This is a genomic window from Glutamicibacter sp. AGC84 (assembly GCF_053543575.1).
Window position 1 is genome coordinate 44,006 of sequence record NZ_JBLVOC010000009.1, and the last position, 56,469, is coordinate 100,474.

The window sequence follows — 56,469 nt, forward strand, 5'->3', positions numbered from 1 at the left end:
CGGTCCCCAAGACCCTGGTGGGTTCCCTGGCCGGGGCGCTGGTGGACGCCGGAATGCTTGATACCGAGCAGGCGGTAGCCACCTACGTGCCGGCGTTGGAACGCAGCGGCTATGCCGGCGCCCGGGTGCGCGACCTGCTGGATATGCGCTCCGGGATCAAATTCTCCGAAGAGTATCTGGATCCCAATGCCGAGGTGCGCCAGCTGGAGGAGGCCATCGGCTGGGCCCCGTCGCGTGGCGGCATCGGGCCTATCGGGATGTACGAGTTCTTGCTGACCCTGCAGGCCAAGGGACCGCACGGCGGGGTCTTCGAATACCGTTCCTGCGAGACCGACACCCTGGGCTGGGTGCTGGAAGCCGCCGGCGGCGCCCCGCTGCAGGAACTACTTTCGGATTATGTCTGGTCCAAGCTCGGTGCCCAGCAGGATCTGGTGATGGGCGTTGACCAATTCGGCACCGGAATGTTCGACGGCGGATTCAACGCCTGCCTGCGCGATTTGGCGCGTTTCGGCCATCTCTATGTCAATGGCGGGCGTGCGCTGACCGGCAAGCAGGTTCTCTCCGAGGCATGGATCGCCGACACCTTCGCCACCGATCCCGCACTGGTCCAGGCGTTCGCCCAGTCCCCGGGCGACAACATGATGCCCGGCGGGCACTACCGGAACCAGATCTGGTTCCCGAACCCTGCCACCGGGGCCGCGGTGGCCCTGGGCATCCATGGCCAGATGATCTATATGGATCCGGCGACCAAGCTGGTCGCGGTCAAGCTTTCCAGCTGGCCGCTGCCGCAGGATGCTTCCAAGCTGTTCCCGACCATTCGTGCGTTCGAGGCGATCTCGGCGCATCTGGCCGGACGGAAAATACAGCCTTAGGGCTGCTTACGATTCAGGCCCTGATTTGCGCATTCGGTGCGCGAATCAGGGCCTTTGCCGTGCTGGCAGCTATTCTTGCGTGCAGCGTTCTTCGCCGCGGAAGCCGGAACCCACCCGGGGATGCCGGGTGGGTCCGCAAGCTGCGTTCAAGGCAAGCCGCTCTTCGCGCTCAGGACTGCTGCTCCGCGACCTGTTCCAGGGCTTCGCAGGTGAACACCTGGTAGCCCAGGTCCTGGTGGTAGCCGTGGATCTCTCTGGTATCGAGCCGGTCCATGTAATCCAGAATGCACAGGGTAATGACCTGGCCGGGGACCAGCACCGGGAATCCCGGCGGGTACGGGGTGACGAATACCGCCGACACGACGCGTTCTCCGTTCACCAGCTGGGTGCGGATCTGCGCGGAGGACAGGAAATGCGTCGCCGGGTCCTGGTAGGTCAGGTAGTAGGCCGAGCGCATGTCCCCGCTTCCGCCGCCTCCTGCGAATTCAGGAGCGAAGGCGCTGAAATCCGGCAAGGGAATCTGTTCGGCCGCAGGCTTCTTGCCCAGTGCCAGCACTCTCCCATCCAGGCGGCGTTTGCGGTCCAGTTCCTCGGCGATCTTCACCAGCACCTCGATCAGGTGCGCCACGGCCGAACGGGTGGTGCCGATATTGGTCATCAGCAGCACCGAGGTGCGGCTGGTCTTGTTGACCTGGATCGAATGCCCATCCATCAGGTACTCGTGCTTGAAGGTGTCCCCGTCTACGCCGGTGCGGCTGATGTCCAGGGTCAGGCGCGAGGGGTCGACCACGAACTCGTCTTCCGCCCAGGCTTCGTCCCAGGCTGCCAGCCCGTCGCGCACCGGGTTCTGCGTGGTGGACTGGCGGTACTTCTGCGGGATCAGGTCCGTCGAATGCAGGATCTTGAAATACTTGCCCAGCAGCTCGTTGCGCGCCATGGCCCGCGAAATCGACTGCGCCAAATCGACCTGGCGCTGCACCAGCGCATAGCCTTCCAGCTCGGCCTGGCGCCGGCCGATATCCAGCGAGGCGAGGATCTGGTAGTTCGGCGAGGTGGAGGTGTGGGTCATGTAGGCCTCGCGGAAGGCGTTGAGGTTGCGCACCGCGAAGTCCTGGTCGTAGATGTGGATCATCGAGCCCTGGCGCAAGGAGGTCAGGGTCTTATGCGTGGACTGGGTGGAGTACACCCGCAAGCGGACCTGCTCCGGATCCGGAATCAACCGGGTCTCCAGCCAGGCCTGGTCATTCTCCGGGTGCTCCATGGTGCCCGGTGCTGGAAGGGCCGCACGCTGCGCGGCGTAGCGCTGGTGGTAATCCGCGGTTTCCAGCTGCTTTTCCAGCACGGCCGCCACGGTCATGGCGGTGCGCTGGCGGTACACCGGGTGGAATCCTGCGAAGGCGAACCAGGCCTCGTCCCAGAGGAACACCAGATCCGGCTTGATGGCCAGGCATTCTTCCATCACCCGGCGCGGGTCGTAGATGATCCCGTCGAAGGTGCAGTTGGTCAAGGTGAGCATCTTGACCTTGTGCAGCAGGCCCTCGCGGCGCAGCTGCAACAGCCGTCCCTTGATCTCCTCCAGCGGCACCGCCCCGTACATCGAATGCTCGTTGAGCGGGTAGGCCTCCAGGTAGCTCACGTTCGCCCCGGCGAGCACCAGCGAGTAGTGGTGGGACTTGTGGCAATTGCGGTCCACCAGCACGATGTCCCCCGGGGCGAGAATCGACTGGTGCACGATCTTGTTGGCGGTCGAAGTGCCATTGGTGACGAAGTAGGTGCGGTGGCTGCCAAAAGCCCGGGCCGCCAGCTCGTGGGCCTTCTTGATGGAGCTTTGCGGGTCCAAGAGGGAATCGAGCCCGCCGGAGGTGGCCGAGGTTTCGGCCAGCAGCAGGTTCTTGCCATAGAAGTCCACCAGGTCCCTGGCCCAGGGAGAGTTCTGCACCGAACCTGCGCGGGAAATCGGCATGGCGTGGAAGACCCCGCCAGGCCGCTTGGCGTACTTCTGCAGGGCGTTGAAGAACGGGGTCTGGTAGCGTTCGAGCACTTCCGAGACAATCGACAGGTGCAGGTCCATCCGGTCATTGCGCGAGAAGATCCGGCGGAAACGCCCGGTGATCTCGTGGGCAATGGATTCCAGGGCGACCCCGGCGATCAGGTACACCGGGACTTCGGGGCGCAGTTCATCGAGGATATTTTCCAGGTCCAGCAGGCCCTGGATCTGCCTGGTGGATTGGAAGTAGCCTTCCATCCGCCGGGCTATGAAATTCTTGAGCGTCGAGGAGAGCCGGCGACGCGTGCGCACATCAAAGCGGGCGGTCAGCACGACGGACTGGATGCCGGGGTTGATCAGGATCGCGGCCAGGGCGTCTTCCACGCTGGGCACCACCACGAAGTTGTAGTGGAACGGATCGGTGCGCTGGCGCTGTTCGGCGATTTCTTCCTTGAAAAGCTCGATCTCCTCCGCCGGGCCATTATCCACCAACAGGATTTCCACCATCGGGGCCTGCACCCTGGCGTTGCCAGGTGCACCGTTGCCCAGCTGGGATGGATCCTGTTCCGCCTCGTCATGGCCTTCAAGGTCAATGTACTGGGTCAGCGTCCTGAAGGTCTGGTTCGCCTGGTAGACCAGCTTCATCGCATCTTCGTACTGCCCGCCGGACATGAGCCGGGAAACCTCGTTGAAGTATTCGATGCCGGGATTCGCCCAGTACGGTTCTATGGCTGCCAGCAGCCCCAGCAACCGGCCGGCTTCCAGCTCATGCTCCGTGCGGCGGTCTTCCTCCTGGTATTCAGAAGAGATCTCGCTGAGCACATAGCCCAAGTGCTCCCACGCGTCCTTGCGTTTGCGCCACGCGCTTTCAGGCGTAGCCGTTCCCTGGTTCGTCCCGTAGGTCAACCTCTTGCTCACGGTTGCCGGTATTCCTTTCACCCCTGCAGCGTTAACTGGTTGTTAACAGCGCGAGCGAAGCCATGCCGCTCGGTATCGTGAGACTATGCCACTTCCGAAGCGGTTCCGAACCCTTGAGGCGATATTACGCATTATTATCGCCTTACGGCGAAGTGTTCACCTGCCGTTCACCTTCCTGGGCCCAGCGGCGAACAGCGGCCAAAGACGAGTTGGACTCCAGTTGAATTCTGGTGCTGCACGACGCGGTTTCCTGGTCTGGTTCAGCTACTGATCAGCCGCCCACCGCGTTTGCGGGCGCTAACCACCAGAGAGGCCTTAACTTGCAGCATCGAGTTCCCCCAGGCGCTGTGGGAAATGAAGTCATAGAGCTCGGCCTGGTTGGCCACCGTCACGTCGACCACCAACTGGCAATCCCCGGCCACGGCCGCTGCATAGCGAACTTCCGGTCGGGTGGCGAGTCGCTGGCCCAATTTTTCGACTTGGGATGGCGTCGTCGAAACCCAGAGCAATGCCTCGACCGGCAACCCCACGGCCAGGGGCTCAACCAGGGCGCGAATGGCGATCTGCCCGGTGGATAGGAGCCAATCGATCCGCCGCGCAACAGAGGTCTCGCTCATCGCCACCCGGCGGGCAATCGACTCGAAGCTGGCTCTGCCGTCATCGTGCAAAGCATCGATGATCTGCTCGTCCTTGGAGTTGAGGTTCGGCTGGATGCGCCAGCTCGTGACATCCGGGTCCTTTTGCAAGGCAAGCTCTTCTGCGGGCTTCAAGGATCCCAGGCGCCACCCGCGGATCGTCTTGAAGTACTTCAACACCGGATACACGACAATCGACGAGACCCCCGGCGTAGCAGGCAGTTCCAGCGAGAGCACTTCGGTCACATCTCCGTTGTAGTGCATTTCCACGACGAGATCCTCCCGGCCAGTGACCTGGTAGGAAAAGCTGGTATCCGGCCGGGAAGACAAGGATTCACTGGCAATCCGCCCGGTGCCCGGGGCGCAAGTGCACGCGATCAGCAGCGAATGCTCGCGGTGGCGGATCGCCGCAACCGTAACCAGCCCATTCTCCAGCAGCCACGCGCCATGGCGGGCGACCGAGCGTTCAGGCAGGTCAAGCACGGCAGCTATCTTCCGCCAGGTGGCTCGCCCGTCCACTTGGAGGGCGGCAATGATGCGGCGTTGCACCGTGCTCAGCTCGATCATCCGTTCCTCTGTTCTAGTCATCCAGCGGCGTCCCGCACCTCCTGGTTGGCCGTTTTCGGCCGGCCAATCGATGCATACTTCAGCGCGCGCCGGCCAGGCAGCTGCGCGGCATCTGTCGCCGCAAGCTGCGCAAGCGCCGTGGACACTGCCGCTCCGACTTCCAGCGAGAAGCGCTTCGGAGCGGTGGTCACATCATACTCCTCGGGGACGATCACCTGTACTATCCCCGCACGTCGCAGCGAGTATGCATCGGTTTTCTGGGCATAAGCCAACGGTGCGGCGTGCTCCGTGTCCCGGTACATGATCGCGCTGGCTCCCTCCGGCGGCAACGGGGAGAGCCAGGAGTTTGCTGCGGCTATGGAGATATCAGCCGGCAGCAAGGCCAGTGCGCCGCCTCCGGTGCCCTGGCCCAGCAGCAGCGAAACGCTCGGAACGCCAATGCCCACCAAGGTGCTCAGCGAGCGGGCAATCTGCCCGGCCATGCCGCCTTCCTCGGCCTCACGGCTCAGCGCCGCTCCTTCGGTGTCGATCACGGTGAGCATCGCTATGCCCAGATTCTGTGCCAGCAGCGCCCCCCTCCGGGCTTCGCGCAGGAAGGCAGGCCCCAGCGGATCGAGGTTTTCGGAGTGGTCTATCCGCGACCGGTCCTGGCCGATGACCACCGCCGGCTGGCCCCCGAAGCGCGCGAGCGCCAGGTACATACGCGGATCGCTTTCCCCTTCGGCGCTCCCGGAAAGCTGCAACGCATCGCTGGCGGCGTACTTGATGACGTGGCGCACCGAGGGGCGTCGGGATTTGCGCGTGGCGAGTATGGCATCCCACACCTGGGATTCGGTGAGTCTCCGGTCATCTGCCAAGGGGTAGCCGGCAATCGAGTCGATCGGATCTCCCGGGGCGATGATTGCCAGCACCCGGTTGACCAGCCCGCCCAGCTCATGGACCGGGACCACGGCGTCGATCAGGCCGTGCTTCTGGAGATTCTCGGAGACTTGCACTCCCTGCGGGAAGGGTTTGCCGTAGATGGTCTCGTACACGCGCGGACCAAGGAATCCCAGCAGGGCACCGGGCTGGGCGATGGTGATGTGCCCGGTGGATCCCCACGACGCCATGACCCCTCCGGTGGTGGGATGCCGCAGGTACACCAGGTATGGCAACCCGGCAGCAGAATGCGCCCTAACCGCGGCCGTGATGTGCACCATCGACACGAACGCAGGGGTTCCCTCCTGCATCCGGGTTCCGCCCGAGGCCGGGGAAGCCAGTACCGGCAGTCCTAATGCGGCGGCTTTTTCGAATGCCGAAGCAATCCTGCGGGAGGTGCCCTGGCCTATTGATCCGGCCAGGAATCCGAATTCGGAGAGGACGACGGCCACTTCCCGGCCATTGATTGTGCCGGAGCCGGTTAGCACAGCTTCGTCGGCCCCCGAACGACGCGCCGCTTCTTCCAGCTGGGTCCGGTAGGCGTCATCGGCAAATGAATAATCCGCCGGCTCATCCCAGCTCTCGTAGCTGCCCGCATCGAGCACCTGGTCGATCATGTGCTGTGCACTGATGTGCTCGATTTTCTCCTGCACCATACTCAACGCACCGCCTGCTGCGCGCGGGTCTTGAGCCATTCCCGGATCCGCTGCTCGTCTTGGTTAAGCAGTGGCGGAGCGGAGTGCCCGGTCCGGGTGACTTCCTTGCCGCCCTCGAAGAACCGCAGCGGCGCGCCTGGGAGGGTCAGCTCCCCTAGCAACGGGTGCTGGACATTCAATGCCAGGCCTTGCGAGCGCACCTGGTCCCATTCGTACACCTCATCCAGGGTTCTGACGATGCCGGCAGGGACGCCGGCTTCACCGAGCATTTCCAGCAGCTGGCTGGTACCGTGGCGCTTGAACTTTTCTTCGATGGCTTCGATGAGCTCGTCACGCCGTTCGACGCGATGCTCATTGGTTTCGAACCCCTCGGTTGGCAGCTGGAATGCCGCCACCAGTGAATCCCAGAGCTTCGGGCTGCCCACGCTAATTTGCACAAAGCCATCGGCGCTGCGGAACAGTCCATAGGGCGCGATGGATGGATGGTGGTTGCCCTGGGCGCGCGGAACCTGTCCTGCAACCGTGCTGCGGGTGCCCTGAAAGGCATGCACTCCGATGATCGATGCGAGCAGCGAGGTGCGCACATGCTGGCCTCTGCCCGTGCGCTCGCGTTCCAGCAGGGCCGCCAGCACGCCGTAGGATCCGTACATCCCGGCCAGCAGGTCTCCGATGGGAACGCCGACTTTCTGCGGGTCCTCCGGTCCGGAACCGGTCAGCGACATCAGCCCGGCCTCGCCCTGCAGAATCTGGTCGTATCCGCTGCGCCAGGCTTCAGGGCCGTCATGGCCGAAGCCGGAAATCGAGAGGGTTACGAGCTTTCCGTTAATCATCTGCAGGGCTGCATCGTCGAAGCCGAGCCGGTCCAACACTCCGGGGCGGAAATTCTCTACCAGGACATCGGCCTGCGTCAGCAGGCTGCGCAGGGTCTGGATTCCGTCGGGGCTCTTCAGATCCAGGGCAATGGATTCCTTGTTGCGGTTGCACGAGAGGAAATAGGTCGATTGGCGGTCCTCCTCCGGCCCGACGAAGGGCGGACCCCAGCCTCGGGTGTCATCGCCGCCCTGGATATTTTCCACCTTGATTACTCGGGCTCCCAGATCGCCAAGCATCATCGTGGCATGCGGTCCAGCCAAGGCCCGCGACAAGTCGATGACGGTGTACCCGGACAGCGGTCCGGTGCTGTGCTGTTCCTTGTTCATATTTGCCTCTCTAGAATTCCGGTATCAGGCGCTGGCGGTCTTGACTGCATTGACGGCCACCGACTGCGGATCAGTGGCCAGAACCGGCATCACGTCCGCGAAGCGGTTCTGCTCCTCGTAGCCGGCAGCCCAATTGAGCAGCTGGGCGTCCTTGTAGTGATTCGCCGCCAGCTGCCATCCCACCGGAAGCCCGGACTCGGTGAAGCCTCCTGGCATGGCGATGACCGGCAGGCTCGTGGCCGAGAGCAGGCAGGCAGATCGCATCCAGTCCAGATAGGTCTCGGCGCGGGTTCCAGCGATTTGCTCAGGCCAGCGCTGCGCTGCGTCGAAGGGCAAGACCTGGGTTGCCGGGGAGAGGAACAGATCGTAGCGCGAGAAGTAGCGCTGAACTGCTCGTTCCAGCCGGGTTCGGGCCGCCATCGTCGAAATCATGGCTTCTCCGTCGAGGTCCGTCCCCTTCTTGACATTCCAGAGGACCTCGGGCTTGATCAGCGAGCCGTGGCTCCGCACTAGTCCGCCAAGATTAGTGGCGAAATCGAAGGCCCTGGTGTTGCCGAAGACTTCGTCGGCATCGGTAAAGTCAATGCACGCCTCTTCGACAATTGCGCCAGCGGCCTCGAAAACCGAGAGTTGGCGATGCAATACCTCTACGACCTCGCGCTCGATCGGAACACCGATCCCGAAATCGAAGCTATAGCCGATGCGGACTCCGCGCGATTCTGGTTCGGGAGTGCCGAAATCGCTGGCTGAGAGCTTGTTCGGGGTCGGAAGCCTGTCGTCACCTGCGCTGGCTCGCATGAACAGCGCGATATCCTCCACCGTGCGTGCGATCGGTCCCGAACGGGCCAGCCAGGAGTAGGCATTGGATTCCGCCTCCAGCGGGATGACCCCGTAGGAGGGCCGGAAACCAATGACATTGCAGAAACTGGCCGGAATGCGCAGCGAACCGCCCATGTCTGAGCCGTCACCGAGCGGCTGGATCCTAGCGGCGACCGCGGCGGCTACGCCGCCTGAGGAGCCTCCGGCCGATCGATCCACCGCATAGGGATTCGTCGTGGTGCCGAACAATTCATTGAAGGTATGCGATCCGGCTCCGAATTCCGGGACATTGGTCTTCCCCGTCCTGATCGCGCCTGCTGCTGCCAGTCGGGCGATCTGCAAGTCGTCCTGCTCTGGGACGTTGTCCTTTAATGCCAGCGACCCCTGGGTGGACAGCAAGCCGGCGGTGTTGAACGTGTCCTTGTGCGTCATCGGCAGACCGTGGAGCACTCCAGTCGGCTCGTTTCCCGCCGTGGCTTCATCGGCCTTAGCAGCGAGGATTCGCGCGCGTTCGAAATCCGTGATGACCACGGCGTTGATTTGGGCGTTAACTTCATCGATTGCCTGGATATGGCTCTCCAAGGCCTCACGCGCCGACAACTCGCGCTTGCGGATCTTTGCCGTGAGCTCCGTGGCGCTCAATTGCTGGATCTCGTTCATGGCCGTGCCTTTCTAAAGGATGACTGCATTGCGATATGTGTCACAATCTTCCGCCTACGTTGACCGCAAATGGAATACTCCTCAAGAAAACTCGCCATTTTGGGGGATCTCGCCATAAATATGGCTAATTCCGACATTCCTTGCCGAGGGCCTCCAATAGGAGGAACCTTGAATTCAATGAGACCGGCATCACATCATGCTGGTGAATATCGAAGGAGTTCCGATGCATTTCCCCCTTGCAGCCGGCGATCCAGTTTCAACTGACATCTGGGCCGTCGCCAACAGCCCTTTCCTGTGGTTCTGCGCTCTGGGCGTCTTCGCCGTGATCTTCGTCCAGACCATTCTCTATGTCCGTGCTGCCAAGGCCGCAGCACCCCATGTCGATATGCCCGTCCGCGAAGTCAAGGAAGCCTTCCGCGCCGGTGCCGTCGCCTCGATCGGGCCATCCCTCTCGGTGGTGCTGGTCGCCATCGCATTACTGGCTCTGTTCGGAACGCCAGCCGTTCTTGTCCGCATCGGGCTGATCGGCTCGGCCTCCACGGAAACGGCCAGCGCCAACTTGGCAGCCCAATCCATGGGCTCGATGCTCGGCGGGGATACCTACACCCAACAAGTTTTCGCCGTGGCCTTCATGGCCATGAGCCTATCGGGAGGCATGTGGATGCTCTGCACCTTGCTGCTGACCCCGGTCCTGAAACGCGGCGGCAAGTCCTTGGCCAAGCGCAACCCAGCGGCCATGGCCCTGATCCCCACCGCAGCCCTGCTCGGAGCGTTCAGCATGCTGACCATCGCCGAAATTCCCAAGTCCAGCATCCACATGACGCTGGTGCTGATCTCGGCAGCCTCCATGGCTTTGTTCCTCTTCTTGGCCAAAGTGCTCCAAGCCAAATGGCTCAAGGAATGGGCCTTGGGATTCGCGATCCTAATCTCGATCACCGCCGGCTACCTGATGCACACCGCATAGCGAATTAGAAAGGACAGAACCCATGAGCTCACCAGCAATGACCACTGCGGACGCCTCGATGGCCCGCTTCGAGCAGCAGACCACACGCTACGGTTCACTGACCATGACAGCCGGCTTGATCCTCTCGCTGCTCGGCCCGATCTACCTCGTATTCTTCACGGACCTCGACATCAGCCCTTCGATGATCTGGGTCGCCTTCGCCGCCGTTGCGGCCACCTTCGGAATTTTCTGGTTTGTCGAACCACTGACTTATTTCCCGATCCTGGGTTCGGCAGCTATGTACCAGGCCTTCATGATCGGCAATATCTCCAACAAGCTGCTGCCTGCCGCCATCGTGGCCCAGTCCGCGATCAACGCCAAGCCCGGCACCAGGCGCGGCGATCTGGCCTCGGTGATGGCCATCGGCGGCGCGGCCACCGTCCACCTGACCAGCCTGCTGGTCTTCGTGGGGATCTTCGGGTCCTGGCTGGTCTCGATCATTCCAAACGACATGATCGAGGTAGCCCGAATCTACATCTTGCCCTCCCTGATGGGAGCGGTACTTGTCCAGGCCATCGTCGCCATGAAGCAGGTTCGCCCGACCATAGTTGCCATCGTGCTGTCGCTGACCATGTATTTCGTGGTCATCCCGCTGGTTCCATCCTTGGCCCTGTTCGGCACAGCCCTGGTTGTGCTCTTCTCCATCATCGTTTCGTGGATCGTGCGCGATCGCAAAGCAGTCCACACGCCCGTTGCTGACTAAAGGAGTCACTTTGAATACCCAACCCGCTGGCGCATTGCAAACCGTCCTGACTGGCGAGCAAGCCGAGCTTATGCACGAAATGTATCGCCACCTACATGCCAATCCCGAACTGTCAATGCAGGAACGCGCGACCGCCGCTTATATCGGCAAGCAACTCGACACCATGGGAATCGAGAACTTCGTCTGCGGCGGTACCGGCGTCGTCGGCATCCAACGCAATGGCGAGGGGCCTGTGGTAGGCTTCCGCGCCGATACCGATGGCCTGCCCATCGCGGAAGATACCGGAGCCAGTTATGCTTCGGAAGCTCGCGGCCAGCTGGCCGATGGCACTGACGTCCCGGTCATGCACGGATGCGGTCACGACACCCATGTCACCGCGGCGCTGACCGCCGCTGCCCGGCTCGCCGAGCAGACGGGGGCGTGGAACGGAACCATCGTGTGGATTTTCCAGCCCGGCGAGGAAACCAGCGCTGGTGCCAGGGCCATGCTCGAAGACGGATTGTGGGACAAGGCCCCGGTACCCTCGGTCATCCTCGGCCAGCATGTCTTTCCTTTCGCCGCGGGCTCGGTGGGCCTGACCAGCGGCCCCGCCATGGCAATGGCTGATTCGCTGAAGGTGACGCTGCACGGCAAGCAGTCCCACGGCTCACAGCCGCAAGACTCCATCGACCCGATCGTCCAGGGCGCGCACACGATCACGCGCCTGCAGAGCCTGGTTTCGCGGGAATTGCACCCTCAGACTCCTGCGGTGCTCACCTGCGGCTCGTTCCACGCCGGGTTGAAGGAGAACATCATCCCGGATCGCGCCGAATTCACCTTGAACATCAGGACCTTCGATGAGCAGACCCGCACCCAAATCCTGGATGGGGTCTCACGCATAGTGAGCGCCGAAGCCGCCGCGTCGAATGCTCCGGCACCTGAGATCGAAACGCTGAATTCCTTCCCCAAGCTGCACAATGATCCGGGCCACACCGAGCAGGTCAAGGAGGCTTTGAGCCGGGAACTCGGGGAAGGCAAAGTTGTCGACCTGCCCGCTGCCATGGGATCCGAGGATTTCGGGGCTCTGGGAGATGAGATTTCGGTGCCGTACGTCTACTGGTTCTTCGGCGGGTTCCTGCCCCGTGACGAGGCGCCACCGGTGAACCACTCGCCGTATTTCCTGCCTGATTACGAGCTTTCCCTGGCAACAGGGGTTCGCGCCGCGCTGGCGGGCCTGGGGCATTACCTGGCCAGGTAGCGGACTCCGGTTCCCAAGTCGATCGCGCCGCCGGCGGCATGCCAAGGCCCGGGTGGAGGAACACTCCTTCCGCCCGGGCCTTCGGAATGTTCTTGCCGGTTTGGCTAGAGCCGGGTACGCCCATCGAGGTAGGCGCCGAGCACCTGCAGCACACCGTGCTCGAGGTTGGAAGGCGCGGTGAAGTTCGCGGCTTCTGCCACCACCGGATGCGCATTGGCCATGGCGAAGGAGTAGGTGGCGGCCTTGATCATTTCCAGGTCATTGGGGTAGTCGCCGAAAACTGCCGTTTCATCCGCGCTGATTCCCAGCTTGTCCTGCAAGGCTGCCAGGGCCAGTCCCTTGTGCACGCCGTGGTTCATGGCATCCACCCAGTGGCTGCCGGAGATCACCACCTGCAGCGGCACGTGCAGCGCTGCCGCCATTTCCTGCACGGCGCCGGTCCCGACGTTGACGGCCATCTTGATGATCTCGTCCTCGACCTGGGCCAGGTCTTCAACCACCTGCACGGCGCGGTAGTACGGGGCCACGGCGTTGGCAAACCGTTCATCGGCGCGCTCCACATAGGCGGTGCGGCGTCCGCACAGCACCAATCCGGCATCCAGTGCGGCTTGCCCGCGCACGGCCTGGATGACGGCGGCTACCGATGGCGGGTCGATGATGTTGGAGTAGATCTCGTTCTCGCCGTGCATCACGACGGTCCCGTTCTCGGCAATGATCGCGATCTCCCCCAAGGTGGCGAACTGCTCGCGCAGGGTCGCGAACTGGCGCCCGGAAGCTGGCACGAACTTGATGCCGCGGGCCTGGAGCTTGTCGATCACAGCCCACGATGCCTCGGGGATCTTGCCTTCGCCGTCCAGGAAAGTGCCGTCCATGTCAACGGCGACGAGCTTGATCTGGGCCTTCGGGTCAATCGTATGCATAGGTTCCTAGTTGCCGGGTTTCAGCGCGCGGTGCGCAGCGCCCAAGACCCCGGCGGCGTTGTTGAATTGGGCAGGCACGATCCTGGCTCGCAGTTCCAGCTGCGGCAGGAACTTTTCGTGGTCTTCCGAGATCGCTCCGCCAATGATGATCAAATCCGGGCTGCACAGGAATTCCACGTGGGACAGGTAGCGTTGCAGGCGGGCGATGTACTGCTCCCAGCTGAGGTTTTCCTCGTGCATGACTCGCGCGGCGGCCTTGCTCTCGGCATTGAATCCGTCGATTTCGAGGTGGCCGAATTCGACGTTCGGGAAGAGCACGCCGTCGCGGAAGAAGGCCGAGCCGATTCCCGTGCCCAGGGTCAGCAGCAAGGTGCTGCCCTTGACGGGCTTGCCCTGCTCGGCTCCGGCACCCGCGTAGACCTCGGCCACGCCGGCGGCATCCGCGTCGTTGAGCACAAAGACGTCGCGGCCCAGGATCGCGCTGAAGCTGGCGGTGGCATCCAAGCCGATCCAGGCCTTGTCGATATTGGCCGCCGAGTGCACGACGCCGTCGATGACGATGCCAGGCACGGTGACGCCAGCGGGGATTCCTGCCAGCTCGTCGCCGGTGAGCTCCTGCAGGTCGGCAACGATGCCCGCCATCACCTGGGCGACAGCATCCGGATGCGCGCCCTCAGGGGTAGCTGCCTTGCTGAAGGTGCTCTCAACAAGCTTGCCGTCGGTTCCAACCAATCCGTACTTGATCGACGAGCCGCCCAGATCAAGCCCGATGGCAGCGAACTGCGACGTGGATGCCGATGCGTCAGATGGTGCCATCAGTGGTCTCCCCGGTGAAGCAAATAAAATTTTAAGGACTCTTTACAATATATAGCTTGGATCACTTTGGTCAACGTACCCGGTAGTTTTCCCATAAGTTGGCCAAGGCCAGCTCCCGGGCGCCGGCCAAAGCGCCGCGTGCCGCGGCCTCGGTTCCCAAGGTGGAAAGCTGAACATGAACCGGTTGGGGCAGCAAGCTGTTCAGTTCGCTTTCCAGCGCCGCGCACAATTGAGGCGTGAGCCCCGGGCCGATGGCCACCACTCGCTGCGGATCGACGAAGCCGATCAGGTTGGCCAGGACACGGCCGAACGGGGACAGGAAGGCTGGCCAGTTCCGTTCATCGGCCAGTTTTTCCCAGAGCACGCGGGTCTGGAACATCCCGGCCTCGCCGAGCGCATCGCGCAGGTTCGCGGTGCCTACCAGCTGGGTCTCCAGCTCGCCGGCGGTGCCGTGCTTGCCGCGGTGCAGCGCACCGTCGATGACCAGGCCTGCGCCCAGGCCGGAACCGATGTAGATCATCATCAAGGAACCGGCCAGCTCCCCGGCTTCGGCCAGGGCCATCCAATTCACGTCGTTATCCAGCAGCACCGGAACCCCGCCGGCGAACTGGCCGGCAAGGTTGGCCCCGGAGGAAGGGAAAATCGGGGTGGCCAGGACTCGCAGCCCGCCATCGCGTTGCACCGGGGCTGACTGGCTCACGGCCCCGGCCAGCAATGGGGAGCCGAGCTCAGCGGCCACGCGGGAGATCTCGCGGGCTCCCATTTGCTCTACCTGCGCGGCGGTGGTTTGCGCCGTCAGCGGGTAGAAGCGGTCCACCAGCGTCTTTCCGGCCAAGTCGGTGGCGCGGACCTGCAGGAATTCTGCCTGCAGGCACAGTGCCAGCAGGTGGCCGAAGCCGCTGTCCAGCGCATAGTGCTCGGGAACGCGGCCGCGCTTGGGCTCGTTGTCCCGCTCGATGGCCGAGGCCAGGCCGTTCTCCTGCAGGCGCGAGATCGCCTGCGATGCGGTGGGCTTGGAGATCCCCAGATCCGCAGCGATCTGGGTACGGGTCGCCGGGGCTTGGCAAAGGTAATCGAATACCCGGATGTCAGTCAGCGTTGCCAGGGCACGGGGCCCCGCAGTGGAATCAGTCACCCACCAATCCTACTGGCCTTCTGCCCTGATTTCAGGGCAGCAGAACTTGGCGCACCGACCGTCCCTCGGCTAGTGCATCCAGGGCGTCGTTGACCTCGGCCAGCGGCCTGGTTTCCACGAGTTTCTCCACAGGGAGCTTGCCGGAGCGCCAGAGCTGCTCGTAGTAGGGAATATCCTTCTTCGGCAGGGCAGAACCCATGTAGCTGCCGATGATCGTGCGTGCTCCTGCGGTCAGGCCCAGGGGCTCGATGCTGCTCATCGCGCCCGGAGCCGGAAGCCCCACGGTCACCAGGGTTCCGCCCACGCCGGTGGCCTGCAAGGCGGTTTCGAAGGCACGCGGATGCCCCGCGGCCTCGATCACGATTTCGGCGGTGCGCTGCCCCAGGGCCTGCGGCGTGAAGGCTTCATCGGCGCCCAATGCCAGCGCGGTGGCCAGCTTGTCCTCATTGGCGTCAACGGCCAGGATCCTGCCGGTGCTCCTTTGCCCCGCGGCCACCAGCAAGGCGGCCATGCCTACCCCGCCCAGGCCGACGATGGCAACATCCTGGGCGCCGGTTGCCCCGGCGGCATTGCGCAGTGCACCGCCGCCGGTGAGCACCGCGCAGCCCAGCACCGCGGCCACTTCAGCAGGAACATCCGCGCCCACCGGGATGAGGCTGCGCGCATCCATTACCGCGTAGTCGGCAAAGGCCGAGACACCGAGGTGGTGATGGACCGGCTGGCCGTCGAGGGCCAACCGGCGAGCGCCGGTCAGCAGGGTCCCGGCGCCATTGGACGCGGTGCCGGCGCTGCACGGCAGCTTGCCGCCCTTGGCGCAGGCTTCGCATTTCTCGCAGCGCGGCAGGAAGACCGAGATCACCTGCTGGCCGATGTCCAGATCCACCCCATCACCCACCTGCTCGACGATGCCTGCTGACTCATGGCCCAGCACCATCGGCAGCGGACGCGGCCGGTTCCCGTCGATCACCGACAAGTCCGAATGGCACAGTCCGGCCGCGGTGATGCGCACCAGCACTTCGCCGGGCCCGGGCTCTTCGAGCTGCAGCTGGCGCATCGCCAGCGGCCGGTGCTTGGCATAGGGCCGCTGGTTCTCCCGGCGCTCAAGCACCGCGGCATGGATCCGGCGCATGCTCAGCCCGCGGTTGGCTGGTTGGCCTCGGCCGACTCCGGGTTCCACCCGCGCACGGCACCATCTGGCAACAAGTTCTTCACGATCAGCGAGCAGTCCTTGTCCCCCAGCCCCTGCTCGATCAGTTCGTCGAAGTGCTCGCGGGCCAAGCTGGCTGCCGGCAGCTGCACCCCGGTGCTTGCGCCCGCGTCCAGGGCCAGCCCGATGTCCTTGCGGGCCAAGTCGGTGCGGAAGGTGGCCTCGAAGTTGTTGTTCGCCGCGGCGGTATCGATGATGCCCGGCACCGGATACCAGGTCTGCTGCGCCCAGGAGCGTCCCGAGGAGACCGAGGCGATCTGCCAGAAGACTTCCGGGTCCAGGCCCAGGGCCTCGGCCAGCTGGGAGCCTTCGGCGCTGGCCATCAGGTCGATGAACAGCATCATGTTGTTGCAGATCTTGGCGGCAATGCCCATGGAGGGGCCCCCGGCGACGATGGTCTTCCCGCTCATCGGGGCGATGAATCCGGTGGCCTGCTCCATCAGTTCCGGTGCCCCGCCGAGCATGAAGGCCAGGGTTCCGGCCGCGGCCCCGGAGATGCCGCCGGAAACCGGCGCATCGACGAAGTGCAGGCCGCGCTGCGCGGAGCCCGCGTGGATGTAGCGGGAAGTTTCGATGTCCACCGTGGAGGAATCCAGCAGCAGCATGTCCTTGCTGGCGTTGGCCCAGATGCCGGCGCCGCCCTCATAGACCGCGCGCACGTGCGCTCCCTTGGGCAGCATGGTGAACACGGCGTCGGCCTGGTCCATGGCTTCGGCGATCGATCCGGCTATCTGGACTCCGCCGTCGGCCGCGGCGGCGCAGGCCTGCTCGTCCAGGTCGTAGCCGCGCACGGTGTGCCCTGCGGCCACCAGATTCGCGGTCATCGGTCCGCCCATGTTGCCCAGGCCAATCCATGCGTACGTGCTCATCTGCACACCCCTCGTCCTTGAGTATTGTCCTTGTCAGGCCAGCGTAGGGTGCGCGGCGTGCCAGACTCAATGCACTGGGGCACGCCAATTGCGCAGGCCTAGTGTGCGCTAGCGCACACGAGGCATGGCAGACTGTGGACCATGGACCGTCAGATCGATTACCGCCATCTCGAATCCCTCATTGCCCTGCTGACCGTTGCGCGCCTGGGCCGCTACACCGCCGCCGCGAATGTTCTCGGGGTGAACCACTCGACGATTTCCCGTCGCATCGACGCACTGCAAAAAGCCATGGGCGGCCACCTGCTCACGCGCTCTCCCAACGGCTGGGAACTGACGGACCTGGGGCGCCGGGCCATGTCCAGCGCGGAAGCCATCGAGCAGGCCGTGGAAGCCATCGGCTCCCAGAAGGAGACCGGTGCATTGGCCGGCCATGTGCGCGTCGCCGCTCCCGACGCCTTCAGCGCCCACCTGGCGGCTCCGGCCCTGGCAAAGCTCCAGCTAAAGCATCCGCAACTGGTCTTCGAGATCGTTTCGGAAACCACCCGTGCACGGCAGACGCGGACCGGCATGGATTTGGAGATTGTCATTGGCGAACCCAGCGTCCGCAAGGCGGCCTCCACAAAACTCCTGGATTACGAGCTGCGGCTCTACGCCACGGCCGAATACCTGGAAGCCCACGGCACCCCGGCACAGGTTGCCGACCTGGCCGGGCATAGCCTGAACTACTACATCGACACCGCGCTGACGGTGGACAAGCTCGACGAGGCCACCGGCGCCTTGCCGCCAATGCACCGCGCGATTTCCTCCACCAGCATCGCGGTGCAATATGCGGCCACCATGAACCATGCAGGCATCGGCTTGCTCCCCACTTTCCTCTCGGAGCACTACCCGAATATGGTTCCGGTGCTCCATGACCAGTTCACCTACCAGTCCGAGTACTGGCTGGTGGGACGCGAAGAAGCCTTGCGCAGCCGCGCGGTCCAGGAAACGGTGCGCGCGCTCAATGATGCAGCCACCGCCGGCGACTGGTTCATCCCGCCATTCCCGGCGTACAACTTGTCCTCCGGCTAGGCGCCGTTCACCGTGGCCCGGCGGATTCCCAGTCCACGATGGCTTGCAGCAGCTGCGCCACTGATCGGGCGCTGTCCAGCCGGAGCACCGGACGGACTTCGTTCTCCAGCCAGGCCTCATGGCGGGCGCGGCTGCGTCCGCTGAAGTCCGGGTCATCGTAGCCAGCTGCCCACGCCATGAATTGTTCCAGGGCTCCGAGTTCCAGGGATTGCCCGCTCAGGCGCTGCTTCTCGCGTTCTGCAAGACGGCGCAGGCGCACTTGGGGATCCAGCGTCAGGAAAACGAAGGCATCGCATTGCGACAGGACTTCTTCTCCCCATCCCTGCACTGATCCGGACAGTACCCAGGCTTTGCGCGGAACGAAGACCTGGTTCATGAGCATGGTTCGGGCAGCCGGCGCACGCTGCTCGCGGTATGGAGGATCGGTGGGAACCCAGAAGTAGTCGTCGCTATCGGCATGCGGCACGGACCAGGCATCGGCCACGGCGCGCGCGAGGGTCGTGGTGCCACTGCCGCTGGCACCGAAGATATGCAGCCTGCACCGCTTCATCCAGAGCCCCGAGGGCAACCTTGGCTACTTTTCATTATTCTTCTTGCTGCTCCGGCGCCGCCCGTATGAAGCGCAAGCGGCAACGAAGCCAATACCGAACAGGAACGCCAACAGGTACTCGATTCCCATCTGCCCGTGCACCTCGCAATCGCATCATGCTGGGGACGGTGATTTCCACCGAACCCCGCCCTTCTTGGCTGCCAGACTCGCAGATCGGCAACGGCGGCGCAAGCCGATGGCCCGCCCGCAGGCCACTGAACACGCCCAAGGCCAGCCCCGTCCGTGGAGCTGGCCTTCGGCGTCGTGCTGGATCTTGCGGCTTACTTCTGCATCTTCAGTTCATCGCGGGCGGCATTTTCGCCGTTCACTGCCAGCCGGTCCGCCTCGTCGATCTCGCCGAGGTCCAGCCCCTTGGTTTCCTTCATGAAGAACACCGCCACCAGGGTGACCAGGGCGGCGAACACGATGTAGCCGGCCACCGGAACCCAGGATCCGTAGACTTTGAGCAGGAAGGTGGCGATGATCGGGGCCATGGACCCGGCCACGATCGAGGTGACCTGGTAGCCCAGCGAAACGCCCGAGTAGCGCATGCGGGTCGGGAACATCTCGGCCATGATGGCCGGCTGCCCGGCGTACATCAGCGCGTGCACACCCAAGCCCAGCACGATGGTGGCCAGGATGACCGCATCGTTGGCGGTATTGAACAGCGGGAAGGCCGCCACGCCCCAGACGGCCATGAGCACCACGCCGGTGGCGTAGACCGGGCGGCGGCCGAGGGTGTCGGTGAAACGGCCGACGATCGGCACCAGGATCGCGTGGATCACGTGGGCAATGAGCATCAGGCCAAGGATCGTGGAGGTGTCCATGTCCAGCTGGGTGGCCATGTAGGTGATGGAGAAGGTCACCACCATGTAGTACATGATGTTCTCCCCGAAGCGCAGGCCCATGGCGGTGAACACCCCGCGCGGGTAGCGCTTGAAGACTTCGCCCACGCCGTAGCCGGCTGCCGCGTTCTGCTCCAGCTCAGCCTTGGCTTCCTTGAAGATCGGGGCATCGGAAACGCGGGTGCGGATGTAGTAGCCGACGACCACAATCACCACCGAGAGCCAGAAGCCGATGCGCCAGCCCCACGCCAGGAAGGCCGCTTCGCTCAGCGTTGCCGAGAGCACCAGCAGCACCACGGTGGCCAGCAGGTTGCCCACCGGCACTGCGGCCTGCGGCCAGGAGGACCAGAAGCCGCGTTCCTTGTTCGGCGCGTGCTCGGCCACCAGCAGCACCGCGCCTCCCCATTCCCCGCCCACGGCGAAGCCCTGGGCGAAGCGCAGCACGATCAGCAGGATCGGTGCGGCATAGCCGATGGAGTCGAAGGTGGGCAGGCAGCCCATCAGGAAGGTGGTTGCGCCGACCAGCACGATCGCCACCTGCAGCAGGTGCTTGCGCCCGTACTTGTCGCCGAAGTGGCCGAAGACGATGCCGCCGATGGGGCGGGCAATGAAACCGACCGCGTAGGTCAGGAAGGCCTTGATGATGTTATCCAGATCGTTGCCGGTATCCGGAAAGAAGATCTTGTTGAAGACCAGGGTTGCCGCGGTCGCGTAGAGGAAGAATTCATACCATTCGACGACGGTGCCAGCCATGGAGGCTGCTACGACCCGGCGCAATCCCTTGCGCTCGGCCTTCGATGACGTTTCGCTTGCCACTGTGCGTTCCTTCCGCCCACGCCAGTACCCCCTTTGGAACCGGCCTCATCAGCGAGTATGGCCTAGATCACATCGCGAAAGATAGGCGAAACGAGGCATACTGGGAGGCGGATTCTGCACATTCAGCGTGCATTTTTGCACACGCAGCGGCGGCTGCATGAAAGGTCGAGGATGACGGCTTGGGAAAACCCCGTGCACGAGGTGGCGTTGCGAGGCGTGCGCATGGATGCGCAAACCCGTTGCGCCCACTACCGCTCCTTGTTCGATGTGATCGCGCTGAAGCACGACTGCTGCGCCACCTTCTACCCCTGCCACCTATGCCATGGCGAACTGGCCGATCACGAGGCAACGCCGTGGCCGGCGGACCGGTTCGATGAACCCGCCGTGCTCTGCGGGGTCTGCAGCACGCAGCTGAGCCCGGCGAAGTACCTCGATGCCAGTTCCTGCCCGAACTGCCAGGCCCTGTTCAATCCCGGCTGAAAATTGCATCTGGACTTGTACTTCGAGATGAAGCCAGCCAGCTAGTCCCAGGGCAGTTCGTTCTCTTGTGCAGGCTGCTGCGGGATCACCAGCACCGGACGATGCTGCTTGTGGGCCAGCGCCACGGCGATCGACCCGTCCATCAGCTGGGCCATCTTGCTGCGGATCCCCGGACGGCGGGTGCCGACGACGATCATCTGCGCATCGAGCTGCTCGGCTACCGCGGCCAGCACCTTGGCAGGGTCGCCGGCCACGGTATAGCTCTCGAGCTCGACACCGGTAATCACCGAGGTGATTTCCCAGGCGAGTTCCTCGGAGACCGGGCTGGCCGAAGCCAGCAGGTCGCCCTCGGACAGCTTGTCGGTAATCAGGCGCCCGGAATCAACGTGGATGCACACCAATCGTGCATTCAGCCCGCGTGCCAGCGAACCGGCCGCAGCAAATACCGCCGGGGACATGCCCGATTCCACGCCCATGACCATAGTGCTCATCAGCTCTACCTGCTTCCCTTGTTGGCAGTTCCGGTCGAAGGAACTGCGGTTCACAAATCCTTGAGCGCTATGGCAGGATCGCTGAGCCGGTCAGCGTCGATCTCCCGGCCCACCAGACCGCGCAGGGTGCCATTGACATCCCAGATGTTCACGTTCGCCGCAGCGGTGATTTCCGACCCGTCCTGCCAGAACATGAAGAACTCCCCGGATTCCATATCCCCGCGCACCACCGTTGTATCCTCGGGCGAACCATGGCCGACATATTCCATCCCGAGATCGAATTGGTCGGTGAAGAAGTAGGGAAGCCAGTCATAGGACCTTTCCTCCCCGGCCAGTGTGGCCGCGGCCAGCTTGCCTTGGCGAATCGCGTTATCCCAGTGCTCGACGCGCAGCTGCCTGTGCAATGCGGTGTTGAAGGCCTGGGCAATGTCCCCCACGGCAAGTATCCGCGCGTCGCTGCTGCGCAGCGAGGCATCCACCACAACGCCGGAGTCCACTTCCAGCCCGGCAGCCTCGGCCAGCTGCACATTCGGCTGCGCGCCCATGGCCAGCAGCACCAGATCGGCACGCGAGGAGCCCGCATCGGAAAGCACCTGCAGGTGCCCGTCGGCTTCTTCGATGCCGTGCACCCGTGCAGTGCGCACGTCCACGCCATGGGACTGGTGCAGCTTCAAGAGGTGATTTCCAAGCCGTTCGCCGAACACCTTGGCCAAAGGGACCTCGGAGGGCGAGTAGACAGTCACCCTTGCCCCGCGCTGGCGGGCGGCGGCCGCCACTTCCATGCCGATCCAGCCCGAACCCACCACCGCCACCTGGGCGCCCTCGACCAGTTCCGCACGCAGGGACTTCGCATCGTCCAAGGTGCGCAGCACGTGCACTGCGGGCAGGTCGTAACCGGGTATCGGGGTTCGGCCGCCCAGGCTGGCCCGCGAACCGGTGGCCAGCACCAGCTGGTCGTAGTCCAGTGCGCTGCCATCGGCCAGCAGCACCTGCCGCTTGGCGGTTTCGATGCTGGTGGCGGCGACGCCCAGGCGCAATGCGACATCATGGCTTGCGTACCAGGACGCGTCATGGACGGTGAAGTCCGCCGGTTCCTCCTTGCCCTGCAAGAACCCCTTGGACAGCGGCGGGCGCTCATAGGGCAGCTGCGTTTCCTCGCTGACCAAGCTCAGCGCCCCGGTGTAGCCGAGCTCGCGCAGTTCGCCGACAACGCTCGCGGCGGCCAGGCCGCCACCAAGGACAACGATCGATTCCATGCTGCACCCCACTGCTCAACGACGATGTACTTTGATCCTCACACCCCATGGCCAGCTTGGCAACCTCTGGCCAGTTCACTGCCGGGAAAAGAAGAAACCGGCGAGCGGGCCGCTGCCTGCGGCCAGCTCGCCGGCTGTCAGGCATCCGCCTGCCCTGGCGGGTGCTACCGCTCGCCGTCCTTCTTCCGGCGCCCGCGGTCTGCGTTCTCCTCGCGGCGGCCAAAGGCACCGCGGGTGCGCGTCACCCGGTAGTCGATGCGGTCATCGACGTAGCGGCGCAGCTCCGGCTGGTCTTCGAGCGTGGCCCACAGCTCGTCGGAGACGTGCTCGGTGACCCGCTCGAGGCGGAGCTTGGCCTCGATGATCTCCAGCGTCTTGCTCTCGTGGCGCAGCCCCTTGATGGTCGCCACCGCCATCATGATCATGATGATGCTGAAGGGCAGCGCCGTGGCCAGCGAACCGGCCTGCAGCGCCTGCAATCCGCCAGCCATCAGCAGCGCCGCGGCGAGCAAGCCCTCGAGCACCGCCCACAGCACGCGGGACCAGGTCGGCGGGTTCGGGTGCCCGCCGGAAGCCAGCATGTCCACCACCAGCGACCCGGAGTCCGAGGAGGTGATGAAGAAGATCGCCACCAGGATGATTGCCATCACCGAGAGGATCGATCCCAATGGCAGGTCCTGCAGGATCTGGAACAGCGAGCCCTCGGCGGAAACCGCCCCGTCCTGGACCATGTCCCCCGCTCCGAAGAACTGGCGGTACAGCCCCGCGCCGCCCATCACGGAGAACCAGAGGAAACCGACGATGGTCGGCACCAGCAGCACGCCCAAAACGAACTGGCGCACGGTGCGGCCGCGCGAAATGCGGGCGATGAAGATGCCCACGAACGGGGCCCATGCGATCCACCAGCCCCAGTAGAAGACCGTCCAGCTGGAGAACCAGGCCTGCGCTTCCTCGCCCTGCTGGAAGGCGCCGACGTCGAAGGTCATGTTCATCCAATTGGCCAGGTACACGCCCAGGGACTGCACGAAGTTCTGGAAGAGGAACAGCGTCGGGCCCAGCAGCAGCACGCTGATCATCAGCAGCCCGGCCATGGACAGGTTGATGTTCGAGAGCCACTTGATGCCTGCGCCCAGGCCGCTGACCACGCTCATGGTGGCCAGGAAAGTGATCACGACGATGAGGATGACCAGCAGCGTGTTGTCCACCGAATCCACCAGCCCGATGGATTGCAGTCCCGAGCTGATCTGCTGCACGCCCAGGCCCAGCGAGGTCGCGATGCCGAAGACCGTGCCGAAGATGGCCAGCACGTCGATCACATCGCCCAGCCAGCCCTTGACCCGCTCCCCGAGCACCGGTTCCAGCGCCCATCGGATGGAGACCGGGCGGCCACGGCGGTGGATCGCATAGGCCAGGGCCAAGCCGATGACTGCGTAGATGGCCCACGGATGCAAGCCCCAGTGGATGAAGGTCTGGGCCATGGCCAAGCCCGCCAGTTCCCCTTCGGTGCCTTCCCATCCGGGCTTCGGGTCGACGGTGGCGTACATCAGCGGTTCGCCCACTCCGTAGAAGACCAGGCCGATGCCCATGCCGGCGGCGAAGAGCATCGCGAACCAGCTGAACAGCCCGAATTCTGGCTTCTCCCCGTCATTGCCCAGGGTGATCCGGCCCAGCTTGGAGAAGCCGATGACGATCACCAAAGCCACGAAGCCGCCGATGATCAGCATGTAGTACCAGCCCAGGTTCGTCACGATCCAGTTCTGCATCGCGTTGAACGTAGTGCTTGCGGTATCCGGCAGCACGATGGCGAACACGGCCACCGCGAGGATCACGACCAGCGCCGGCCAGAAGACCGCCGGAGCGATCCCGCCCTTGCCCAGGCGCACGCCCTGCCGGCGCAGCTTCGCGGTGATCTGCGCGTCGGTGTCATTTTCTGCAATATGCATATGCACCGGAATCGGCGCAGTATGCGGGGATGCCTCCGGCTCCGCGTCCAGCGGCCTTGGCAGCTCGCTGTTGGACTCCGCGGAGTCCGAGTCGTCGATTTTCTGGGTCATCGTCTCCAACCTTCCTTGCATTGTTGTCCTTCTGCTTTACACCCTTGTAGCTTGTGCGCCCAGAAGCAAGCTGATCTGCGATAAAAAGCTTGCGAAGCCGGGAATGGGAGTTTGCGCAAAGTCCTCACCGCCCCGGGCTAAACGTCTGGCGCAGCGGGTAGGGTGCGAAGTAACTCGCCAAGCACGCACCGGCGTATGCCGGAAAACCAGCTAAGGAGCCAGCCATGCATACTTCCCGCCACCAAAGCACCGAAGCCGCTGAAGTCCCGGGCCGCTACGTGCTCGTCTTCGACCAGCCAGCTGCCGGCGCCCCTGGCCTGGCCCAAGTCCAACGCGACACCGAACTGCCCCAGCTGCTGGCCGAACAGGGCTACTCCACCAGCGAATACTTCCCGATGCTGGGCATCGCGGTGGTCTCCAGCGGCACCGAGCAGCTGGAGGACTTCCGCCAGCGCTGCGCCGGGCATCGGCTGCCGGCCTCGGTGGTGCCGGAACTGGTCTACCGGATTCTGCCCGATGCCGCCAAGGCCCCGGGCCAGTCCCCGTTCGCGGACACCGCGGAATTCACCTGGGGCCTGCAAGCGGTGGGCGCAGAGCTGTCCAGCTACACGGGCAAGGGAATCAACGTGGCTGTGCTGGATACCGGCTTCGACAGCGCGCACCCGGATTTCGCCGGCCGCACCGTGGATGCCAAGTCCTTTGTCGATGGCGAGGACGCCAACGACGGCCATGGGCATGGCACCCACTGCATCGGCACCGCCTGCGGTCCGCGCGACCCGCAGCAGGGACCGGGCTACGGGGTCGCCTCCGAGGCCAATATCTTCGCCGGAAAGGTGCTGGGCAGCAACGGATCGGGTTCCGACTCCACGATCCTGGCCGGAATCAACTGGGCATTGGAAAACAAGTGCGAGGTCATCTCGATGTCCCTGGGTGCCGACGTGAGAACCGTGCACCCGCCCTATGTCACCGCGGGCCGGCGCGCCCTGGAGCTGGGTTCGCTGATCGTGGCCGCCGCCGGCAACAACGCGCAGCGCTCCGCCGGGAACCCGGGGTTCGTCGGCGCCCCGGCCAACAGCCCCTACATCATGGCGGTGGCCGCCGTGGATCCGCACCTGGCCGTCGCCGACTTCTCGGCACAGGCGCTGGATGCCCAGGGCGGCGCAGTGGATATCGCCGGCCCCGGCGTGGACATCTATTCTGCTTGGCCGGGAGAAAAACGCTACAACACGATCAGCGGCACCTCCATGGCCACCCCGCATGTGGCCGGCGTGGCGGCGCTGCTGGCCGAATCCACCGGGCTGCGTGCCCAAGAGCTGTGGGACAAGCTCCTGTCCACCTCCCGCGATGCCGCGCTGCCTGCTGAGGATGCCGGTGCCGGGCTGGCCCAAGCCCCGGCCGGGGCGGAAGGCCACTAGGATGTGCGACGTCCAGGTGCACATCTACGTGGTCACCGTGGTGGCCACCGTGGCCCCCGAATCCATCGTTGACCAGCTGCAAGCCCGCGGACTGCAGGTTAAGCAGGTGCTCGCTGCCCTGGGCCAGATTATTGGCGAGGGCAGCGAGCAGGTGGCCGCAGCGCTGCGGGATCTCGACGCGGTCGAATCGGTTGATGCCCAGCAGCGCTACCGGGCCATCGACGAGGGCAGCTAGCGCAGGATCACCGTGCGCTGCGCGCACCGCGCAAGGCCGGGCTATGGCACCGCTGGCGCGGCGAACTCTGCCATGGCATCGAGCAGCCAGCGCACGGCGTGCTCGGTGAACGAGGCACGCGGCATGATCCGCCAGCTCTGCTCGCCGGTGCGCCACAGCAGCACCGGAATATTCGCCAGCGAGGTGCTGATCGCCTGGTTCACGCCGAAGGCGCGCGGGTGCAGGTCCGCCGGGCAGCTCTTGCGCAGCACCAGCGGCGCATCCGGGCCGGAAAGTTCCAGCACGCTGCGGTTGGCCGAGAGGTCCACCACCTGCCCGGGCTGCTCGCCCAGGGCCGCGGTCAGCGCCCCGGCCAGCTCGGCGTTCTCCGCACTGGTGGCCAGGAACTCATCCGGCGCCAGCCACAGCACCGCGGTACCCGGCGCCTCGCCGGCCACCTGGCCCACCGCGGCGGGCAAGCCCACTCCGGTGGCCGCGGCCCCCGCCGCATGCGCCGGACTGCCCGGCGCGCAGCGCAGCGAGATCTGGGTGGCGAAGGCGATTTCGCGCAGGCCCACGCGGCCGGCGATGCTGGCCGCTTCCATTTCCTGGGCCAGGTGCTGGGCCGGGGAACGGCGTACTTCGCTGTCAATCATGGTGTTGCTAGCCATCGCGACGGCTTCCTTCCGGGTCGTAGAGCACGGTTTCACAGACTTCGACGTCGACCAGCTGGCCGCCCACCGGGGTCTTGAGCACTTCGCCAATGCGGCTGCGCCCGTTCTTGATCAGCGCCAGGCCGAAGGTGCGTCCCAGCGCCGGCGAGTCGTAGAAGCTGGTGACCCAGCCTTCCATCGGGGTGATGCCCTCGGTGGCCATCGCGTCGGCGGCCACCAGCGCGGCACCCTCGGGCAGCCGCAGGGACTTGTCCACCGGCAGCACCGAGACCAGGTGCTTGCGGTCCTCCCGGAGGTTGTCCGCCCGGGAGTAGGAGCGGTTGCCGATGAAGTCCTTGACCTTGGAGACCACCCATTCCATGCCGGCATCCTGCGGGGTCACCGTGCCGTCGGTGTCCTGCCCGACGATGATGAAGCCCTTCTCGGCGCGCAGCACGTGCATGGTTTCGGTGCCGTACGGGGTGATGCCGTATTCCTGGCCGGCGGCGTACACGTCTTCCCAGACGCGCAGCCCGTGCCAAGCCGGCACCGCGATCTCGAAGGCCAGCTCCCCGGAGAAGGAAATGCGCGAGATGCGCGCTTCGATCCCGGAATCCAGCACCACGTCCTTGAAGGCCATGAACTTGAAGCCCTCGTTGGACACGTCCACGGTGGAGGCGACCTTGGCGATCACCTCGCGCGACTTCGGCCCAACCACCGCGACGGTGGCCAGCTGCTCGGTGACCGAGGTGCACACGACATCCAGCTCGGGCCATTCGGTCTGCAGCCACTCCTCCAGCCAGTCCAGCACGTCTCCCGCGCCGCCGGTGGTGGTGTGCAGCAAGAAGCGGTCCTGCGCCAGGCGCAGGGCTACCCCGTCGTCGAAGATCATGCCGTCGGCCTTGCACATCACGCCGTAGCGGCCCATGCCGACCTTCAGCTTGGTGTAGCCGTTGGTGTAGATGCGGTTCAAGAACTCGGCCGCATCCGCCCCGCGGATCTCGATCTTGCCCAGCGTGCTCGCATCGAGCATGCCCACCGAAGCGCGCACCGCGGCGGACTCGCGGTAGACCGCCTGGTCCATGGTTTCCCCCGGCTGCGGGTAGTACCAGGGGCGCTTCCACTGCCCGACGTCCTCGAAGGCCGCGCCGTGGGCCAGGTGCCAGGAGTGCATCGCGGTGATGCGCGCCGCATCCAGCTGCTGCCCGCGGTTGCGCCCGGCCAGGGCCGCGAAGGCCACCGGGGTGTAGGGGGCGCGGAAGGTGGTGGTGCCGATCTGCGCCGGGTTCTCGATGCCCAGCACCGCGGCGATCACGCCGATCGCCGCCACACCGGAGGTCTTGCCCTGGTCGTTGGCGGTGGAGATCGAGGTGTACCGCTTGATGTGCTCCACCGACTTCATGCCCGCGCCGGTGGCGCGCAGCACGTCGGCCACGGACTGGTCGCGCTGCAGATCCACGAAGTGGGCCGTGTAGTTCGCGGCGTCATCGCCCTTGGCCGATGGCACCAGCCAGACCGGACGGGTCTGGCCCAGCGCGGTTTCCAACGCCTGCGGGGTGCGGGCCACGGTGGCGAATCCTGCCGCGGTGGCGGCCGCGGCGCCGGTGGCGGCCCCGGTGGACAGGGCGCTGGCGGTATCCAGGCGCCCGGTCACCGCGCCGGCCAGGTGCTGGTTGGCCACCGCGGCGGCCGGGACGAAGGCGTGGATGGTGGTATCCCAGTCCAGCTTGCCCTGGCGCTGGGAGTGCAGGTGCACCACCGGGTTGAAGCCGCCGGCCACGGCCAGCACATCGGCTTCGAAGCGCTGCGTGGACCCCAGTTCGCGGTGTTCGTCCAGTTCGGCCACCACGATGGCCGACAGCTCGCCCGCGGCATCCGCCTCGGTATCCACCACCACCGAACCCGGGATCACGGTGACTCCCTCGGCCACGGCGGCCGCGGCGGCGGCCGAAATGTTCTGCCGGGCGTCGATCACGGCAACCACCCCGCCGCTGGCCGCCAGTTCGGCGACCAGCTCGTAGGCCGAGTCGTTGGTGGTGGCCACCGCGATCCGCGACCCGGCGCGCACGCCGTAGCGGTTCAGGTAGCTGCGCACCGCGCCGGCGAGCATGATGCCCGGGCGGTCGTTGTTCTCGAAGACGATCGGGCGTTCGTGGGCGCCGGTGGCCAGCACCACCTGCTGGGCACGGATATGCCAGATGCGCTCGCGGGACACCCCGGGCTGCGACGGGCCGTCCAGGTGCACGGTGCGGCGCTGCGCGGCGATCAGGTAGTTCGCGTCGTAGGACCCGAAGACGGTGGTGCGCTGCAGGTGGGTGGTTTCTTCTGCTTCGGCCAGTTCGCCGGTGACCTGCTCGATCCACTGGCTGCTGTCCAGGCCGTCGATCTGCTCCCCGGCGGTGTCCAGCAAGGTGCCCCCGGCCTCGGCGCGCTCGTCGAGCAGCATCGCCCGGGCCCCTGAGCGCGAGGCTTCGCGGGCCGCGGCCAGGCCGGCCGGACCGGCGCCGACCACCAGCACGTCGGTGTGCACGTGCACGTGGTCGTAGTAGGCCGGATCGGTGGCCGGGTCCAGCACGCCCAGGCCCGAAAGCAAGGTGGCGTCCAGCCCGTCGGTGACCGCAACGGTGGTGGCCGGCAGCATCGACTCGTCGATGTCCTGCTCATGCCGGGCGCCGACGGTGACCAGCGCGTTGGGTTCCTCGACCCCGGCGGCGAAGATGCCGCGCGGGCGGTCCAGGTACAGCGAGTTGCCGGCCTTGCGCAGCCCGTTGGCCAGCATGGCGCTGGCCACGGTGTCGCCGCGGAAAGCGGAGAGCTGCGCGCCGCCAATGGACAGGGCCAGTGGTTCCTCGCGGTTGATGCGGGCGCGGGTGCTCTGCGCTGCAGGCAGGCGTTGCGGCTTGCTCATCGGGTGCCTCCTTCGGCGCTGCGGATGTCGGTGGTGGTCAGTTCTGGGCGTGGTTCGCTGGCCTGGTAGATGGCCTTGAACTCGTAGGTGACGGTGTCGCGCAGGGCGTTGAACCACTTGCGGCAGCCGCCGGCGTGGACCCAGCGTTCGGCGAAGATGCCCTTCTTGTTCTGCCGGTAGAACAGGTAGCGGGACCATTCCTTGTCGCTCAGGGCGCTCGGGTCCGCCGGGTAGGCCACGTGGGCTTCTCCCCCGTATTTGAATTCGTTCTCATTGCGTGGCCCGCAGTTCGGGCAATCAATCAGCATCATGGCGGTTGCTCCTAGTGTGCGACGGCTGCGGCGCCGTGCTCGTCGATCAGGTGGCCGGTTTCGAAGCGATCCAGGCTGAACGGCTTGTTCAGCTCGTGCGGCTCGTCGTTGGCGATGGTGTGCGCCAGGGTGAATCCGGCACCCGGGGTGCCCTTGAACCCGCCGGTGCCCCAGCCGCAGTTCACGTACAGGTTCTGGATCGGGGTCTTGGAGATGATCGGCGAGGCGTCCATGGTGGTGTCCACGATGCCGCCCCAGGTGCGCAGCACATGCGCCCGGGCGAAGATCGGGAACAGCTCCACGGCCGCGGCCATCTGCTCCTGGATGACGTGGAAGGCGCCGCGCTGGCCGTAGCCGTTGTAGTTGTCGATGCCCGCGCCCATGACCAGCTCCCCCTTGTGGGCCTGGGAGACGTAGACGTGGATGTGGTTGGACATGACCACCGTCGGGTGCACCGGTTCGAACAGCTCGGAGACCAGTGCCTGCAGCGGGTGGGACTGGATCGGCAGTTCGAAGCCGGCCATTTCGGCCAGCACCGAGGAGTGCCCTGCCCCGGCCAGTGCGACCTTGCCCGCGTGGATGGTGCCGCGGGTGGTCTTCACGCCGGTGACCTTCTCGCCGTCCTTGATGAAGCCGGTGACTTCGCAGTTCTGGATGATGTCCACGCCCAGCTCGTTGGCCTTGCGGGCGAAGGCCCAGGCCACGTGGTCGTGCTTGGCAATGCCGGCACGCGGCTGCCAGGTCGCGCCCATGACCGGGTAGCGGATGTCGTCGCCGATGTTGATGATCGGGCAGGCTTCCTTGACCTGGGAAGGGTCCAGCCATTCGGCATCCACGCCGTTGAGCTTGTTCGCTTCCACGCGGCGCACGGATTCGCGCACATCGCCCAGGGTGTGGGCCAGGTTCATCACGCCGCGCTGGGAGAACAGGAAGTCGTATTCCAGGTCCTCGGGCAGCTGCTCCCACAGCTTCAGCGACTTCTCGTAGATGCCCGCCGACTCGTCCCAGAGGTAGTTGGAGCGGATGATGGTGGTGTTGCGGGCCATGTTCCCGCCGGCCAGCCAGCCCTTTTCCAGGACGGCGACGTTGGTGATGCCATGGTTCTTGGCCAGGAAGTAGGCGGTAGCCAGGCCGTGGCCGCCGCCTCCGACGATCACTGCGTCGTAGGACTTCTTCGGTTCCGGGTTGGCCCAGAGGAATTCCGGGTGCTCAGGCAGCAGATCAGCCATGGCTATTCTCCAATCTTCTTCAGGTTCGGGTACAGCGGGTGGGCCGCGGCAAGCTGCAGAACACGATCCTTCAGCTCCGGCAACACCGCCGCATTACCCTCAGCACCAGCAATCAACGCCTGCGCAATGATCTCCGCAACCTCAGCAAACGCAGCCTCCGAGAAACCACGGGTAGCCAACGCCGGGGTACCAATACGCAACCCCGAAGTCACCATCGGCGGACGAGGATCAAACGGCACCGAATTGCGGTTCACCGTGATCTCCACCTGCGCCAAAAGATCCTCACCCTGCTGCCCATCCAACTCGCTATTACGCAAGTCAACGAGCACCATGTGAACATCCGTGCCACCAGTCAAAACGCTGATGCCCTTGGCAACAACATCTTCCTGGGTCAAACGCTCAGCCAAAATACGCGCACCAGCCAAGGTCCGCTCCTGGCGCTCCTTGAACTCCGGCGACGCAGCAATCTTGAACGCCACCGCCTTGCCAGCAATCACGTGCTCCAACGGACCACCCTGCTGGCCAGGGAACACCGCCGAGTTCAACTTCTTCGCAATCTCCGCATCATTCGAGAGAATAATGCCGCCACGAGGACCAGCAAGCGTCTTATGCGTCGTGGAAGTCACCACGTGAGCGTGCGGAACCGGCGAAGGATGCAACCCGGTTGCCACCAAGCCAGCAAAGTGCGCCATATCCACGAACAAGTACGCGCCAACCTTGTCAGCGATCTCGCGGAAACGCTGGAAATCCAGCTGGCGCGGGTACGCCGACCAGCCAGCAACAATCATCTTCGGCTGGTTCTCAATGGCAAGGCGCTCCACCTCGTCCATGTCCACCTCATAGGTTTCCTCGTCCACACCGTAAGGAACGATGTTGAACAAGCGGCCCGAGAAGTTCAGCTTCATCCCGTGGGTCAGGTGGCCACCGTGGTTCAGGTTCAGCCCCAGCACGGTATCGCCCGGGCGAACCAGCGCGTGGTACACCGACGCGTTAGCCTGCGCACCGGAGTGCGGCTGCACGTTGGCGAACTTCGCCCCGAACAGGTCCTTGAGCCGCTCAATAGCCAGCGTCTCGATGACATCAACTTCCTCGCAACCGCCGTAATAGCGGCGGCCCGGGTAGCCCTCGGCATACTTGTTGGTCAGTACCGAACCCTGCGCCTGCATGATTGCCTGCGCAGTGTGGTTCTCCGAAGCGATCATTTCCAGGCCGCGCTGCTGGCGAGCCAGCTCAGCGTCAATACGCTGCGCTACTTCCGGATCGAGATGCGCGAGGTCTGCGGTCAGGGAATCTGCCGAGAGAGTTGAAGCTTGTGCCATTGCCCATTCCTAAATGTATGAATTGCCGACAACTGATATATCAATCTGCGATTCACTGTATGATGGAAGTCACAGCCCGGTCAATGGGTAGCCCGAAATTATTTCAGCGTGTAGCAATCACGCAGTATGGAACAGAGAAAACGGAGGCAAGATGACACTCGCCACACAGCTTCCCGTGGGCGCCGAGTCCCTGGCTGAACGCGCCTACCTGGTTCTGCGAGACCGGCTCATCATGATGGACATCGCCCCCGGCGACCCGATCAACGAAGCCCATCTGGTCAACGAACTTGGGGTCGGCCGCACGCCGTTGCGCGAGGCGCTCAAGCGCCTGGAGGTCGACCACCTGGTGCAGTCCTATCCGCGACGCGGCACCTTTGCCACCCGCGTGGACATCACGGAGCTGGCCGATATCACCGAAGTCCGCGAAGCCCTGGAACCCCTCGCCGCGGCCAAGGCAGCAGCCCTGCATGGCGGCAGTGCACGCAGTCGCATCGAGGCAACGCTCCAAGCCGTCAGCCAGCTGTCGGGCGCGAATCTCCGGCGCACGCTGATGGAGAACGACCTGGAAGTGCACCGGCTGATCTACCAAGCGGCCGGCAATCACCACCTGGAGCAGACACTGATCCGCCTGGATAACCTTGCCACCCGCATCTGGTGCATGGCCCTGGATCGCCTGCCGAGCATCGACGAGCACATTGAAGAACACATCTCGCTGCTCCAAGCCATCCTCGACGGCGACGCGCAGCTGGCACAGGAGTTGGCCCTGGAGCATATCGTGCATTTCGAGGCGTCGGTGCGATCCGTTCTCTAGCCGCGGCTTCACCGCTGGAGCGATGCCATGCACTGCGAAAAAATACTTATCCCCATTTCTCAGAATCGAAGACATGTTCGAGTAAGCGAAGTATAATTAGAACATGTCCGAAGCAAAGGCGCACGGAAACAGCCTCACCCCACCAGCACCCCCCGAGGAATTCGACCTCCACGTCCAAACCGTGCAAAACGACCTCTCCGCCCTCGAAGAACACGGCAGCAAAGCCGACTGCGCCCACGGCATCGAACTGCTGGAAGCCCTCATCTCCGCAGCACGTTGCAAACAGGCCGGCCTCGCCCACCAAATCGAAAAAGAATACGTCCGCGACCACGAAGAACGCGGCGTCCACCTCGATGACCAAACCCGCGGCGCAGCCGCCTGCGTCGCCCTGGCCCGCAAGCAATCACCCCACGGCATGCGCAACTACCTGGTCAATTGCCGCATCCTCTTCGAAGACACCCCGAACCTCGCCGCCGCCTGCGCCCGCGGCGAATTCACCGAAGCCCAAACCCAAGCCATCCTCACCCCGCTCCAAAACCTCAAACCCCAGCGCCGCACCGAATTCGACCAGCTCTACGCCCAGAACCCGCACATGTTCGAATCCATGGGCACCACCCAAATCAAGGAAACAGTCCGAAAATTCGCCCTGGCCTACATCTCCGACCCCGACTCCATCAAGCAGAAAACCGTCGAAGAGCAACGCAACCTCACCCTGAAAATCGACGACCAGCACGGCCGCATCATCATCCACGGCGAATACCCCTTGCTGCAGGGCATGTGCCTCAAACGCTACCTCGACGAAGAATCCAAAACCCTGCGCAAAAAAGGCGACCCGCGCACCCGCACCCAGATCCGCGCCGACCTGCTCTTCAGCTACATGATGGTCGGCGAACCCTCCAAGATGCCCATCGCCCTGCAAGTCGCGGTAGTCATGACCGACCGGGCCCTGTTCGCCGGCGAACGCGAACCAGCCTATCTGGAAGGCTACGGCTTCATCCCCGCCCAGAGCGTGCGCGAATGGATCAGCGGGCACCAGATCCCCAACAGCCTGACCTTCGACCAAATGGATGCCAAACCCACCACGGAGCTGATCGAACAGCTCGACGTGCGCACCGAACTGGCCCGCCTCTACACAGCACCCGGCGACCAGGACCTGATCGCCATGGACTCCAAAGCCCGGATCTTCCCGGAAAAGCTCAAGAAGTTCATCGCGATCCGCGACCGGCACTGCCGCACCCCGTTCTGCGACGGCATCGTGGAGGAAATAGACCACGTCAAGCAATACGCCCGCGGAGGCAAGAGCACCGTCTTCAACGGCGATGGCCGCTGCGCTAGTTGCAACAAAGCCAAGGAAGCCGCCGGCTGGTACGAATACACGACCTACGGCAACGGCCACACCATCATGATCTGCCCCGGCTCGGCGATGTCCTACAAGTCCACCGCCCCACCAGCCACGGGGTACGCGCACAAGCCGTTCCCGCAATTGAGACGCGACTCGAAATGGATACAGCAACTCAAGGAACGGCTGAAGCCCAAGGATGGCCCTGAAGACCTCGCAGCCTGACTCCCGGCAAGCAACCATTGCGCGTACTCATGGCTTAATGCCGCTCGACGCCACCGGCTTTGCGCAGCATCCTGCGACAAAGCCGCCTGGAAACTACTTTCCAAGCGGCTTTGCTCCGACCTCTACTTGCTGGCGGCGTCTGCCAGCAGTTCAACGATGTGGCGGTATTCCTTGCCCGTCGCACGGGTCATGCCCAGTTCACAGGTGCGGTTGCACGAAGCGTGTTCCTGCGCATCCAGTTCACGAACCTCGGCAGCTTCGCGAGCGGTAGCCGACTCGGTCAGCTCCGGATGCAGCATGCCGCGGTCACCGGCAAAACCACAGCAGCCCCAGTTCACCGGGGTGTTCACGGTATCTGCCACAGCCTCTGCGATCTTCTGCATGTCCGGGTTCAGGCCCATCTGCGTGGACGAGCAGGTTGGGTGCAAGGTGACCGAGGAGATCTTCTCGAGCGCTGGCAGCTTCTCCAGCAAGTGCTGCGAAGTGAACGCCAGCAGGTCAACCACTTCGTAGCCATGCTCGGCCAGGGTATGCGCAAAGCCTTCGGTGCAGCTGGAGGCATCGGAGATGATCGGCAGGACCTTGCCCGGCATGGCCGCACGGACTTCTTCCAGCACGCGCTGGCCCATGACCTCATGGCCCTGTTCGTAGCCCTTGGAAGTCCACGGGGTACCGCAGCAGGTGGATTCAATGCCCTCGGGAACGTAAACCGAGACGCCAGCAGCGTGCAGCAGCTTGGTGAACGCCGGGGCGACTCCTTCCCCGTCTCCTGCAGGGCCGAACATCGAATTCACGCAGGCTGGCAGGTAGATGGCCAGCGGCTCGGTGCCAGCTGCACCCAAGTTGCCGGCCATGGGCTTGCGCGCCTTGCCGCCACCAGGCAGGTCGGCATCGTAACGTGGCATGGTGTCGGTGCTGACCACCTTGCGCGCAGCATCGGTGGCACCGCGGACCAGCGAAGCAGGGAATTTATCGGCGATGCTCAGGGCCAGCGAACCAGCGCGCGTGGCAGGTCCCCATCCCTTGGCTGCGGCCTTGAAGCCGGCTTCCAGGACCGGGTGCGCGTCTCCGCGGCGCAGGCGCTTGACCAGCAGGCCGGTGTTGATGCCCACCGGGCAGGCGGTGACGCACATGCCGTCCACGGCACAGGTCTGCACGCCGTTGTATTCGTAGTCACGCTCCAGTTCGGCCGCCAGCTCGGCGTTGCCCTCGGCCTCGGCCTTGGCGATGGCCCGGCGCACGACGATGCGCTGGCGCGGGGTCAGGGTCAGGTCCTTGGACGGGCAGACCGGCTCGCAATAGCCGCATTCCACGCAGTGGTCGGCCTCGATCTCGATGGTCTCGTTGAGCTTGATGTTGCGGATGTGCGCGGCGTGGTCTTCGTCGATGATCACCCCGGGGTTCATCATCAGGCGCGGGTCGCAGGCGGCTTTCAGCTCCAGGTGCACCTCGTAGAGCTCATCGCCGTACTGCGCGCGCACGAACGGCGCCATGGCGCGGCCGGTGCCGTGCTCCGCCTTGAGGTTGCCGTCCTTGTCCAGAATCAGCTGGACCATCTTGTCGTTGAAGGAGTTGTACCGGTTCAACGCCGCATCGCCTTCGAAACGGTCGGTGAGCATGAAGTGGATGTTGCCGTCCTTGGCGTGGCCGAAGATCACCGAATCCGCGTAGCCGTACTCGGTGAACAGCTCCTGCAGGCTGGCGCAGGTTTCGGCCAGGGACTCTACCGGGACCACGACGTCCTCGAGCAGCGCGGTGGTGCCTGTGGCGCGGGCACCGGCCACCGAAGCATACAGGCCCTTGCGGAACTTCCACGCGGCCTGGCGGTTCTTCGCATCTGGGGACAGCACCGCTGGGGCGCGCAATGCCGATGCGTCGAGCAGCGACTGGCCGGCGGAGCGCAGCCCGGCCAGTTCCTCTTCGGTGTCCGCATGGTATTCGACCAGCAAGGCGGCCTGCTGGTCGACGTCGAAGCCCATGATGGCATCCGGCACGCCGGGCAGCGACTGGCCCACGCGCAGCGAGGTGGAATCCATCAGCTCCAGGGTGGCGGCGCCGGAATCCACGAGTTCAGGCAGCGCCCGGGTGGCCAGATCCAGGTTATCGAAGACGGCCAAGGTGGCGATGGCCAGCTTGCGGATCGGCACGGTGCGGAAGACGGCCTCGGCGACGAACGCCAGGGTGCCCTCGGAGCCGATGATCAGGTGGGCCATCAGCTCTGCCGGGGTGTCGTAGTCCAGGAAGGCATTGATGCCGTAGCCCATGGTGTTCTTCAGCGCGAAGTGCTTCTCGATCTTGGCGACCGAGGCCGGGTTACTGCGCACGCGCTGGCCCAGCTTGTCCAGCGTGGCGACCAGTTGCGGTTCTGCGGCGGCCAGCTTGCGGTCGGCCTGCGGATCCGCGGTGTCGATCATGGTGCCCGAGGGGAGCACGAAAGTCATGGATTCCAGAGTGCGGTAGGTGTTGAACTCGGTGCCGCAGGCCATGCCCGAGGAGTTGTTCGCGATCACGCCTCCGATGGTGCAGGCCGCCTCGCTGGCCGGATCCGGCCCCAGCTTGCTGCCGTAGACGGCCAGGCGTGCGTTGACCTGGCGGACGGTGGCACCGGGCTGCACGCGCACGCGCGCTCCGTTATCGAGCACGGTGATGCCGCGGAAGTTGCGGCGTACATCAATCATCAGTCCGTCGCCGCTGGCTTGCCCGGCCAGCGAGGTGCCGCCCGAGCGCAGGGTGACCGGCTGGTTGCCGCGCGCGGCCGCAGCCAGCAGCGCGGAGACTTCCGCGGCGTCCTTGGCCAGCACGACAGCTTGCGGCGTGTACAGGTAGTGCGAGGCATCCGAGGCGTAGGCAACGCGGTCGATGGATCGGGTCTTGACGCGATCCTGGTCGCCGACCAGATCGAGGATGCCGGATGAAACCGTCGTTTCTCCGAGTGCTGGCGTGCTCAATGCCATGGTGCGCTCCTGTGCAGTTGGCAAGCGGCGCTTGCCGAATACGAAAATTGTCTTACAAGTACACAAGCCATAGTAGTACTATTCATGGGATACTTGTTAGGTAAATTTTCCGCGGCTCGAAAGGACCCTGATGGCGGCCCGTTTAGGTGTGGTTTCCGTGGTCCAGGCCGTCGTCAAGTCACTGCGTGCCCGGATTTTCAGCGGAGAACTGTCCCCCGGCACCCCGCTGGGCGAAGTGGACGTCGCCGGGCACTATGAAGTGGCCCGGCCAACCGCCAAGGCCGCGCTGGAGAACCTCGTTGCCAGCGGCCTGCTGACGCGCAACGCGCATCAGAGCGCGAAAGTCACGCTGCTCTCATCCGCCGACGCCCGCGACATCTACCGCACCCGCGCCATCATCGAAGCAGAGGCCGTGCGGCTGCTGGCCAGCACCGGACAGGTCCCGGAAGCTGCACGCGAGGCCAATGCCGAAATCACCGCACTGCGCGATGCTTCCCCGATCCAGATCGTCGATCCGGATGTCCGCTTCCACTCCGCACTGGTCCAGGCCCTGGATTCGACGCGTACCAGCGCAATCTACGGCCAGCTCAGCGATGAGATCCGCCTGTGCATGACCCACGTCCAGGATGCAACGCTGCTGAACACCGCGGATATCGCCAGCGAACATGAACGCCTGCTCGAATGCATCGCCGCCGGCGATGCCCAGGGCGCGGCAGAGGTTTTGGCCCAGCACCTCTCCCGCGCCAGCACCCGATTGGCCGAGCACCTCGACAGCCTTTCCCAAGGTAGGCGAAGATAGGAGCATGGGCATTTTCGCAAGCAGGAAAAGCATTGAGCAGGACTTCGCACGCATGACACAGCGCCTGGATGCGGTAGCTGCCTTCCAGGCCGAGGGGCTCAGCGCGAAAGCGCGCGTCCTGGCAACGGGCCTGCGCAAGATTGTTCCCGAAGCCGGGTTCGAGCTGGCTGCCAAAGATGCCACCGCATGGATCCACGCACACGAGGCCCTGCGCCTGCTGGAAGGCACCATCTCGATCCTCGAGGGTTGGAACGGTTCACCCGACGAGGTCTTCATCTCCAGGGCGGCGAGCGCATCGCCCGATTCCCCGGCTGGTGAGGCGATGTCCGATGTTCCAGCCGATCACCTGGGTATTCTGCGCCCCGCAGACGACGGCACCCTGCAGCTATTGGCAACCTTGGACCCCGCGGAGCAGCTGCGGCTAACCGGCTGGCTGCGCACTTTCACCCGGGCATAAAAACACCTTTCCCACCTAGCGGCATTGCGGGCCTCCGCACATACCCCCACCCGTATTTTTGACATACCCCCGGGGGTATAGACTAGTCTGGTTCCAATCCACCTTGAAAGGAACCAACCATGCTGCTTGAACGCCTCTACGACGAAGATCTCGCGCAGGCCAGCTACTTCATCGGCTGCCAGGCCAAAGGCGAAGCTCTCGTGGTCGACGCGCGCCGCGACATCGCCGACTACCTTGCCCTGGCTGCCAAGCACGGCATGCGCATCACGGCCGTCGCTGAAACCCACATCCACGCCGACTACCTTTCCGGAACCCGCGAACTAGCCGCCGCCACCGGCGCCACCAGCTACGTTTCGGGCGAGGGCGGCAAAGATTGGCAGTACGGATTCGAGGCAGAACGTTTGATGGATGGCGATATCATCACGCTGGGCAACCTGCGCATCGCCGCCCGCCACACCCCGGGCCACACCCCGGAGCACCTGGCTTACGCCATCACCGACGGAGCCTTCAGCCAAGACCCTGGCTACCTGCTCTCAGGCGACTTCATCTTCGCCGGCGACCTAGGCCGTCCGGATTTGCTGGACGAGGCCGCCGGCGGTGTCGATACCCGCTTCGAAGGCGCCCGCGATCTCTTTGCTTCGCTGAAGAAAACCCTGGCAGAATTGCCCGATTACATCCAGGTGCATCCAGGCCACGGCTCGGGCAGCGCCTGCGGCAAAGCGCTGGGCGCGGTCCCTTCCACCACGTTGGGCTACGAACGCGAGTTCGCCTGGTGGAGCACCTACCTGGCCAACGACGACCAGGACGGCTTCATCGCCGAACTGCTCAACGGCCAGCCTGACGCCCACGCCTACTTCGGCCGCATGAAGCGGCAGAACCGCCTGGGCCCAGCCATCCTGGGCCAGCTCGACCCCCTAGCTGAAATACCCGTCCAGCAGCTCCTCCAGCAGCTGGAGGCGGGGGTCTCGGTGTTCGTCGATACCCGTGGGCACACCCAGATCGCCGCAGGCACCGTTCCCGGCGCGCTGTCCATCCCGGGTACGGCGAAGACCGCCAGCTTCGGCGCCTGGGCCTACGATCCGGAAAAGGACCAACGCGCCCTGATCGTGCTGGCCGAGACCGGCGAACACGCCGCGACGATCCGCGCCCACCTAATGCGCGTGGGCATCGACGCGGTCAAGGGTTTCACCACCAGCTTGGAAGGCCTGCCAACGGTGAAGCCGAAGTCGATCACCCCGGCACAGCTGGACGATTTCGAGTACGAGATGCTGCTGGATGTCCGCAACAAGACCGAGTTCGCCGCCGGGCATATCCCGGGCGCCAAGCAGCTGTCCGGCGGACGGGTGTTGTGGAATCTCGATCAGCTGCCCGCCGGCGGCACCATCGTCACCTACTGCCAAAGCGGCATGCGCAATGCCGTGGCCGCCAGCGCACTGCGCGATGCCGGCTACAACGTCGTCGAGCTTGAGGGCAGCTACCTCGGCTGGTCCTCCTTCGCCAACTAGCCACCCCCGCCACGAAAGCTGAACTGCATTCAATGACTACCCCTTTGACCACCATGGACGCCGAAGCACTTAAATGCCTGGTGGAAGCCCCCGACACGGACCTCGCCTTGATTGACGTGCGCACCGCGGGCGAATTCGAAACCCTCCACATTCCCGGCTCGTACAACGTGCCGCTCGAAGAATTCACCGCCAACGCCACCGAGGTGCTCGCCAAGATTCCAGGCAAGCCGGTGCTGATCTGCCACAGCGGCAACCGTGCTTCCAAGGCGCAGCGTGCCCTGCAGGAGCAACAGATCGAGCACAGCACGGTACTGCTTGGCGGCGTCACCGCCTACGAAAATGCCGGCGGCACCATGGTGCGCGGCGTGCAGCGTTGGGCGCTGGACCGCCAGATGCGCATGACCGCAGGTTCCGTGGTGCTCGCCGGGTTGCTCGGAGCGAAGTTCATCTCCCCGAAGTTCGCCTATCTTTCGGCGGCCATCGGTGGCGGACTGGTGTTCTCAGCCCTGCGGGATTCTTGCCCGATGATCAGCTTCTTGGGCAAGATGCCCTGGAACAAAGTAAAGAAGTAGGCCATGGAGTTCGGACCGCTGCTGGTTCTGGCCCTTGCACTAGCGAGCATCGTCGGGCTGTCCCTGGGACTGTTCGGCGGCGGCGGTTCAATCCTGATGGTTCCCCTGCTCAGCTATGTAGCCGGGTTGCCCGCCAAGGAAGCGATCGCCACCTCCCTGCTGGTGGTCGGTGCGACCTCGGCAACGAGCCTGATCCCGCATGCCCGCAAGGCCAATGTGCGTTGGAAACAGGGGATGGTCTTCGCGGCCACCAGCATGCTTGGCGCCTTTGGCGGCGGGCTGCTGGCCAGCGGGATCCCTGCCCAGCTGCTGATGCTCGGTTTCGCGATCATCATGCTGGCCAGTGCCCGCGGGATGATCCGCGGACGGAAAAACACTGGCAGCGCAACACAGTCGTTGTGGCTGTCCGCCCCGGTCGGCGTGGGCATTGGCATGGTCACCGGCCTGGTCGGTGCCGGAGGCGGTTTCCTGCTCGTCCCTGCACTGGCTTTGCTGGCCGGGCTGTCCATGCAACAGGCGGTGGGCACTTCCCTGCTGGTGATCACCCTGAATTCGATCACTGGCCTGGCCGGGCAGTTGAATTCAGTTGCACTGGATTGGCCGCTGGCCGCAGGGCTGGCGACCACCGCGATCCTCGGTTCGTTGATCGGCGCACGGCTTTCGCGCAGGATCGACGAACGCGCTTTGCGCAAGGGTTTTGGCTACTTCGTCTTGACCATGGGCGTGTTCGTGCTCAGCCAGGAACTGCCGGCTCCCGGCGGGCTGGTCGTAGTTGCGGTTGCAGCCCTCGCGGGCGCATTGGTGCTGCTGTGCAACAAAATTCCGGCGATGGGGGCGCGCTGCCCGCTCGTTCTGAAAGGAGAAACCCGATGAAGCCGCTTGAATTGTCAGCTTCGAACTTCGCTGGGTTCATCGCAAGGAACCGGCTGGTGCTCGTGGATTTCTGGGCGCCTTGGTGCGGTCCTTGCCGCGGCTTTGCCCCGATTTTCGACGAAGCATCCGCGGCGCATCCTGAAATCGCCTTCGCCAAGGTGAATACCGAAACCCAGCCGGATTTGGCGCAGGCAGCCCGGATTGCATCCATACCGACGCTCATGGCGTTCAAGGATGGGATACTTGTACATTCAAAACCCGGAGCGTTGAGCTCTGGCGCTATGGAGCAGTTGCTCGTCCAACTCAAACACCTGGATGCCGAAATTGCAGAAGACGACTAACCCGCTACCCGTACCAAGGAGAAATTGATGCGTACTGCTGACGAAGCGACCCGCAAGCGGATCCTCAACCGCCTTAAGCGTGCCCGAGGCCAGCTTGATGCGGTGATCAACGCCGTGGAAACCGATGGTTCGTGCAAAGAGGTAGTCACTCAGCTGGCCGCCGTCTCCACCGCGTTGGACCGCGCCGGATTCGCCATTGTCTCCACCGCGATGCAGTACTGCATCGCCGATCCCGAGAAGGCTTCCGAGGAAGAAGACGGCCTGAGCGTCGAAGAACTCGAAAAGCTCTTCCTCTCCCTGTCCTGATTACTGACGAAAAGGAAAAAATTATGTGCCGCCAGGTTCAATGCAAGATCTGCCAGAAGACCACGTGGGCTGGCTGCGGCCAGCACGTTGAAGCAACTATGCGCAATGTCCCCAATAAGGACCGCTGCCAGGGCCACGAAGCCGAACCGAAGAAGGGCTTCTTCAAGCGCCTGTTCGGCTAAGCCGGGGTCATAGAGGGTCAAGGGTTTCACTGCCCCGGGATTCGTTGGCATAATCCGAAGTATTTAGCCCATCCGCGGCTGAGCAAACTTCACTCCCCCAAGGAAACGGCAGGCATGACTTCAAAGATCCGCATCGGTATTGCTGGCTATGGGAATCTGGGACGCGGCGTCCAAGCCGCGATCGCCAAGAATCCGGATATGGAGCTGGTGGGCGTCTACACCCGCCGTGATCCGCAGGCCCTCCAGCTGGCTCAGCCGGCACCGCGGTTCGGCATCGATGAGCTGGAAAAGCACGCCGCGCAGATCGACGTATTGATCCTTTGCGGCGGCTCGAAATCGGACTTGCCGCAGCAGGGCCCGAAGTTCGCGGCGCTGTTCAACACCGTGGACAGCTTCGATACCCACGCCCGCATCCCCGAGTACTACGCGTCCATCGACGGCCCGGCGAAGGCAGCTGGCAAGACCGCGCTGCTCTCCGTGGGCTGGGATCCGGGCATGTTCTCGATCAACCGGGTCTTCGGGGAGGCCTTGCTGCCTGACGGCGAAACCTACACCTTCTGGGGCCGCGGGCTGAGCCAGGGGCATTCGGATGCGATCCGCCGCGTCCCGGGCGTCGCCGCCGGCGTGCAGTACACCATCCCGAGCCAGGAGGCTATCGACCGGGTCCGGGCCGGCGAGCGCCCTTCCTTGAGCACCCGCGAGAAGCACCAGCGCGAATGCTTTGTCGTGCTCGAAGACGGTGCCGATCCGGAGTCGGTGCGCGAAGCCATCGTGACCATGGAGTACTACTTCGACCAGTACGACACCACGGTGCAGTTCATCGACGAGCAGACCTTGGCCGCCGAGCATTCGAGTATGCCGCATGGCGGGTTCGTGATCCGTTCGGGCAATACCAGCGACGAGCAGAAGCAGGTCATCGAGTATTCGCTGGCCCTTGGCTCCAACCCGGAATTCACTTCCAGCGTGCTGGTGGCTTACGCCCGGGCCGCCTTCCGGATGAACCAGCGCGGCATCACCGGTGCGCAGACCGTTTACGATGTGGCCCCGGGGCTGCTCTCGCCCAAATCCCCCGCACAGTTGCGCGCGGAGCTGCTCTAGGATTTTGCCGGGCCAGCAGCTCACCCGCTGGCGAGCGCATCCTTCTCCCAGGCCTCCACTGGCCCCGGGACCTGCACGAACAGCGGATGCAGGGCCACCTGCCCTGCCGGTTCCAAGCGGGCGATGCGCGCGGGATCCCGGACGGAGAGCTTGCGCAGCAGGTGCTCGCGCTCGAAGTGCACCTGCCCCTGGGTGACCGGGATCTTTTCCAGCTGCGCGGCGGCTGCCGGATGCAGGATCTTCGCGGCGTCGAAGCGATAGCCCCGGACAGCCGCTTCGTCCCACAAGCCCTGCAGATAGCCGCCCATATGCACCAGCGGGGCGGGCTGCGCCTTGAACCGGAGAAGCTGCGGGTGCCCTGTATAGCCCTTGGTCTGGCCGGCGAGCACCTTCTGGGCCAGCAGTGTTTCACGCCAACAGGCAACCAGCCCTTTGGCGTCGAGCAATGAGGGGTGCAGGGACCACAGTCGCATGGGCCAAGCCTAGTCGGGGTTCGGGCCAGCCGGGAACTCGATGATCTCGCTGCGAATCAAGAAGCGCTTGCCCTCCGGGGCTTCGACGGAGAAACCGGATCCCCGCCCGTTGACCACGTCAACGGTGAGCTTGGTGTGCTTCCAGTATTCGAATTGCTCCTTGGACATCCAGAAATCAATGTCGCCCAGGGCGGTGCCATCAGCGCCGTCCAGGGAAAGCACGCCGAGCCGGATGTCCGATCCCCCGGTGCGGAACTCGCCGGCCGGATAGCACATCGGCGAGGACCCGTCGCAGCATCCTCCGGACTGGTGGAACATCAGCGGGCCATGGATCCCCCACAGCTTGCGCAGCAGGTCCAGGGCTTCGGAGGTGAAGGCCACCCGCGAGAACTCTTCGCCCTCGATTGCGGCGCGTGTTTCGGTTACGGTGCTCATGTCCTGCTCCTGCCTCGTTGTCCACGTCCGGATTTATCTCGTTGTGGCCAGTGTCCTCTTTTTGGGCCGCACCGTCCATCGCTCGGCCAGGGCGGCCAGGGCACCGGTACCGGATGCCGCTTCGAAAAGCCGCATCCGGTACCGTGCCATCAACCGTTGCGGATCCGGCTACGCCCTGCCGGCGTAGTCGATGACAACGCGCCCATCGATCTTGCCATGGCGCATTTCGTCGAATACGGCGTTGATGTCTTCCAGCGGGCGGGTATGGAAGGTCGGCTTGATCTTCCCTGCCGCATAGAATTCCAGCGCCTCGATCATGTCCTGCCGTGTTCCCACGATCGATCCGCGGATGGTCAGGCCCTTGAGCACGATGTCGAAAATGGGTGCGGGGAAATCACCGGCGGGCAGCCCGTTGAACACGATCGTTCCGCCGCGCCGGGTCATGCCGATCGCTTGCCCGAACGCCTTTGGATGCACCGCCGTAACCAGCACGCCGTGCGTTCCGCCAACCTTCTGCTGGATGATCTCGGCCGGGTCCTGGGCGAAGGCATTGACGGTGATTTCCGCTCCATGCTTCGAGGCCAGCGCCAGCTTGTCATCGGCCACGTCAATGGCGATCACCCGCATGCCCATGGCCACCGCGTACTGCACCGCGATATGGCCCAGTCCGCCGATACCCGAAATAGCCACCCACTGGCCGGGCTTGACCTCAGTCATCTTCAGGCCCTTGTAGACAGTCACTCCCGCGCACAGCACCGGCGCGATTTCATGGGGATCCGAGCCCTCCGGGATGTGCGCGGCATAGCGGGAATCCACCAGCATGTACTGGCCGAAGGAACCGTCCACGGAGTACCCGCCATTGGACTGGGCTTCGCACAGCGTCTCCCAGCCGGTGCGGCAGTACTGGCAGTGCCCGCAGGCGCTAGCCAGCCACGCGTTGCCGATCATGTCCCCGAGCGCGACCTCGGTGACTCCTTCGCCGAGCTTTTCCACGATGCCCACGCCTTCATGCCCGGGAATCAGCGGAAGCTTCGGCTTGACCGGCCAATCGCCCTCGGCGGCGTGCAGGTCGGTGTGGCAGACGCCCGAGGCGATCAGCTTCACCAGCACCTGGCCGGGGCCGGGCTCGGGGATCGCGGCGTCCTTCACCTGGAACTCTTCGCCGAAGCCCTCGACTATTGCAGCTTTCATCTTGCTCATGTACTTTGTCCTTTGCATGGCATTCGAAGGTGCGGGGTGCCGGCTGGTGTTCGGGGGATGAGGCCAATCGATCCCCGGACGCTGTCCCGGCTGGCCCCGTACCTTCGAGGTCTGTTGTCATCTCATGCTGCTCGTGGCAGCTACTGCTCCTAGAAGAAGCCCAGCTTGTCTTCCGAATAGGAAACCAGCAGGTTCTTGGTCTGCTGGTAGTGGTCCAGCATCATCAGGTGGTTCTCGCGGCCGATACCCGAGGACTTGTATCCGCCGAAGGCCGAGTGCGCCGGGTAGGCGTGGTACTGGTTGACCCACACGCGTCCGGCCTGGATGGCGCGGCCGGCACGATAGGCCACGTTGCCATTGCGGCTCCACACCCCCGAACCCAACCCGTACAGGGTGTCGTTGGCGATGGAGATCGCGTCGTCGTAGTCCTTGAACTTGGTCACCGCTACCACCGGCCCGAAGATCTCCTCCTGGAAGATGCGCATGTCGTTGGTGCCCTCGAAGATGGTCGGCTGCACGTAGTAGCCGCCGGAGAGCTCTCCGCCCAGATCCGCCCGTCCCCCGCCGAGCAGCACCTTGGCGCCCTCGGACTTGCCGATGTCCATGTAGGAGAGGATCTTCTCCAGCTGGTCGTTGGATGCCTGGGCACCCATCATGGTGTCGGTATCCAGCGGGTGTCCCTGCTTGATGGCCTTGGTGCGGGCCACCACATCGCCCATGAAGCGGTCATAGATGCTTTCCTGGATCAGCGCACGCGATGGGCAGGTGCAGACTTCACCCTGGTTCAGCGCGAACAGCGTGAATCCTTCCTGCGCCTTGTCGTAGAAGGCGTCATCCTTGGCAGCGATGTCCTCGAAGAAGATGTTCGGGGACTTGCCGCCCAGTTCCAGGGTGACCGGGATCAGGTTTTCCGACGCGTACTGCATGATCAGCCGGCCGGTAGTGGTTTCGCCGGTGAAGGCGATCTTGCGGATGCGCTTGTTGGAGGCCAGCGGCTTGCCCGCTTCCACGCCGAAGCCGTTGACCACGTTCAGCACGCCTGCCGGCAACAGGTCGCCGATCAGTTCCATGAGAACCAGGATGGAGACCGGGGTCTGCTCGGCGGGCTTGAGCACGATCGCATTGCCGGCAGCCAGGGCCGGGGCGAGCTTCCACACGGCCATGAGCAGCGGGAAGTTCCACGGGATGATCTGCCCGACCACGCCCAGCGGCTCGTGATAGTGGTACGCGGTGGTGTCCTCGTCGAGCTGGGAGAGGCTGCCTTCCTGGGCGCGGATGGCGCCGGCGAAGTAGCGGAAGTGGTCAACTGCCAGCGGCAGGTCGGCATTCAGGCACTCGCGGATCGCCTTGCCGTTATCCCAGGTCTCGGCCACGGAGAGCATTTCAAGGTTTTCCTCGATGCGGTCCGCGATCTTGTTCAGGATGACTGCGCGTTCGGCCGGGCTGGTCTTGCCCCAGGCGCCAGCCGCCGCATGCGCCGCGTCCAGTGCTACTTCGACGTCCTCTGCGGTGGAACGGGCCACCTCGCAGAAGACCTTGCCGGTGACCGGGGTGATGTTCTCGAAGTACATGCCCTTGACCGGGGCTACCCATTCACCGCCGATGTAGTTCTCGTAGCGCGGCTTGAAATTGACCAGTGCTCCATCGGTATTCGGGTTTGCGTAAACCGCCATTGCTCCACGTCTCCTTAATCGGATGTCCTGGCCGCGACGGCATCATCGCGGAACCATGCTTGTGACTCTAGTCACATAAAGGTTGCAGGCAGGTTGCAACGGGTCCCAGATGACCGCAATGGCATGTTCGTGCCTGGCGGGAGGAACGGCAATGGCAAGGAACCTAGTTCTCGAGGGCCTGGACCTCGGCGACGACAAGTGAGCGCGCTGGCGATTGCGCAGGCAATTCGCGCAAGGCAGCTCGCAAGAGGCCAGGGTCAGCCAACTGGCGGCCCAGGTTCAGCAGCTGATGCGCAGTTCCTCGATCCAGCACCATTTCACGCAGCGCGGCCTCGGTCCGGTACAGCAGCGCAACGATCCCTGGCGCCTGGGAGCGGGCCAGCAGGCCCGGCGAGTACAGCGGCAGGGCGGTATCGAGATCACCGTGCTCCAGGGCATGCCATAGGCGGCCAAGGGTCGTATGCAGGTCCCACTGAAGGCGGTATGGGCGTGAAGTCAAGGCACGCCCGCCTGGGCCTGCGAGCACCTTGCGCAGCCTGACGATTTCGGCGCGGACCGTGCCTTCGGCCGCAGCATCAGGACGCTCGAACAGCTCTTCCACCAGCTGGGCAGTGCTCAAGCCCTCCCGGTAATGCGCCAGGAGGGTCAGGATCTCTGCATGGCGGAGGGAAATCGGCGCTGATCCCAGATGGGCCCCGTCAGAGCGCCCCAAGTCCAGGTAGTCGGGGTCGGCGACGACTCCGGCACCTGGCAAAAGCAGCTGCGTTTCCGCAGCCATGACCGCCGCCTGCAGCAGCGGCAGGGAGTGCGTGGCTATGGCTTCCGGTCCACCGGTCAGGTCTATTGCGCCAATCACCTGCCCCGTGCGCGGATCGCGAATCGGTACCGCCGAGCAGCTGTAGCGGTGGGCTTGCTCGTAGAGGTGCTCAGCCCCGGAGACCTGCGAGCCGGTCCCGGTTGCCAGCGCCATTCCCGGCGCGGATGTGCCAACACTCTTTTCTGCCCAGTCGGCACCTGCCATGAAGCCCACGTGCTCGGCTTGGCTCATCGAACTGGTGCTTCCCGCAACCCACAACAAGGTTCCGCCGGCATCCGCAAGGGCGACCAAGAGATTGGCGTCGGTTGCGGCGGGAACAAGGAGCTTTTCGAAAACAGGCCAAATCCGCTGGAGCTCGCTGCGCTCGCGGGCAAGGCGCAACCGGTCGTTGCTCAGAACCGGGGGTTCTTGAACCGAGCCTGTTTGGGCCAGCGACCGTTTCCAGGATTCGCGCACGTCATTGCGCAATGGGAGGTCGCCCAGTCCGGTTTCCTGCGAGGAGAGCAGCTCGCGGGCTTTTTGTGCGCGGCGAGTTGCGTTGGACCAGTCGATGGCAGATGTGCTCACGCTCCCCCTTCACCCCGTCGGAAAGATGGTTCTGTGCAGTTCCAACCAGACTAGGCGAAGAGGGAATGCTTGAGAAGAGGCGTGCTCCAACCCCTACTTCAACAGTTCAATCAGGGCATCCTCGTGGGTCAGCTGCGGGTGGTGCCCCGCGGAGGGAATGGAGTGCAGTCCAGCCTCGGGCCGGGACTCCAGCTGCCGGATTGCGGCGGGGTCCAATGGGTCTTCGGCTCCCCAGATAATTCGGAGCGGACCGTCATAGCGATCGAGCATCTCCCGCAACTGCCGGCGCCACTGCTTGGAACTCGCCAGGGCGAGATGGCCAGCTACCGCGGCGGCGGTACTTCGCTTCAGATCGCTGACGCTGGAGACCAAGGCAGTTGAGCTCGCCTCGTTGCCGGTCAATTGACGTGAGAGTTGCTCCGCGGTCGCATGGCGCAAATAGCCGCGGACCAGCGGCTGGAACCTTGGCGCCTTCCCTGCGTGCCCTTGCAAGAAAAACGGCGCAACCAAGGTCAGCGAGCGGACCTTGCCCGGCAGTCGACCCGCGGCGAGCGTGGCGGCGGCTGCCCCGATGGAGTGCCCGATCAGATCCACCGGGCCGCCTGCCAGGAGAGCGGGAAGCCACCGGTCCCAATCCGGGACGCCCCGTCCGCCGCTGAGCCCAAGCCCTGGCAGGTCAACGGCCCGTCCGCCAATGCCCTGAGCTACTGCGGCCCAGGTATCGGCATTTACCGGAAGGCCAGGGAAGATCAACCGGCGTTCCTCGCGGTCGCCCAGCTCAAAAGTTCTCACTCCCCCGACATCTACATAGCGGCGTGCCCCAGATGCCGCGGCCCCGAATCGGTGGGCGGCCAGATAGTCGGCCCAGCGCTCCAGAGAGGAACCAACATCAGGCATCTGGATTCCGTGCCGGTTGGCGAATTCGGTCGCGGGCCCGGTCGGATAGCGGTCCGCGGACATGAAGTGGAGCGTTTCCGGATCGGCTTTGGTGACCCACGAAGGAAGAGCCTTGATTAGACCCACGGGCAAGCGCAGCTTGGGGACTTTCGCGCCAAGATGCCGGCCAGTTTCGGCCAGCAAGCGCCCCAGTGGCGCAGTGGCATCATCCAGCAGCCAGTAGGATTTGCCTATCGCCTCCGGCGCAATGGCCACGGCCGCCATGAACGCAGCCATATAGTCGACCGTGAGCACCGGCAAGAAAGTCGAGTCACCTGCGGGAAGAGCTGCGGTTTTCCCTTCCCAGAGCTGCTCAATGGTGCCGGCCAGCCCGATGTGCTGGTCGGATTCCCCGGTAATGCTGTGGCCGATGACGCTGGCCGGATTGACGATGGTCCAAGGGATTCCGTGTTCTTTGCCGAGGGCTTGGAAGACCGCGTCGGACTCCACTTTCGAGGCTTCGTAAGCGCCTAGTTTCCGGTAGAGATGATCGCGGCAGTCCTGCGGCCACGGAACCTTCGAGGGATCCTGCCCGCCGACTCGGTAGCCGGAAATATGCACAATGCGCTGCAGCTCTGGCAGTGCTGCAGCAAAATCCACCAGCTTCTCGACAATGCCAACATTAGCGCTGCGGGCTTCCTGCGCACTCATGCCGAATCGGTAGGTTCCGGCGCAATTGTGAATTTCGGTGACGCTGGTGAAGGCCGCAGGTCCGCCAGCCAGGATTTCAGGGGCGTCGAAGTCGACGATCGCGGTATTGATCTCTTGTTCCAGTCCGTGCTGGCTCAGCCAATTCTTGACCTTCGCTGCGGATTCAGCATTCCGGACAGCTGCTGTTACCTGCGTTCGGGCGTCGAGGAGGGCAAGGATCAGATGCCTGCCGATTAGTCCCGATGCCCCGAAAACCAGCGCATGGCGAAGGTTGGCTCCGTGCATCAATTCTGGTCCCCTTCGCCCTGTTGGCGCAGGCCAATGAGGTCGGCTACCGCGTCGGCGGCGGCGAGAAGCGGCCGGGTGCTTTTCATCGCCCGGGAAACGATGGCGGCCCCTTCGATGGTCGAGACGATAACAGTTGCCAGGGACTTCGCTTGGGCATTGCCCACGCCATCGGCTTCGAGCAGGGCAGTGGTCGGAGTGATCCATGACTCGAATGCGGTGGCGCAGGCTTGCCGCAGGCGTTCACTTGAGTCTCCCATTTCCAAGGTCACCACTGACACGGGGCAGCCTAAGCGGAAGCCGCTATCGCTGATGATGGCGGCCAACGCTTGGATAGCAAGCTTGGCGGCTTCGGCAGCACCTCCTGCGCTCTGGGCGACCTGGATAATCATGGTCTCGAATTGCTTGGCGGCCAGTTCTACTGCGGCCACGCCCAGCCCCTCTTTCCCATCGGGGAAGTGGAAATAGACCGACCCCTTTGGTGCTGCAGCGTGCTCGATCACTGCATTGAGGCCGGTGCCGCTGTATCCGCTGGTCTGGATGAGTTCAAGCATGGACTCTGCGAGCCGTGCCTTGGTGAGGTCTCCTTTGGAAGTCATACAATTAAAAATAGACCAGTCTATATATTTTTACAATCCGGCCTCTCGAACGCCCCGGGCAGCGCATCCACTTGCCACGCGCGCCCAAGCAATCCTGGGCGCGACGCTGCAGAAGCGCTGAATCATGATCACCGGAGCCATGGATGATGCTTGCCCCGTCCAGGCTTTGCGCAAGCAGTCGCCTCAGGGCGCACTGGGGAATTCGCTCCGCTCATGCCCGACGCCTCGCCGAGGCAAGGGATGCGATCGCATCGGCCACCGCCTCGGGTTCGGCAAATCGGAAATCCGCGCACGATGCGCATCAGCACCCTGTTCCCGACATGGGAACGGCTGCTCGCGAGTGGCATGGGGGCGGCCCCGCGGCGCGCAATCCCAAGGCTAAAATTCGCAGGTGACATATCACCTATACAATGTCGATTGTATAGGGGATAAGTACACTACCTCCAAAAGTTTTGATCCACCTCTTTACTTCCAGCCCATTCCGGGCGTAACATACAACCAAATGGTTGTATATGAGTTGAGCGAAGAACAGGCAAACAAGGTCTTCCGCGCCTTGGCAGATGCCACACGACGAGACATCGTGCGGCGGACGCTAAACGCCGAGGTGAGCGTTTCGGAAATTGCTGCAAGCTATGACATGTCTTTTGCGGCAGTTCAGAAGCACGTCGCGGCATTGGAATCCGCTGGTCTGGTCACAAAAATCGCACGTGGTCGCGAACGCATAGTTCGCGGGCAGCCGGATACCATCCGGCACGCGCAAGAACTACTTACTTCCCTCGAGGATATCTGGCGCCAACGCATCAGCCGGCTCGATGATTTCCTCGCCGATGGGGACAAATAAGGAGCATTCCCATGCCTGTCACATCCGTTGTCAAAGATTCCGAAGCACTCTCACTGACTGTCCACGCAGAATTTCCGGTCAAGGTTTCCCGCCTGTGGGATGCCTATCTGGACGCCCGGCAACTTGAAAAATTCTGGGGGCCGGTGGAATACCCGGCAACTTTCACCCGGCACGATGCCACCCCTGGTGGCCGCTCGAACTACCACATGACTTCTCCCGAAGGCGAAGAATTCCACGGTTACTGGATCTGGAATGAAGTCGTCGAGCACAAATTCTTTGAGGTCAGCGACGGCTTTGCGCACGCCGACGGCACTCCGAACCCCGACCTGCCCCTCAACCGCATGGTTTTCTCCTTCGACCCGACGCCTGAAGGATCAAAACTGACGATTACAGCAGTTTTCGATTCCGTTGAGGAGCTGGAACAAGTCGTCTCCATGGGCATGATCGATGGCACCCGTTCGGCCATGAGCCAGATCGAGCAAGTCCTCATCGACCTGCGCAATTATGCCGAAAATTTCATCACCGATGCACAGATCCTATCGGACACCCAGGTGCGCATTACCCGCTTGGTGCGCGGGTCAGTGGAGCAAGTCTGGCAGGCCCACCATCACCAGCGGCTCATGAAACGTTGGATGCTCGGCCCCGACGGATGGCAGTTGGCTGAATGCGTGACGGCGCAAGAGGCCGGCGAGACCTACCGGTACTGGTGGGAACCGCTATCTGCCGATGACGGCTCCGGTTTCGGTTTCACTGGAACCGTGCTTGAAACGCTGCCCCAGTCCTATGAACGGACCACGGAGCAAATGATCGGCACCGATTACCCGGCCACGGTGAATGAATTAACGCTGACACCCAACCAGGGCGGTACCCTGCTGACGATCCTGATCACCTACCCAGATGCGCAAACCCGCGACATGGTGCTCGCCACCGGAATGACCGACGGGATGGAGGCCAGCTACGCCCGGCTCGAATCGATTCTCTAAAGGGCGATTCGCCCCACATCCGGCGCCTTGGCGCGCGCAAATATGGAAGACTTAGACCCATGAGTTCTCAGAATGCGCGCGCAGGCCTGGACAAGAAGGCCGATCAGGTTCAGGAAATGTTTGACAAGCTGGCACCTCGCTACGACTTGCTCAATACCTTGATGACCGGCGGCATCGTGAACTACTGGCGCAAGATCACCACCGAAGCGATCGCGCCAAAGCCCGGCGAGCGCATTCTCGACCTCGCCGCAGGCACCGGCACCTCCTCGGTCCCGCTCGCGGAAGCCGGCGCTGACGTCACCGCCTGCGACATGTCCCACGGCATGCTCGATGAGGGCCGCAAGCGCTACCCGCAGCTGAACTTCGTCTACGGAGACGGAACCGACCTGCCGTTCGAGGACAACACCTTCGATGCAGTGACCATCTCCTACGGTCTGCGCAATATCGCGGATACCGAGAAGGCCCTGTCCGAAATGCGCCGCGTGGCCAAGCCCGGCGGACGGATCGTCGTCGCCGAGTTCTCCACTCCGACCGTCGCCCCGATCAAGACGGCCTACAAGCAGTTCCTGCCACGCGCCATTCCTGCGCTGGGCTACCTGGTTTCCCCTAACCCGACCGCTTACGCCTACTTGGCTGAATCCATTGCAGCTTGGCCAGACCAGGACGAGCTGGGCGCCAAGTTCGTCAACGTTGGCTGGAAGAACGTGGAATACCGCAACCTGACCGGTGGCATCGTCGCGGTGCACCGCGCCTGGAAGTAGCACTTCTCCAGAATTTTCCTTCTGGCCCGCAGCCGAAATGACGGATGCGGGCCAGAAGCTTTAAAGCACTGGTTCCGCGGCGGCGGGCTGTGTCTTTCTGCCGGCCCAGCTGGCATGCTTGTGTCCGTGAGCCAGATACCAACCGAATCGCACCGCCCCGCGATGAGCTGGAAGCTGCTGCCGGCTTCCTTGCTCTCGGGTTCCGCAGTGTTCCTCTTCGGCGCCGAAAACGACCTGTTGGGCTACGGCCTGCTGGCACTGAGCCTGCTGTGCGCGGGGTTCATCGACCGCAGGCTTGCACGGCATCTGGGACTCATCGCAACCGGTTTGGTGGTCATCAGCCTGGTTCCATTGAATGCCGACCTGAGCCTGGGGCATATGGCATTAATGGGTGGCGCGCTGGCCGCGGCAGTCCTGCTTCCCTGGCTGATCTCGCGCTTCGCCTTGCGCGAGCAGATCATCAAGTTCCCGGTGAACACCGGCCGCAAGTGGCCGCTGGCAGCGAAGCTGTACTTGCTGGGGGTGGTGGCGCTGGGATTCTTCATCCTCCCGGTGTACCTGATCAGCACCGGCGCCTACCAGAACTGGCCGGATGCCTCGGACCCAGTCATCTTCTGGCGGCTCTTCCTCGGAGTTAATTCGGTGGGCATCTGGGACGAGCTGTTCTTCATCTGCACGGCATTCGCATTGCTGCGCCAGCATTTCCCGGACTGGCAGGCCAACCTCCTGCAAGCGGTGATCTTCTCCTCCTTCCTGTGGGAGATCGGCTACCAATCCTGGGGGCCGTTGCTGACCTTTCCCTTCGCCCTGCTGCAGGGGTATACCTTCAAGCTGACCAAGTCCTTGTCCTATGTAGTTAGCGTGCACCTGATCTTCGACTTCGTCCTGTTCCTCGCGCTGGTCCACGCGCACAACCGGGAATGGCTCCCGATCTTCTTGTACTGAGGGGTTAACACCCCAATTCCCCCCTGCTACACTCGTTGGCATGGATACCTACTGAGCCAGCCGATGACCCCGCATCGTTTCCCAACGGTGCATCTTGTTCATTTCGGCTACCGGCTTCGGTATCCTTTTCCTTTCCGGCTCCCCTGCGTGGTTGAGCCAATTCTGCGATCCCCCAAGCCGGCAGCCCCTTCGCATTCGCGGGAGGACCTGCATGTCTTTGACACCACCAATTACCCTGAACAACCTCAGCTTTTCCTGGCCCACGGGAGAAAGCGCCCTGGCCAATCTGGACGGCACGTTCCCCTCCGGGCTCACCGGGTTGATCGGCGCCAACGGCAGCGGCAAATCGACGTTGCTGAAGCTGATCGCCGGGCAGCTGCGCCCAACGAGCGGAACGGCAGAAACAAACGCACCGCTGAGCTACCTGCCGCAAACGCTGGCTCTGGAACAGGACACGACCGTCGCCCAGCTGCTGGGGGTGCATCAGGTCCTGGCGGCTTTGGAAGCTATCGAGTCCGGCAGTGTCGACCCAGCGGATTTCGACGCGGTGGGCGCGAACTGGGATGCCGAAGCCCGGGTTCGAGCTGAACTGGCGCCGCTGGGCTTCGACGGGCTGGATCTGCGCCGCCAAATCACCACCTTATCGGGCGGGGAAGCAATGCTGCTGGCAGTGCTCGGCTTGCGCATCGCCGATTCGCCGATCACCCTGCTCGACGAGCCGACGAATAACCTCGATCAGCCAACCCGTGAGCTGCTCTACGATCTGGTGCGCTCGTGGAAGGGCACGCTGGTTGTGGTGAGCCACGATATCGAGCTGCTCGAGCTCATGGAGCATACGGTGGAGCTCTACGACGGGAAGCTCAGCGTTTTCGGAGGGCCCTACAGCTCATACCGCGAGCAGCTTGAAACCGAGCAGCAGGCAGCCGAGCAGGCAGCCAGAACTGCCCAGGCCTCCTTGAAAGTGGAAAAGCGCCAACGGGCAGAGGCCGAAACGAAGCTCGCCCGCGCCAAGCGCAAGGGGCGGGCCACCCAGCTTTCCGGAGGCATGCCGAAGATCCTGGCCAACCAC

General features: G+C 63.9%; 52 protein-coding genes (1 of these 52 running past the window's edge). 24 read left to right on the forward strand and 28 right to left on the reverse strand.

The genetic code is table 11. The features are described from left to right. Positions 1-872 (forward strand): serine hydrolase domain-containing protein (locus ACNPN0_RS06240; protein ID WP_448938857.1); only part of this gene is annotated, 872 nt, incomplete at its 5' end. 169 nt (positions 873-1,041) lie between these two features. On the opposite strand, the gene ACNPN0_RS06245 is transcribed toward ACNPN0_RS06240, so the two are convergent. The 5 genes from ACNPN0_RS06245 to ACNPN0_RS06265 all read right to left on the reverse strand — a co-directional run bounded on the left by ACNPN0_RS06245 (position 1,042) and on the right by ACNPN0_RS06265 (position 9,231). After that, positions 1,042-3,777, reverse strand: a complete 2,736-nt coding sequence (locus ACNPN0_RS06245) for an aminotransferase class I/II-fold pyridoxal phosphate-dependent enzyme (RefSeq protein WP_359192612.1) — start codon at positions 3,775-3,777, stop codon at positions 1,042-1,044. A 260-nt stretch (positions 3,778-4,037) separates the two neighbouring features. After that, positions 4,038-5,000 (reverse strand): Lrp/AsnC family transcriptional regulator, encoded by a 963-nt coding sequence (locus tag ACNPN0_RS06250; RefSeq protein WP_286134385.1) that lies wholly within the window; start codon positions 4,998-5,000, stop codon positions 4,038-4,040. After that, entirely contained in the window at positions 4,997-6,553 is a 1,557-nt protein-coding gene (locus tag ACNPN0_RS06255) for a carboxyl transferase domain-containing protein (RefSeq protein ID WP_133834896.1), read from the reverse strand. Before ACNPN0_RS06255 ends, ACNPN0_RS06250 begins: the two co-directional genes overlap by 4 nt. 2 nt (positions 6,554-6,555) lie before the next feature. Further along, positions 6,556-7,752 (reverse strand): CaiB/BaiF CoA transferase family protein, encoded by a 1,197-nt coding sequence (locus ACNPN0_RS06260; RefSeq protein WP_359192619.1) that lies wholly within the window; start codon positions 7,750-7,752, stop codon positions 6,556-6,558. A 24-nt stretch (positions 7,753-7,776) separates the two neighbouring features. Next, positions 7,777-9,231: an amidase gene (locus tag ACNPN0_RS06265; RefSeq protein ID WP_448937231.1), complete on the reverse strand. Its 1,455-nt coding sequence runs from the start codon at positions 9,229-9,231 to the stop codon at positions 7,777-7,779. Between the two features lie 223 nt (positions 9,232-9,454). Here ACNPN0_RS06265 and ACNPN0_RS06270 point away from each other — a divergent pair, with 223 nt between their 5' ends. From ACNPN0_RS06270 to ACNPN0_RS06280, 3 genes are all read left to right on the forward strand, one after another. Beyond that, positions 9,455-10,195 (forward strand): DUF5058 family protein, encoded by a 741-nt coding sequence (locus tag ACNPN0_RS06270; protein ID WP_105658905.1) that lies wholly within the window; start codon positions 9,455-9,457, stop codon positions 10,193-10,195. Positions 10,196-10,217: 22 nt separating this feature from the next. Further along, entirely contained in the window at positions 10,218-10,937 is a 720-nt protein-coding gene (locus ACNPN0_RS06275; RefSeq protein WP_105658885.1) for a hypothetical protein, read from the forward strand. A 70-nt stretch (positions 10,938-11,007) separates the two neighbouring features. Further along, positions 11,008-12,174 (forward strand): amidohydrolase, encoded by a 1,167-nt coding sequence (locus ACNPN0_RS06280; RefSeq protein WP_105658906.1) that lies wholly within the window; start codon positions 11,008-11,010, stop codon positions 12,172-12,174. A 104-nt stretch (positions 12,175-12,278) separates the two neighbouring features. Here the strand turns inward: ACNPN0_RS06280 and ACNPN0_RS06285 are convergent, their stop codons facing one another. The 5 genes from ACNPN0_RS06285 to mmsB form a co-directional block, all read right to left on the reverse strand. Continuing rightward, the gene (locus tag ACNPN0_RS06285) at positions 12,279-13,094 is read right to left on the reverse strand and encodes a Cof-type HAD-IIB family hydrolase (RefSeq protein WP_332488029.1); all 816 of its coding nucleotides are present in this window, start codon (positions 13,092-13,094) and stop codon (positions 12,279-12,281) included. A 6-nt stretch (positions 13,095-13,100) separates the two neighbouring features. Next, a complete protein-coding gene (gene ppgK, locus ACNPN0_RS06290; RefSeq protein WP_332488031.1) occupies positions 13,101-13,910 on the reverse strand; it encodes a polyphosphate--glucose phosphotransferase in 810 nt (269 codons plus the stop codon). A 70-nt stretch (positions 13,911-13,980) separates the two neighbouring features. After that, positions 13,981-15,045: an ROK family transcriptional regulator gene (locus ACNPN0_RS06295; protein ID WP_448937230.1), complete on the reverse strand. Its 1,065-nt coding sequence runs from the start codon at positions 15,043-15,045 to the stop codon at positions 13,981-13,983. Between the two features lie 31 nt (positions 15,046-15,076). Continuing rightward, positions 15,077-16,174, reverse strand: a complete 1,098-nt coding sequence (locus ACNPN0_RS06300) for an alcohol dehydrogenase catalytic domain-containing protein (protein WP_133834921.1) — start codon at positions 16,172-16,174, stop codon at positions 15,077-15,079. 2 nt (positions 16,175-16,176) lie between these two features. Continuing rightward, positions 16,177-17,121 carry a 3-hydroxyisobutyrate dehydrogenase gene (gene mmsB / locus ACNPN0_RS06305; RefSeq protein ID WP_133834901.1) on the reverse strand — a complete coding sequence of 315 codons (945 nt, stop codon included), beginning with the start codon at positions 17,119-17,121 and terminating at the stop codon, positions 16,177-16,179. A 141-nt stretch (positions 17,122-17,262) separates the two neighbouring features. Between mmsB and ACNPN0_RS06310 the strand changes: the two genes are divergently transcribed. Then, positions 17,263-18,192: a LysR family transcriptional regulator gene (locus ACNPN0_RS06310; protein ID WP_133834902.1), complete on the forward strand. Its 930-nt coding sequence runs from the start codon at positions 17,263-17,265 to the stop codon at positions 18,190-18,192. 7 nt (positions 18,193-18,199) lie between these two features. Here the strand turns inward: ACNPN0_RS06310 and ACNPN0_RS06315 are convergent, their stop codons facing one another. Next, positions 18,200-18,742 (reverse strand): hypothetical protein, encoded by a 543-nt coding sequence (locus tag ACNPN0_RS06315; protein ID WP_133834903.1) that lies wholly within the window; start codon positions 18,740-18,742, stop codon positions 18,200-18,202. A 320-nt stretch (positions 18,743-19,062) separates the two neighbouring features. Continuing rightward, positions 19,063-20,442 carry an MFS transporter gene (locus tag ACNPN0_RS06320; protein WP_133834904.1) on the reverse strand — a complete coding sequence of 460 codons (1,380 nt, stop codon included), beginning with the start codon at positions 20,440-20,442 and terminating at the stop codon, positions 19,063-19,065. A gap of 171 nt (positions 20,443-20,613) precedes the next feature. On the opposite strand from ACNPN0_RS06320, the gene ACNPN0_RS06325 reads away from it, so the two are divergent. Then, positions 20,614-20,922 (forward strand): CHY zinc finger protein, encoded by a 309-nt coding sequence (locus ACNPN0_RS06325; RefSeq protein ID WP_448937229.1) that lies wholly within the window; start codon positions 20,614-20,616, stop codon positions 20,920-20,922. Between the two features lie 41 nt (positions 20,923-20,963). Here the strand turns inward: ACNPN0_RS06325 and ACNPN0_RS06330 are convergent, their stop codons facing one another. From ACNPN0_RS06330 to ACNPN0_RS06340, 3 genes are all read right to left on the reverse strand, one after another. Beyond that, on the reverse strand, positions 20,964-21,413 hold the full coding sequence (locus ACNPN0_RS06330) for a universal stress protein (protein ID WP_105658893.1): 450 nt from the start codon (positions 21,411-21,413) through the stop codon (positions 20,964-20,966). A gap of 50 nt (positions 21,414-21,463) precedes the next feature. Continuing rightward, positions 21,464-22,669, reverse strand: coding sequence for an NAD(P)/FAD-dependent oxidoreductase (locus tag ACNPN0_RS06335; protein WP_448937228.1), 1,206 nt, complete (start codon positions 22,667-22,669; stop codon positions 21,464-21,466). 164 nt (positions 22,670-22,833) lie between these two features. Further along, entirely contained in the window at positions 22,834-24,723 is a 1,890-nt protein-coding gene (locus ACNPN0_RS06340) for a BCCT family transporter (RefSeq protein WP_448937227.1), read from the reverse strand. Positions 24,724-24,947: 224 nt separating this feature from the next. Between ACNPN0_RS06340 and ACNPN0_RS06345 the strand changes: the two genes are divergently transcribed. Together ACNPN0_RS06345 and ACNPN0_RS06350 are read left to right on the forward strand one after the other, a co-directional pair. Next, positions 24,948-26,138 (forward strand): S8 family serine peptidase, encoded by a 1,191-nt coding sequence (locus tag ACNPN0_RS06345; protein ID WP_448938858.1) that lies wholly within the window; start codon positions 24,948-24,950, stop codon positions 26,136-26,138. A gap of 1 nt (position 26,139) precedes the next feature. Beyond that, positions 26,140-26,373: a hypothetical protein gene (locus tag ACNPN0_RS06350; RefSeq protein ID WP_426733596.1), complete on the forward strand. Its 234-nt coding sequence runs from the start codon at positions 26,140-26,142 to the stop codon at positions 26,371-26,373. Between the two features lie 41 nt (positions 26,374-26,414). On the opposite strand, the gene ACNPN0_RS06355 is transcribed toward ACNPN0_RS06350, so the two are convergent. From ACNPN0_RS06355 to glyA, 5 genes are read right to left on the reverse strand one after another with little or no spacing between them, the layout of a single operon-like run. Then, positions 26,415-27,023: a sarcosine oxidase subunit gamma gene (locus ACNPN0_RS06355; RefSeq protein WP_448938859.1), complete on the reverse strand. Its 609-nt coding sequence runs from the start codon at positions 27,021-27,023 to the stop codon at positions 26,415-26,417. Then, the gene (locus tag ACNPN0_RS06360; protein ID WP_448937225.1) at positions 27,016-29,913 is read right to left on the reverse strand and encodes a sarcosine oxidase subunit alpha family protein; all 2,898 of its coding nucleotides are present in this window, start codon (positions 29,911-29,913) and stop codon (positions 27,016-27,018) included. The genes ACNPN0_RS06355 and ACNPN0_RS06360 overlap by 8 nt, the downstream gene beginning before the upstream one ends. Next, positions 29,910-30,224: a sarcosine oxidase subunit delta gene (locus ACNPN0_RS06365; RefSeq protein ID WP_448937224.1), complete on the reverse strand. Its 315-nt coding sequence runs from the start codon at positions 30,222-30,224 to the stop codon at positions 29,910-29,912. The genes ACNPN0_RS06360 and ACNPN0_RS06365 overlap by 4 nt, the downstream gene beginning before the upstream one ends. Positions 30,225-30,235: 11 nt before the next feature. Continuing rightward, a complete protein-coding gene (locus ACNPN0_RS06370; protein WP_359192659.1) occupies positions 30,236-31,453 on the reverse strand; it encodes a sarcosine oxidase subunit beta family protein in 1,218 nt (405 codons plus the stop codon). Between the two features lie 2 nt (positions 31,454-31,455). Next, positions 31,456-32,772, reverse strand: a complete 1,317-nt coding sequence (glyA, locus tag ACNPN0_RS06375) for a serine hydroxymethyltransferase (RefSeq protein ID WP_448938860.1) — start codon at positions 32,770-32,772, stop codon at positions 31,456-31,458. Between the two features lie 151 nt (positions 32,773-32,923). Between glyA and ACNPN0_RS06380 the strand changes: the two genes are divergently transcribed. Both ACNPN0_RS06380 and ACNPN0_RS06385 read left to right on the forward strand, forming a co-directional pair. Continuing rightward, positions 32,924-33,583, forward strand: a complete 660-nt coding sequence (locus ACNPN0_RS06380; RefSeq protein ID WP_426733590.1) for a GntR family transcriptional regulator — start codon at positions 32,924-32,926, stop codon at positions 33,581-33,583. A 103-nt stretch (positions 33,584-33,686) separates the two neighbouring features. Continuing rightward, complete coding sequence (locus tag ACNPN0_RS06385) at positions 33,687-35,147, forward strand: HNH endonuclease (RefSeq protein WP_448938861.1); 1,461 nt, start codon at positions 33,687-33,689, stop codon at positions 35,145-35,147. A 122-nt stretch (positions 35,148-35,269) separates the two neighbouring features. Here ACNPN0_RS06385 and ACNPN0_RS06390 read toward each other — a convergent pair whose 3' ends face one another. Next, positions 35,270-38,101 (reverse strand): FAD-binding and (Fe-S)-binding domain-containing protein, encoded by a 2,832-nt coding sequence (locus ACNPN0_RS06390; RefSeq protein WP_448937253.1) that lies wholly within the window; start codon positions 38,099-38,101, stop codon positions 35,270-35,272. A gap of 130 nt (positions 38,102-38,231) precedes the next feature. Between ACNPN0_RS06390 and ACNPN0_RS06395 the strand changes: the two genes are divergently transcribed. The 9 genes from ACNPN0_RS06395 (at position 38,232) to ACNPN0_RS06435 (ending at position 44,234) form a co-directional block, all read left to right on the forward strand. Beyond that, positions 38,232-38,900, forward strand: a complete 669-nt coding sequence (locus ACNPN0_RS06395) for a GntR family transcriptional regulator (protein ID WP_448937252.1) — start codon at positions 38,232-38,234, stop codon at positions 38,898-38,900. Between the two features lie 4 nt (positions 38,901-38,904). Continuing rightward, positions 38,905-39,357 (forward strand): hypothetical protein, encoded by a 453-nt coding sequence (locus ACNPN0_RS06400; protein ID WP_105658975.1) that lies wholly within the window; start codon positions 38,905-38,907, stop codon positions 39,355-39,357. A 119-nt stretch (positions 39,358-39,476) separates the two neighbouring features. Beyond that, the gene (locus tag ACNPN0_RS06405) at positions 39,477-40,862 is read left to right on the forward strand and encodes an MBL fold metallo-hydrolase (protein ID WP_105658976.1); all 1,386 of its coding nucleotides are present in this window, start codon (positions 39,477-39,479) and stop codon (positions 40,860-40,862) included. A gap of 32 nt (positions 40,863-40,894) precedes the next feature. Next, a complete protein-coding gene (locus ACNPN0_RS06410; RefSeq protein WP_105658977.1) occupies positions 40,895-41,434 on the forward strand; it encodes a rhodanese-like domain-containing protein in 540 nt (179 codons plus the stop codon). A gap of 3 nt (positions 41,435-41,437) precedes the next feature. After that, entirely contained in the window at positions 41,438-42,307 is an 870-nt protein-coding gene (locus tag ACNPN0_RS06415; protein ID WP_448938862.1) for a sulfite exporter TauE/SafE family protein, read from the forward strand. Next, positions 42,304-42,648 carry a thioredoxin gene (gene trxA, locus ACNPN0_RS06420; RefSeq protein WP_105658979.1) on the forward strand — a complete coding sequence of 115 codons (345 nt, stop codon included), beginning with the start codon at positions 42,304-42,306 and terminating at the stop codon, positions 42,646-42,648. Before ACNPN0_RS06415 ends, trxA begins: the two co-directional genes overlap by 4 nt. Positions 42,649-42,675: 27 nt before the next feature. Next, the gene (locus ACNPN0_RS06425) at positions 42,676-42,954 is read left to right on the forward strand and encodes a metal-sensitive transcriptional regulator (protein WP_105658980.1); all 279 of its coding nucleotides are present in this window, start codon (positions 42,676-42,678) and stop codon (positions 42,952-42,954) included. 23 nt (positions 42,955-42,977) lie between these two features. Next, positions 42,978-43,136: a hypothetical protein gene (locus ACNPN0_RS06430; RefSeq protein ID WP_166650877.1), complete on the forward strand. Its 159-nt coding sequence runs from the start codon at positions 42,978-42,980 to the stop codon at positions 43,134-43,136. A 114-nt stretch (positions 43,137-43,250) separates the two neighbouring features. After that, a complete protein-coding gene (locus tag ACNPN0_RS06435) occupies positions 43,251-44,234 on the forward strand; it encodes a diaminopimelate dehydrogenase (protein ID WP_332728308.1) in 984 nt (327 codons plus the stop codon). A 20-nt stretch (positions 44,235-44,254) separates the two neighbouring features. On the opposite strand, the gene ACNPN0_RS06440 is transcribed toward ACNPN0_RS06435, so the two are convergent. From ACNPN0_RS06440 to ACNPN0_RS06470, 7 genes are all read right to left on the reverse strand, one after another. Next, positions 44,255-44,707, reverse strand: a complete 453-nt coding sequence (locus ACNPN0_RS06440; RefSeq protein WP_105658982.1) for a pyrimidine dimer DNA glycosylase/endonuclease V — start codon at positions 44,705-44,707, stop codon at positions 44,255-44,257. 9 nt (positions 44,708-44,716) lie between these two features. Beyond that, positions 44,717-45,142: a DUF779 domain-containing protein gene (locus ACNPN0_RS06445; RefSeq protein ID WP_013347532.1), complete on the reverse strand. Its 426-nt coding sequence runs from the start codon at positions 45,140-45,142 to the stop codon at positions 44,717-44,719. Between the two features lie 168 nt (positions 45,143-45,310). After that, positions 45,311-46,342: an alcohol dehydrogenase AdhP gene (gene adhP, locus ACNPN0_RS06450; protein ID WP_332488507.1), complete on the reverse strand. Its 1,032-nt coding sequence runs from the start codon at positions 46,340-46,342 to the stop codon at positions 45,311-45,313. Positions 46,343-46,491: 149 nt separating this feature from the next. Next, a complete protein-coding gene (gene adh / locus ACNPN0_RS06455) occupies positions 46,492-48,015 on the reverse strand; it encodes an aldehyde dehydrogenase (RefSeq protein WP_402697711.1) in 1,524 nt (507 codons plus the stop codon). A gap of 163 nt (positions 48,016-48,178) precedes the next feature. After that, positions 48,179-49,399: a GAF domain-containing protein gene (locus tag ACNPN0_RS06460; protein ID WP_448937250.1), complete on the reverse strand. Its 1,221-nt coding sequence runs from the start codon at positions 49,397-49,399 to the stop codon at positions 48,179-48,181. 93 nt (positions 49,400-49,492) lie between these two features. Further along, entirely contained in the window at positions 49,493-51,271 is a 1,779-nt protein-coding gene (locus ACNPN0_RS06465; RefSeq protein WP_448937249.1) for an alpha/beta fold hydrolase, read from the reverse strand. After that, the gene (locus ACNPN0_RS06470) at positions 51,271-51,870 is read right to left on the reverse strand and encodes a TetR/AcrR family transcriptional regulator (RefSeq protein WP_105658987.1); all 600 of its coding nucleotides are present in this window, start codon (positions 51,868-51,870) and stop codon (positions 51,271-51,273) included. The genes ACNPN0_RS06465 and ACNPN0_RS06470 overlap by 1 nt, the downstream gene beginning before the upstream one ends. 502 nt (positions 51,871-52,372) lie before the next feature. On the opposite strand from ACNPN0_RS06470, the gene ACNPN0_RS06475 reads away from it, so the two are divergent. The 5 genes from ACNPN0_RS06475 to ACNPN0_RS06495 all read left to right on the forward strand — a co-directional run. Beyond that, positions 52,373-52,711 carry a metalloregulator ArsR/SmtB family transcription factor gene (locus ACNPN0_RS06475; RefSeq protein ID WP_434694122.1) on the forward strand — a complete coding sequence of 113 codons (339 nt, stop codon included), beginning with the start codon at positions 52,373-52,375 and terminating at the stop codon, positions 52,709-52,711. Positions 52,712-52,722: 11 nt separating this feature from the next. After that, positions 52,723-53,694 carry an SRPBCC family protein gene (locus tag ACNPN0_RS06480; protein WP_448937248.1) on the forward strand — a complete coding sequence of 324 codons (972 nt, stop codon included), beginning with the start codon at positions 52,723-52,725 and terminating at the stop codon, positions 53,692-53,694. Positions 53,695-53,753: 59 nt separating this feature from the next. Beyond that, the gene (locus ACNPN0_RS06485) at positions 53,754-54,455 is read left to right on the forward strand and encodes a demethylmenaquinone methyltransferase (protein WP_013347526.1); all 702 of its coding nucleotides are present in this window, start codon (positions 53,754-53,756) and stop codon (positions 54,453-54,455) included. A 162-nt stretch (positions 54,456-54,617) separates the two neighbouring features. After that, positions 54,618-55,400, forward strand: a complete 783-nt coding sequence (locus tag ACNPN0_RS06490) for a CPBP family intramembrane glutamic endopeptidase (protein WP_448937276.1) — start codon at positions 54,618-54,620, stop codon at positions 55,398-55,400. Between the two features lie 211 nt (positions 55,401-55,611). Next, positions 55,612-56,469, forward strand: partial view of an ABC-F family ATP-binding cassette domain-containing protein gene (locus tag ACNPN0_RS06495; RefSeq protein ID WP_448937247.1) — the 5' portion only. The gene runs 750 nt beyond the window's last position; the window shows 858 of its 1,608 coding nt (coding positions 1-858); its start codon is at positions 55,612-55,614; its stop codon lies beyond the right edge, outside the window.

Coding starts and splice junctions, on each gene's coding strand:
- ACNPN0_RS06475 (WP_434694122.1), top strand. CDS start 52,373: ATGGTTGTATATGAGTTGAGCGAAGAACAGGCAAACAAGGTCTTCCGC.
- ACNPN0_RS06350 (WP_426733596.1), top strand. CDS start 26,140: ATGTGCGACGTCCAGGTGCACATCTACGTGGTCACCGTGGTGGCCACC.
- ACNPN0_RS06285 (WP_332488029.1), bottom strand. CDS start 13,094: ATGCATACGATTGACCCGAAGGCCCAGATCAAGCTCGTCGCCGTTGAC.
- ACNPN0_RS06385 (WP_448938861.1), top strand. CDS start 33,687: ATGTCCGAAGCAAAGGCGCACGGAAACAGCCTCACCCCACCAGCACCC.
- ACNPN0_RS06355 (WP_448938859.1), bottom strand. CDS start 27,023: ATGGCTAGCAACACCATGATTGACAGCGAAGTACGCCGTTCCCCGGCC.
- ACNPN0_RS06415 (WP_448938862.1), top strand. CDS start 41,438: ATGGAGTTCGGACCGCTGCTGGTTCTGGCCCTTGCACTAGCGAGCATC.
- ACNPN0_RS06480 (WP_448937248.1), top strand. CDS start 52,723: ATGCCTGTCACATCCGTTGTCAAAGATTCCGAAGCACTCTCACTGACT.
- ACNPN0_RS06365 (WP_448937224.1), bottom strand. CDS start 30,224: ATGATGCTGATTGATTGCCCGAACTGCGGGCCACGCAATGAGAACGAA.
- ACNPN0_RS06265 (WP_448937231.1), bottom strand. CDS start 9,231: ATGAACGAGATCCAGCAATTGAGCGCCACGGAGCTCACGGCAAAGATC.
- ACNPN0_RS06390 (WP_448937253.1), bottom strand. CDS start 38,101: ATGGCATTGAGCACGCCAGCACTCGGAGAAACGACGGTTTCATCCGGC.
- adhP (WP_332488507.1), bottom strand. CDS start 46,342: ATGAGCAAGATGAAAGCTGCAATAGTCGAGGGCTTCGGCGAAGAGTTC.
- ACNPN0_RS06485 (WP_013347526.1), top strand. CDS start 53,754: ATGAGTTCTCAGAATGCGCGCGCAGGCCTGGACAAGAAGGCCGATCAG.
- ACNPN0_RS06250 (WP_286134385.1), bottom strand. CDS start 5,000: ATGACTAGAACAGAGGAACGGATGATCGAGCTGAGCACGGTGCAACGC.
- ACNPN0_RS06275 (WP_105658885.1), top strand. CDS start 10,218: ATGAGCTCACCAGCAATGACCACTGCGGACGCCTCGATGGCCCGCTTC.
- ACNPN0_RS06325 (WP_448937229.1), top strand. CDS start 20,614: ATGACGGCTTGGGAAAACCCCGTGCACGAGGTGGCGTTGCGAGGCGTG.
- ACNPN0_RS06490 (WP_448937276.1), top strand. CDS start 54,618: ATGAGCTGGAAGCTGCTGCCGGCTTCCTTGCTCTCGGGTTCCGCAGTG.
- ACNPN0_RS06330 (WP_105658893.1), bottom strand. CDS start 21,413: ATGAGCACTATGGTCATGGGCGTGGAATCGGGCATGTCCCCGGCGGTA.
- ACNPN0_RS06360 (WP_448937225.1), bottom strand. CDS start 29,913: ATGAGCAAGCCGCAACGCCTGCCTGCAGCGCAGAGCACCCGCGCCCGC.
- ACNPN0_RS06470 (WP_105658987.1), bottom strand. CDS start 51,870: ATGACTTCCAAAGGAGACCTCACCAAGGCACGGCTCGCAGAGTCCATG.
- ACNPN0_RS06435 (WP_332728308.1), top strand. CDS start 43,251: ATGACTTCAAAGATCCGCATCGGTATTGCTGGCTATGGGAATCTGGGA.
- ACNPN0_RS06395 (WP_448937252.1), top strand. CDS start 38,232: ATGGCGGCCCGTTTAGGTGTGGTTTCCGTGGTCCAGGCCGTCGTCAAG.
- ppgK (WP_332488031.1), bottom strand. CDS start 13,910: ATGGCACCATCTGACGCATCGGCATCCACGTCGCAGTTCGCTGCCATC.
- ACNPN0_RS06440 (WP_105658982.1), bottom strand. CDS start 44,707: ATGCGACTGTGGTCCCTGCACCCCTCATTGCTCGACGCCAAAGGGCTG.
- ACNPN0_RS06430 (WP_166650877.1), top strand. CDS start 42,978: ATGTGCCGCCAGGTTCAATGCAAGATCTGCCAGAAGACCACGTGGGCT.
- trxA (WP_105658979.1), top strand. CDS start 42,304: ATGAAGCCGCTTGAATTGTCAGCTTCGAACTTCGCTGGGTTCATCGCA.
- ACNPN0_RS06300 (WP_133834921.1), bottom strand. CDS start 16,174: ATGCGCCGGATCCATGCCGCGGTGCTTGAGCGCCGGGAGAACCAGCGG.
- ACNPN0_RS06260 (WP_359192619.1), bottom strand. CDS start 7,752: ATGAACAAGGAACAGCACAGCACCGGACCGCTGTCCGGGTACACCGTC.
- adh (WP_402697711.1), bottom strand. CDS start 48,015: ATGGCGGTTTACGCAAACCCGAATACCGATGGAGCACTGGTCAATTTC.
- ACNPN0_RS06270 (WP_105658905.1), top strand. CDS start 9,455: ATGCATTTCCCCCTTGCAGCCGGCGATCCAGTTTCAACTGACATCTGG.
- ACNPN0_RS06335 (WP_448937228.1), bottom strand. CDS start 22,669: ATGGAATCGATCGTTGTCCTTGGTGGCGGCCTGGCCGCCGCGAGCGTT.
- ACNPN0_RS06380 (WP_426733590.1), top strand. CDS start 32,924: ATGACACTCGCCACACAGCTTCCCGTGGGCGCCGAGTCCCTGGCTGAA.
- mmsB (WP_133834901.1), bottom strand. CDS start 17,121: ATGAGCACGTACGCATGGATTGGCCTGGGCAACATGGGCGGACCGATG.
- ACNPN0_RS06280 (WP_105658906.1), top strand. CDS start 11,008: ATGCACGAAATGTATCGCCACCTACATGCCAATCCCGAACTGTCAATG.
- ACNPN0_RS06410 (WP_105658977.1), top strand. CDS start 40,895: ATGACTACCCCTTTGACCACCATGGACGCCGAAGCACTTAAATGCCTG.
- ACNPN0_RS06315 (WP_133834903.1), bottom strand. CDS start 18,742: ATGAAGCGGTGCAGGCTGCATATCTTCGGTGCCAGCGGCAGTGGCACC.
- ACNPN0_RS06255 (WP_133834896.1), bottom strand. CDS start 6,553: ATGGTGCAGGAGAAAATCGAGCACATCAGTGCACAGCACATGATCGAC.
- ACNPN0_RS06400 (WP_105658975.1), top strand. CDS start 38,905: ATGGGCATTTTCGCAAGCAGGAAAAGCATTGAGCAGGACTTCGCACGC.
- ACNPN0_RS06370 (WP_359192659.1), bottom strand. CDS start 31,453: ATGGCTGATCTGCTGCCTGAGCACCCGGAATTCCTCTGGGCCAACCCG.
- ACNPN0_RS06340 (WP_448937227.1), bottom strand. CDS start 24,723: ATGACCCAGAAAATCGACGACTCGGACTCCGCGGAGTCCAACAGCGAG.
- ACNPN0_RS06345 (WP_448938858.1), top strand. CDS start 24,948: ATGCATACTTCCCGCCACCAAAGCACCGAAGCCGCTGAAGTCCCGGGC.
- glyA (WP_448938860.1), bottom strand. CDS start 32,772: ATGGCACAAGCTTCAACTCTCTCGGCAGATTCCCTGACCGCAGACCTC.
- ACNPN0_RS06310 (WP_133834902.1), top strand. CDS start 17,263: ATGGACCGTCAGATCGATTACCGCCATCTCGAATCCCTCATTGCCCTG.
- ACNPN0_RS06465 (WP_448937249.1), bottom strand. CDS start 51,271: ATGCACGGAGCCAACCTTCGCCATGCGCTGGTTTTCGGGGCATCGGGA.
- ACNPN0_RS06445 (WP_013347532.1), bottom strand. CDS start 45,142: ATGAGCACCGTAACCGAAACACGCGCCGCAATCGAGGGCGAAGAGTTC.
- ACNPN0_RS06425 (WP_105658980.1), top strand. CDS start 42,676: ATGCGTACTGCTGACGAAGCGACCCGCAAGCGGATCCTCAACCGCCTT.
- ACNPN0_RS06405 (WP_105658976.1), top strand. CDS start 39,477: ATGCTGCTTGAACGCCTCTACGACGAAGATCTCGCGCAGGCCAGCTAC.